At 52.4% G+C, this 57671-nt stretch carries 53 protein-coding genes (1 of these 53 running past the window's edge); 27 read left to right on the plus strand and 26 right to left on the minus strand.

Annotation, left to right across the window (positions count from 1 at the left end; translation table 11 throughout):
• Positions 1 to 441: 441 nt before the first annotated feature.
• Positions 442 to 2796 carry a DNA topoisomerase gene (locus tag ACFFLD_RS13600; RefSeq protein WP_240720394.1) on the plus strand — a complete coding sequence of 785 codons (2355 nt, stop codon included), beginning with the start codon at positions 442 to 444 and terminating at the stop codon, positions 2794 to 2796.
• A gap of 195 nt (positions 2797 to 2991) precedes the next feature.
• Positions 2992 to 3528, plus strand: a complete 537-nt coding sequence (locus ACFFLD_RS13605) for a hypothetical protein (protein ID WP_386036743.1) — start codon at positions 2992 to 2994, stop codon at positions 3526 to 3528.
• A 1381-nt stretch (positions 3529 to 4909) separates the two neighbouring features.
• On the opposite strand, the gene ACFFLD_RS13610 is transcribed toward ACFFLD_RS13605, so the two are convergent.
• Positions 4910 to 5527, minus strand: a complete 618-nt coding sequence (locus tag ACFFLD_RS13610) for a helix-turn-helix domain-containing protein (RefSeq protein WP_035561871.1) — start codon at positions 5525 to 5527, stop codon at positions 4910 to 4912.
• A gap of 142 nt (positions 5528 to 5669) precedes the next feature.
• Between ACFFLD_RS13610 and ACFFLD_RS13615 the strand changes: the two genes are divergently transcribed.
• A complete protein-coding gene (locus ACFFLD_RS13615; protein ID WP_035561868.1) occupies positions 5670 to 6002 on the plus strand; it encodes a DUF2274 domain-containing protein in 333 nt (110 codons plus the stop codon).
• Positions 6003 to 6007: 5 nt separating this feature from the next.
• On the opposite strand, the gene ACFFLD_RS13620 is transcribed toward ACFFLD_RS13615, so the two are convergent.
• Positions 6008 to 6550, minus strand: coding sequence for a hypothetical protein (locus tag ACFFLD_RS13620; RefSeq protein ID WP_035561865.1), 543 nt, complete (start codon positions 6548 to 6550; stop codon positions 6008 to 6010).
• On the opposite strand from ACFFLD_RS13620, the gene ACFFLD_RS13625 reads away from it, so the two are divergent.
• The 10 genes from ACFFLD_RS13625 to ACFFLD_RS13670 all read left to right on the plus strand — a co-directional run bounded on the left by ACFFLD_RS13625 (position 6549) and on the right by ACFFLD_RS13670 (position 16708).
• On the plus strand, positions 6549 to 7124 hold the full coding sequence (locus tag ACFFLD_RS13625) for a helix-turn-helix domain-containing protein (protein ID WP_035561861.1): 576 nt from the start codon (positions 6549 to 6551) through the stop codon (positions 7122 to 7124). The genes ACFFLD_RS13620 and ACFFLD_RS13625 overlap by 2 nt on opposite strands.
• The gene (locus ACFFLD_RS13630; RefSeq protein ID WP_035561858.1) at positions 7102 to 7803 is read left to right on the plus strand and encodes a hypothetical protein; all 702 of its coding nucleotides are present in this window, start codon (positions 7102 to 7104) and stop codon (positions 7801 to 7803) included. Before ACFFLD_RS13625 ends, ACFFLD_RS13630 begins: the two co-directional genes overlap by 23 nt.
• Before the next feature lie 134 nt (positions 7804 to 7937).
• Positions 7938 to 8807 (plus strand): TraU family protein, encoded by an 870-nt coding sequence (locus tag ACFFLD_RS13635; protein WP_232774892.1) that lies wholly within the window; start codon positions 7938 to 7940, stop codon positions 8805 to 8807.
• Positions 8792 to 9769 (plus strand): type-F conjugative transfer system pilin assembly protein TrbC, encoded by a 978-nt coding sequence (locus ACFFLD_RS13640; RefSeq protein WP_052703831.1) that lies wholly within the window; start codon positions 8792 to 8794, stop codon positions 9767 to 9769. The genes ACFFLD_RS13635 and ACFFLD_RS13640 overlap by 16 nt, the downstream gene beginning before the upstream one ends.
• Position 9770: 1 nt before the next feature.
• On the plus strand, positions 9771 to 11138 hold the full coding sequence (locus tag ACFFLD_RS13645; RefSeq protein ID WP_240720392.1) for a hypothetical protein: 1368 nt from the start codon (positions 9771 to 9773) through the stop codon (positions 11136 to 11138).
• 135 nt (positions 11139 to 11273) lie between these two features.
• Positions 11274 to 13361 (plus strand): conjugal transfer protein TraN, encoded by a 2088-nt coding sequence (locus ACFFLD_RS13650; protein WP_240720391.1) that lies wholly within the window; start codon positions 11274 to 11276, stop codon positions 13359 to 13361.
• The gene (locus tag ACFFLD_RS13655; protein ID WP_240720389.1) at positions 13349 to 13939 is read left to right on the plus strand and encodes a hypothetical protein; all 591 of its coding nucleotides are present in this window, start codon (positions 13349 to 13351) and stop codon (positions 13937 to 13939) included. Before ACFFLD_RS13650 ends, ACFFLD_RS13655 begins: the two co-directional genes overlap by 13 nt.
• Complete coding sequence (locus tag ACFFLD_RS13660; RefSeq protein WP_240720387.1) at positions 13939 to 14352, plus strand: hypothetical protein; 414 nt, start codon at positions 13939 to 13941, stop codon at positions 14350 to 14352. Before ACFFLD_RS13655 ends, ACFFLD_RS13660 begins: the two co-directional genes overlap by 1 nt.
• Complete coding sequence (locus ACFFLD_RS13665; protein ID WP_101146467.1) at positions 14349 to 16019, plus strand: type IV secretory system conjugative DNA transfer family protein; 1671 nt, start codon at positions 14349 to 14351, stop codon at positions 16017 to 16019. The genes ACFFLD_RS13660 and ACFFLD_RS13665 overlap by 4 nt, the downstream gene beginning before the upstream one ends.
• A gap of 344 nt (positions 16020 to 16363) precedes the next feature.
• On the plus strand, positions 16364 to 16708 hold the full coding sequence (locus ACFFLD_RS13670) for a hypothetical protein (RefSeq protein ID WP_240720385.1): 345 nt from the start codon (positions 16364 to 16366) through the stop codon (positions 16706 to 16708).
• Positions 16709 to 16859: 151 nt separating this feature from the next.
• Here the strand turns inward: ACFFLD_RS13670 and ACFFLD_RS13675 are convergent, their stop codons facing one another.
• From ACFFLD_RS13675 to ACFFLD_RS13710, 8 genes are all read right to left on the minus strand, one after another.
• Positions 16860 to 19964, minus strand: coding sequence for a conjugal transfer protein TraG N-terminal domain-containing protein (locus tag ACFFLD_RS13675; RefSeq protein WP_386036753.1), 3105 nt, complete (start codon positions 19962 to 19964; stop codon positions 16860 to 16862).
• Positions 19964 to 21523: a conjugal transfer protein TraH gene (locus tag ACFFLD_RS13680; protein ID WP_240720381.1), complete on the minus strand. Its 1560-nt coding sequence runs from the start codon at positions 21521 to 21523 to the stop codon at positions 19964 to 19966. Before ACFFLD_RS13680 ends, ACFFLD_RS13675 begins: the two co-directional genes overlap by 1 nt.
• Positions 21523 to 22542 (minus strand): conjugal transfer protein TraF, encoded by a 1020-nt coding sequence (gene traF, locus ACFFLD_RS13685; protein ID WP_240720379.1) that lies wholly within the window; start codon positions 22540 to 22542, stop codon positions 21523 to 21525. The genes ACFFLD_RS13680 and traF overlap by 1 nt, the downstream gene beginning before the upstream one ends.
• Complete coding sequence (locus ACFFLD_RS13690; protein WP_127061361.1) at positions 22539 to 22994, minus strand: metal-dependent hydrolase; 456 nt, start codon at positions 22992 to 22994, stop codon at positions 22539 to 22541. The genes traF and ACFFLD_RS13690 overlap by 4 nt, the downstream gene beginning before the upstream one ends.
• Positions 22995 to 23065: 71 nt before the next feature.
• Entirely contained in the window at positions 23066 to 23719 is a 654-nt protein-coding gene (locus ACFFLD_RS13695; protein WP_185858947.1) for an ERF family protein, read from the minus strand.
• Positions 23720 to 24260: 541 nt separating this feature from the next.
• Positions 24261 to 25352 (minus strand): DUF7146 domain-containing protein, encoded by a 1092-nt coding sequence (locus ACFFLD_RS13700; protein ID WP_185858948.1) that lies wholly within the window; start codon positions 25350 to 25352, stop codon positions 24261 to 24263.
• Between the two features lie 209 nt (positions 25353 to 25561).
• Positions 25562 to 26962 carry a DNA cytosine methyltransferase gene (locus ACFFLD_RS13705; protein WP_240720377.1) on the minus strand — a complete coding sequence of 467 codons (1401 nt, stop codon included), beginning with the start codon at positions 26960 to 26962 and terminating at the stop codon, positions 25562 to 25564.
• 323 nt (positions 26963 to 27285) lie between these two features.
• Complete coding sequence (locus ACFFLD_RS13710; protein WP_240720375.1) at positions 27286 to 27657, minus strand: hypothetical protein; 372 nt, start codon at positions 27655 to 27657, stop codon at positions 27286 to 27288.
• A gap of 555 nt (positions 27658 to 28212) precedes the next feature.
• On the opposite strand from ACFFLD_RS13710, the gene ACFFLD_RS13715 reads away from it, so the two are divergent.
• The 7 genes from ACFFLD_RS13715 (at position 28213) to ACFFLD_RS13745 (ending at position 36906) form a co-directional block, all read left to right on the plus strand.
• The gene (locus tag ACFFLD_RS13715) at positions 28213 to 30825 is read left to right on the plus strand and encodes an AAA family ATPase (RefSeq protein WP_240720373.1); all 2613 of its coding nucleotides are present in this window, start codon (positions 28213 to 28215) and stop codon (positions 30823 to 30825) included.
• Positions 30826 to 31341: 516 nt separating this feature from the next.
• A complete protein-coding gene (locus tag ACFFLD_RS13720; RefSeq protein WP_386036761.1) occupies positions 31342 to 31857 on the plus strand; it encodes a hypothetical protein in 516 nt (171 codons plus the stop codon).
• Between the two features lie 123 nt (positions 31858 to 31980).
• Positions 31981 to 32262: a hypothetical protein gene (locus ACFFLD_RS13725; RefSeq protein ID WP_240720369.1), complete on the plus strand. Its 282-nt coding sequence runs from the start codon at positions 31981 to 31983 to the stop codon at positions 32260 to 32262.
• The gene (locus tag ACFFLD_RS13730) at positions 32259 to 32573 is read left to right on the plus strand and encodes a hypothetical protein (RefSeq protein ID WP_386036765.1); all 315 of its coding nucleotides are present in this window, start codon (positions 32259 to 32261) and stop codon (positions 32571 to 32573) included. Before ACFFLD_RS13725 ends, ACFFLD_RS13730 begins: the two co-directional genes overlap by 4 nt.
• A gap of 104 nt (positions 32574 to 32677) precedes the next feature.
• Positions 32678 to 33433 carry a restriction endonuclease gene (locus tag ACFFLD_RS13735; RefSeq protein WP_386036768.1) on the plus strand — a complete coding sequence of 252 codons (756 nt, stop codon included), beginning with the start codon at positions 32678 to 32680 and terminating at the stop codon, positions 33431 to 33433.
• Between the two features lie 180 nt (positions 33434 to 33613).
• On the plus strand, positions 33614 to 34900 hold the full coding sequence (locus ACFFLD_RS13740) for an ATP-binding protein (RefSeq protein WP_240720516.1): 1287 nt from the start codon (positions 33614 to 33616) through the stop codon (positions 34898 to 34900).
• Between the two features lie 143 nt (positions 34901 to 35043).
• Complete coding sequence (locus ACFFLD_RS13745) at positions 35044 to 36906, plus strand: J domain-containing protein (protein ID WP_240720515.1); 1863 nt, start codon at positions 35044 to 35046, stop codon at positions 36904 to 36906.
• A 584-nt stretch (positions 36907 to 37490) separates the two neighbouring features.
• Here ACFFLD_RS13745 and ACFFLD_RS13750 read toward each other — a convergent pair.
• The 4 genes from ACFFLD_RS13750 to ACFFLD_RS13765 form a co-directional block, all read right to left on the minus strand.
• A complete protein-coding gene (locus tag ACFFLD_RS13750) occupies positions 37491 to 37904 on the minus strand; it encodes a hypothetical protein (RefSeq protein ID WP_317507702.1) in 414 nt (137 codons plus the stop codon).
• Positions 37905 to 38886: 982 nt separating this feature from the next.
• Entirely contained in the window at positions 38887 to 39792 is a 906-nt protein-coding gene (locus ACFFLD_RS13755; RefSeq protein WP_240720513.1) for a hypothetical protein, read from the minus strand.
• Between the two features lie 36 nt (positions 39793 to 39828).
• Positions 39829 to 39993 (minus strand): hypothetical protein, encoded by a 165-nt coding sequence (locus ACFFLD_RS13760; RefSeq protein WP_157826501.1) that lies wholly within the window; start codon positions 39991 to 39993, stop codon positions 39829 to 39831.
• Between the two features lie 64 nt (positions 39994 to 40057).
• On the minus strand, positions 40058 to 40981 hold the full coding sequence (locus ACFFLD_RS13765) for an Abi family protein (protein ID WP_101146624.1): 924 nt from the start codon (positions 40979 to 40981) through the stop codon (positions 40058 to 40060).
• Positions 40982 to 41460: 479 nt separating this feature from the next.
• Between ACFFLD_RS13765 and ACFFLD_RS13770 the strand changes: the two genes are divergently transcribed.
• Positions 41461 to 42009: a hypothetical protein gene (locus ACFFLD_RS13770; protein WP_101146623.1), complete on the plus strand. Its 549-nt coding sequence runs from the start codon at positions 41461 to 41463 to the stop codon at positions 42007 to 42009.
• A 567-nt stretch (positions 42010 to 42576) separates the two neighbouring features.
• On the opposite strand, the gene ACFFLD_RS13775 is transcribed toward ACFFLD_RS13770, so the two are convergent.
• The 3 genes from ACFFLD_RS13775 to ACFFLD_RS13785 all read right to left on the minus strand — a co-directional run bounded on the left by ACFFLD_RS13775 (position 42577) and on the right by ACFFLD_RS13785 (position 44018).
• Positions 42577 to 42861 (minus strand): HigA family addiction module antitoxin, encoded by a 285-nt coding sequence (locus ACFFLD_RS13775; protein WP_198556051.1) that lies wholly within the window; start codon positions 42859 to 42861, stop codon positions 42577 to 42579.
• 134 nt (positions 42862 to 42995) lie between these two features.
• Positions 42996 to 43274, minus strand: coding sequence for a type II toxin-antitoxin system RelE/ParE family toxin (locus tag ACFFLD_RS13780; RefSeq protein WP_127061407.1), 279 nt, complete (start codon positions 43272 to 43274; stop codon positions 42996 to 42998).
• A 213-nt stretch (positions 43275 to 43487) separates the two neighbouring features.
• On the minus strand, positions 43488 to 44018 hold the full coding sequence (locus tag ACFFLD_RS13785) for a DUF192 domain-containing protein (protein ID WP_386036777.1): 531 nt from the start codon (positions 44016 to 44018) through the stop codon (positions 43488 to 43490).
• Between the two features lie 89 nt (positions 44019 to 44107).
• Here ACFFLD_RS13785 and ACFFLD_RS13790 point away from each other — a divergent pair, with 89 nt between their 5' ends.
• The 3 genes from ACFFLD_RS13790 to ACFFLD_RS13800 all read left to right on the plus strand — a co-directional run bounded on the left by ACFFLD_RS13790 (position 44108) and on the right by ACFFLD_RS13800 (position 45375).
• Positions 44108 to 44665, plus strand: a complete 558-nt coding sequence (locus ACFFLD_RS13790; RefSeq protein ID WP_386036780.1) for a hypothetical protein — start codon at positions 44108 to 44110, stop codon at positions 44663 to 44665.
• Positions 44643 to 44972, plus strand: coding sequence for a hypothetical protein (locus tag ACFFLD_RS13795; protein ID WP_386036933.1), 330 nt, complete (start codon positions 44643 to 44645; stop codon positions 44970 to 44972). The genes ACFFLD_RS13790 and ACFFLD_RS13795 overlap by 23 nt, the downstream gene beginning before the upstream one ends.
• Before the next feature lie 130 nt (positions 44973 to 45102).
• Positions 45103 to 45375, plus strand: a complete 273-nt coding sequence (locus ACFFLD_RS13800) for a hypothetical protein (protein WP_127062892.1) — start codon at positions 45103 to 45105, stop codon at positions 45373 to 45375.
• Between the two features lie 274 nt (positions 45376 to 45649).
• Here ACFFLD_RS13800 and ACFFLD_RS13805 read toward each other — a convergent pair whose 3' ends face one another.
• Genes ACFFLD_RS13805 through ACFFLD_RS13820 form a run of 4 tightly spaced genes read right to left on the minus strand, consistent with a single transcriptional unit; the run spans position 45650 to position 50949 of the window.
• A complete protein-coding gene (locus ACFFLD_RS13805; protein WP_386036936.1) occupies positions 45650 to 46672 on the minus strand; it encodes a L,D-transpeptidase family protein in 1023 nt (340 codons plus the stop codon).
• Between the two features lie 53 nt (positions 46673 to 46725).
• Complete coding sequence (gene lnt, locus ACFFLD_RS13810) at positions 46726 to 48258, minus strand: apolipoprotein N-acyltransferase (RefSeq protein WP_386036939.1); 1533 nt, start codon at positions 48256 to 48258, stop codon at positions 46726 to 46728.
• A 4-nt stretch (positions 48259 to 48262) separates the two neighbouring features.
• Entirely contained in the window at positions 48263 to 48766 is a 504-nt protein-coding gene (gene lspA, locus ACFFLD_RS13815) for a signal peptidase II (RefSeq protein ID WP_240720510.1), read from the minus strand.
• A complete protein-coding gene (locus ACFFLD_RS13820) occupies positions 48763 to 50949 on the minus strand; it encodes a heavy metal translocating P-type ATPase (RefSeq protein WP_240720509.1) in 2187 nt (728 codons plus the stop codon). Before ACFFLD_RS13820 ends, lspA begins: the two co-directional genes overlap by 4 nt.
• Positions 50950 to 51035: 86 nt before the next feature.
• Between ACFFLD_RS13820 and ACFFLD_RS13825 the strand changes: the two genes are divergently transcribed.
• A complete protein-coding gene (locus ACFFLD_RS13825) occupies positions 51036 to 51494 on the plus strand; it encodes a MerR family transcriptional regulator (protein ID WP_101146562.1) in 459 nt (152 codons plus the stop codon).
• 435 nt (positions 51495 to 51929) lie between these two features.
• Here ACFFLD_RS13825 and ACFFLD_RS13835 read toward each other — a convergent pair whose 3' ends face one another.
• Positions 51930 to 52691: a ZIP family metal transporter gene (locus tag ACFFLD_RS13835; RefSeq protein ID WP_232774881.1), complete on the minus strand. Its 762-nt coding sequence runs from the start codon at positions 52689 to 52691 to the stop codon at positions 51930 to 51932.
• A 141-nt stretch (positions 52692 to 52832) separates the two neighbouring features.
• Complete coding sequence (locus ACFFLD_RS13840) at positions 52833 to 53729, minus strand: cation transporter (RefSeq protein WP_240720508.1); 897 nt, start codon at positions 53727 to 53729, stop codon at positions 52833 to 52835.
• A 98-nt stretch (positions 53730 to 53827) separates the two neighbouring features.
• Between ACFFLD_RS13840 and cadR the strand changes: the two genes are divergently transcribed.
• Positions 53828 to 54235, plus strand: a complete 408-nt coding sequence (gene cadR / locus ACFFLD_RS13845) for a Cd(II)/Pb(II)-responsive transcriptional regulator (RefSeq protein WP_240720518.1) — start codon at positions 53828 to 53830, stop codon at positions 54233 to 54235.
• 93 nt (positions 54236 to 54328) lie between these two features.
• On the opposite strand, the gene ACFFLD_RS13850 is transcribed toward cadR, so the two are convergent.
• From ACFFLD_RS13850 to ACFFLD_RS13860, 3 genes are all read right to left on the minus strand, one after another.
• Entirely contained in the window at positions 54329 to 55318 is a 990-nt protein-coding gene (locus tag ACFFLD_RS13850; protein WP_240720507.1) for a M23 family metallopeptidase, read from the minus strand.
• Positions 55318 to 55995, minus strand: a complete 678-nt coding sequence (locus tag ACFFLD_RS13855; protein ID WP_159340875.1) for a DsbA family protein — start codon at positions 55993 to 55995, stop codon at positions 55318 to 55320. Before ACFFLD_RS13855 ends, ACFFLD_RS13850 begins: the two co-directional genes overlap by 1 nt.
• 100 nt (positions 55996 to 56095) lie before the next feature.
• Positions 56096 to 57010, minus strand: coding sequence for a cation diffusion facilitator family transporter (locus tag ACFFLD_RS13860; protein WP_240720506.1), 915 nt, complete (start codon positions 57008 to 57010; stop codon positions 56096 to 56098).
• A gap of 204 nt (positions 57011 to 57214) precedes the next feature.
• Between ACFFLD_RS13860 and ACFFLD_RS13865 the strand changes: the two genes are divergently transcribed.
• Positions 57215 to 57671, plus strand: the start of a protein-coding gene (locus ACFFLD_RS13865; protein WP_240720505.1) for a bile acid:sodium symporter family protein. 464 nt of this gene lie beyond the right edge of the window; 457 of the gene's 921 nt are visible here — the first part of the coding sequence; it begins with the start codon at positions 57215 to 57217; the stop codon falls past the right edge of the window.

Raw genomic sequence — 57671 nt, forward strand, 5'->3', positions numbered from 1 at the left:
AAAAAAAACCCGGCTGGGGAGGCCGGGTGAGGTACAGGGAAACAGGCTCTTACTGGGGAGCGTGGATTGTCAGCACGCCCGGGCCGCGCCCGACTTCAAACTCTGGATCTGCTACTGGGGAGCCCTCTGAGTTGAGAGTGAGAGAGAAGCCGGATCAGGGCTAACTCAGAGGGCTCTCCGGTAGCCCCGTTACCGAGACGACCAGACGGCTAATGCGCATCCCCGAAGCCGTGTCAGGGGAGAGAGGAGATAGCGGACGCAATCCGCTTAATTCGTTCGGCGATGGGTTGTTAAGCTGTTTCTGCTTACTATGTGTTACTATACTAGACGACATTTTTTAAGAATACAACACACTTTAGAGATGAAAGACATCGTATTGTCGGTTGCTTCTGAGCGGTGCTTATTCCGCTTACTTTCCTCTACCGAAGGACGACCTTCAGGATGACATCAAGAGCACTCATTCTGTGTGAGAAACACTCCGACCAGGCCGACAAAATAGCCCCTGCTTTAGGTCTTACGCGCAGCGGCAACGCCTACACCGGCACCTGGAATGGCATAACACTTACCTTAGTTTGGGCCGCTGGGCATTTGCTGGCGCCTGTTGAGCCTTCCGAGGTGAGCCCAGAGGCCAATTGGCGCGATCCCCGCAGTCTTCTGCCCCTACCTACCGCCTTTCCTCAGACGCCTACCGACCGCGGTAAGAAATACCTGGGAAACCTTAAAAAAGAACTCTCTCAAGCAACAGAAGTATGGTTGGCCACCGATCCAGACCGCGAAGGCGAAGCCATCGGGTACGAGATCCTGCAATACGCTAAGTACCGCGGTTCGGTGAAGCGGATGTGGCTGACCGGCTCTATGGAAGCGGCCGATGTTCAGGCCGCGGCCAAGCGCCTCAGGAACGCCGGAGAAACCATATCTTTCTGGCGGGCTCAGCAGGCCCGCGCCAACGCGGATGGCTTCTGGCAGTACCTTGTCCGTGCATACACGGCAACCGCACGCCTGGGCCTTATGGGTAGCGATTTAGCCAAAGGCAAGGGCAAGGCAGGGCTCGTGTCGGCCGGCCGCGTACAGTCCGCCACCCTTGGGCTTGTTGTTACCCGCGATCGCGCAATCGAAGCCTTTATTCCAGTCGATCACTACCAGGCAAAGATTACCCTTGGCGGGGGCGAGCTGACCTATTCTCCAGCCGCCCCAATAGCTGGCGCCAGCAGCATCCAACTGCACGATGACGGCAAGCCAATGTTCCTGGACAGGGCAGCCATGTTGGCCTTCACCAAGCGCTTAGAAACCGTCGATAACGCCGCCATTCTGGAGGCCGAGACAAAGCAAACAGCCAAACATCCACCGCTGCCATACAGCCTCACAGCGCTTCAGCGAGACATGTCAAAAAAGTACGGCCTCACGGCCACACAGACGCTGAAAGCAGCCGATTCAATGCGAAGCGATGGTTACCTGACCTACCCCCGAACAGAGCATGGAGAATTGCCCGCAAGCCTCTATAACCGGACCGATCTGTTGGCCATTTTGGGAGGCGCAGCAAAGGCTGATGACACGCTCATGACGCCAGCTCGGCAAGCTGGACGCCGGCATTGCATGGAGGGTGCCGAGGCGCCACGTCCACGCTGTTTTACCGACAAGCCCATGAACCACCACGGGATCATCCCAACGCGCAAGACACCGAACCTGTCAGAACGCACTGAGGCCGAGCAAAAGGTTTACCTGGCCTGCGCAAAACAATTCATCCAGGCCCTCCTACCAGCCGCTACCGTCGAGTCCCTGAGTGTCCGCGCCAGCATAGATGTTGAGGACGTGATTGAGCGACAGCCAGCGCTGTTTGCAGGCACCTTCAAACGCATCATTGACCCCGGCTGGATGACTGCTTTCGAGGCCCACAAAGAGCAGAAAGACCTGCCGCCACTGGTGACCGGCGCTAACACTCCCGTCGAGGCAGTAAGGCTTCATGAGGCACGCACAGAGCCGCCCAAACACTTCACGCTGCACGACTTACTGAGCGCAATGCTCAATGCAGGCCGGCACGTCGATGGTGAAGATGCAGAAGCACTCCGAAAAGCTGAAGGGATAGGCACTCCAGCCACTCGGGATACCGTTTTGCAGACATTGTTTGATCGTGAATACATAACCACCAAGCGTAAGGGCAAACAGCTGCTTATTGTCTCCACCCCGCGAGGCCGCGCATTCATCGATAACACCCCCTCCGAACTCTCCGATGTGCGTGTGACAGCCGCCTGGGAGCGCCAGCTCGATGCGATCCAGAACGCACCCAACGACACAGCGGCAAAGCATGCCCGTGACAATTTTATAACCGCTCAACGCGACTTCATCACCACCCGTATCAAAGAGGCAATCGACATCATGGACAATGCACCCGAGGCTGTTTTGGCAACGGCCAATGGCCCCACAGAGAACATGGTTTCTGCTGCACGAAAGCTAGCTGCAGCTCGCAGTCTCACGCTACCAGAAGGCATCGAAAAGAGCTTCGAGCTGTGTCGCTCATTTCTGGACGAAGTAATGCAGCAAACACCGCCACCAACTGACAAGATGAAGGCCTTGGCGATGCGCTTAGCGGATGAGAATGAGGTGACATTGAATGGAGAGCTGACCTCCTTCAGGGAGTGTAAAACATTCATCGACAAGTACATGCAGATCCAGGCACCGACCGCGAGAATGATAGCTGCTGCTGAGTCTGCAGCGAAGCGCTACAAAGTAACGCTACCCGAGGCTGCCCGCACCTCAATACAAGAGTGCCGCGTGTTCCTCAACGAGCACCCACGCTAGCCGCGCCGAGAGGTAGGCCGGGCACCCCTTGGGCGGGGCAAGGGCACAAGTACGATCACATCAAAAGCTACCGAACAAGACAATCCCTCGCCAAGGAAGGCGTTCAATTTAACACCTGCCAGACGTACCCGCTCACCACCTTTAAAGCACACAGAAAATATCCTTTAAGATTGATAGGAGACGATAGGAACCGTTATGCATGAAGCCCACCAAGACGACGATGAACTACTGGTTGAAGGCACTAATCAACGTCGCTCACGCCGTACAGTTGATAGAGAGGTACTAGCTCACGAGGCCGAGCTAATGGTCGGCGCACTGACGGCAGATATAGATGCAATTATGGGGGAGTACACAAGGCAGCTACTGGACATCGTTGAACGCATCAGAGAAGCCCAACCACGCACCCATGGTGCGGTACTTTTAGATGTTAGTCGGTGTGGTTATGGATGCCTCGGTTGCCCTCACCCGGTATGGCGTAAATGGGTCAACCGACAACAGCATAGCCGGCATTCTCCATCAACCTGGCATGCTGTGAGAATACAGCGACCAGGGGTAGCAGCAAGAGCGAAATCTGTACCTCAAGAGGCACGGGAACTGATAGCAGAAGCTCTCGTGCTGATCGAACGTAGGGCACGCTTCATCGACCATTTGAAGCGCATCAATAAGGCCATTGGTACTGCACGTCACTATCGACCAGAGCTAGGCCAACATGGCGGCAAAGAGGACAGCTAGACGCTCTTTTTTTTGCGCACCAACTGATTCCTCTATGGCTGGGAGTGTCACTCTACAAGCCGTTTTTGAGACGCTGAACTGGCCTCACGCGGGCTTAGGTGTTCACCGTAATGGTGAACGCACCATGATGCATCTCACCCATTATATGTGTACTCGCTATGCGCGTTACCCCTTCCAACGGAGAGCTATACCCAGAGGCTGGGCAACCACCCTTTGGGTATCCTTGTACGGGGGGAGGATGACAGTTACTAAATGACCGTGCTGGTAGGTATGAGAGGGTGGGGGAGAGGTAATACCCCATACAGGAATCAACCTCCATGAAAGCACCTCCTAATACAATATGTATTCCCTTATATATGAGTATCCCAAGCGCACCATTGCTGACCAAGCTGGCGCCTTCGGTGCGTGAGCAACAACGGTGAAAACGTCCTTGTCGGGGTGTGGGGAGGCCACGCCACCGCGCTCTATGCTGGCGCCTTCGATGCGTGAGCAGCAACGGTGAAAACGTCCTTGTCGGGGTGTGGGAAGGCCACGCCACCGCGCTCTATGCTGGCGCCTTCGATGCGTGAGCAGCAACGGTGAAAACGTCCTTGTCGGGGTATGGGAAGGCCATGCCACCGCGCTCTATGCTGGCGCCTTCGATGCGTGAGCAGCAACGGTGAAAACGTCCTTGTCGGGGTATGGGAAGGCCATGCCACCGCGCTCTATGCTGGCGCCTTCGATGCGTGAGCATGAGGAGACAATAGCGGGCTAGAACGAAGTTGAATCGGGGCGGTTTAAGGAATTAGAAATCGCAAATATTAGGCGTTTCGAGGCTTGCCTCGTGATAGGTCGCGAAGCGGCCCATGTGCTTTTCGTGGACAGCAGAAGAAAGATCGCTTGCTCTCCCACAGCAGTCCTGCTTGCTCTAACAAAACGAAGTGACTTGGGGCGTTTTTCCGGCTTTAACTATAGCAAATCTAGGCGTGTCGTGGCCTGGCTCTTATTCAGCCGCGTAGCGGCTCATGTGCTCTCGTTGACTCAACGAATAACTGCAACGGTGAACACAACAAGAAAGCACACCAGGCCGCACATAAAACCATTCAAAAAGTTGTAGAAAAACCTTCTAAAATAGATACGCGCTAACACAGAATACCGCCTAAAATTAGTCGTTTATATGCAATTCCAGAGATGCTCGTAAACTATCTTTTATTGAGATGGGCGAAGATAGCCGGAGCGACCGCGCCGTATAACTCGAACGATTCACGGACTTATAATCAAATCAGGGTAGTTCGGGGGATGTTCCCTGTCCCTGGCCTAAGGCATGCCTAGTCACCGCGGTTTCAAAGCTACGCTCACCACTGCCACGGCAACTGCATCATTTTCTTGGAAAGGGAAGACCCTATTCCTGACTGGGATATTCCCCCCTGAATTCATCCATGCTCTTGAGCAGGTCCAGGTAATCTACCCCACCCGTAATAAGGCGGGTCTTTGTAGCGCGTTCATACATCCACACACTCCATAACTTCATATGCGTTGAGGCGCCTTCAAGGTCCTTGGGCATCATCCCTCCCCACTCTGGATCGTCAGCCATAAACTGGAGTGCCCGATCAATGGCGCGATCCAGATCATTTCGGGGCGAGTAAAAGTCAGACAGATGTACCTGCTCGGCCAGGATCAAAACCGCAAGCACCGGATAGTTCAGAAACTCTGCAAACTTTTCAATCACATCCCGGCCCAGGCTACTGGCAAGCCTACGTCCAGTTTTCAAGTGGCTTAGAGTGCTCGGCGCAATGCCAAGGTGGTCGGCTAGGTCTGTGGAAGCCAGCCCTTCGCCAACAGCTTTCTCGAAGATAACCTGAACCAACTTATAGCCAGGCGTTTCCGGCTCTATTTGCAGGTAGTCAGTTCTTGGCCCTTTGGGCTTTCCCCTCTGGCCATCCTTAGGGCCTGAACCCCCTTTACGGATTCCTGCGTCGATGACCTTCTGTAGGTCTTTATCATTTTTTCCCTGATCCAAGTTTTTCTCCCCATATGACGTCAGTATGTCATCTAGTCAAATAGAACTATACCGGATAACAAATTCTAATACTTATTGCCTATCCAGCGCCGCACGCTCAGCGGCAAGATTGCATCGCTACATCTTAACCCAGGAGTAAGCAATGCTCATCGGCCGTATTGAACACGATCCCAAAAAACACTTTCCGCTGCAGTTGCCGGAGTCAACGCTTGGCCGCCTTGAACTGTACAAAGAACTTTATCAGCAGACATTCGGCGAGAAAGTTGCAAATAACGATCTCGTGGACCTAATGCTCACGAATGTCATGGATAGAGACCGTGAATTCAAGCGGTTCTTGAGAGAGGAGGAACGAAAGAAAAAACTGGAAGCAAAACAACAGGAACGAGGCACAGGAACTAGCCCCTCAGCTGGTGAAGCTGAAACCGAATCTCACGCTGAGGCACAAAGCCATCAGCGTGAGCAGCACCAGGCATAAGGGTACTAGGTCTCGATATGCTGCGCTTGGATGATCTCACACATCTGTTCTACCTGGGGAACAACACGTCTCCACTTGGTACGCAGAACACGGTGATTGCCTGTAGCCCAACTGCGCACAGAGGTAACAGCCTCGTCAGCAGCCACGGCTATCTGGCGTGGGGTCATTACTTCCATCCAGCGCTCCACAGTAGCTTTGATCTCTTTGGAATCGACCCAAGCACCGCCTTCGATAGCGACGTGCTCGGACATGATTTCATTAAGAGCATTGAGCACTTTGTCATATCCGACCTTTCGAGGGACCGCTCCCCCTGTCCAGGTATGAATGGATGCCACGGAAATCGAGCATCCAAGTTTCCCCGTCAGGTGCTCTGCGATCTTGGCCAGAGTCATGCCGTAATCGTCTCGCAGAGTAGCAATATGTCGAGCCAAGTCACTGTCGGTCTTGCTGCGTTCAGCACGCCCACGGGTTGTCGGAATGCTGATCTTGATTTCGCAGCCATGCCTCTCGAGCGTGTTGATCAGGTCGTTCAGGAGTGCGTCACGCATGACTAACCTCTATGAATATTTGGCAAGTCACCCGCCTTCTGAAATGCAGCGACTTGTTGGTTGGACGGCAGCCCGTTTGCATATCCCCAGGCAATGGCAGGAGGACATGAAGCAGGAAATATACGTTGCCTGGTTTTCTAAGGAATATGACCCTTCGTATTCCCATGATGCGATCATGAAATATGCTGGTGAGGCGGCTTTCCTCGCGGTCAGCACATGGCGCCGCCATACCATCCTACCAGTGACCGTTCATAAAGCCGGTCAGGCTGATAGCGAACCCAGGGCTGAGCAGTTTGATCTGATGGCTGAACAGATCCCTGGTTTCACTGAAGAGTTCAACGACGAAATCGACATTGACCCTGAGGCTTTCGTTGAGACCACTTCGATGGCTTCAGCGCACCTCATCGACCTACCCAAACGCTCAGCTCGAACTGAGCTGTCTCATGAAAACTTGTTGGCCCTTCACTGCGAAGGCCTTTCGCCCGCTGAGATCGCAGCCGCAGCGAACATGACCGAGCGCAGCGTATACCGCAGATTGGAACGCCTTAAACATGGAAACCGTAGTACAGTATAGTAAAATTGCCGCGTTATCGGTAGCACTCTTAGGAGCTGCTTTATCCACTACCGCACTTGCCTCTGATCAGGACCTAGGTGTACTTGGCCCGACTTGGGAAATCGTAGAGCCCGACATGCGGCTGGCGATCGTGGCAGAGGCGCATGGTGTCGACTGGGACTCCGTTAATGAGCACCTAGCAGGGCAAGCTCAAAATCATACGAGAGACATCCCCGATTGGTTCGTCCCGATAGCCGAGCATACCGAAACTCACTTCGTAGATCCGTCCTATACGCTAGGTGAAGACATCGAAGCCTTGAAGCGGCAACCCGATGGTACATACCAGTGGGGAGTCATCTATGAGGCCGGCACCAAGGTCAACCCCCTCAAGCACATACAGCCAGAGAACTGGCTCCTCGTTGTTGATCTTCGAGCCGATGATCAGCGTGAACTGGCCATGACGTTAAAGGCCCGCCACCCAGCCAACCTAACAGTAATCGTCACAGCAGGAGATCCAGGCAGTTTGGCGTCTGATCTTGGCCAAGCCGTGTACTTCGCAGAGGAATGGCATTTCGATCGGCTGGGCATTACGCATACCCCCTCTTTAGCTGGCGTTCGGGACAGTCATCCTGACGTAATCGAAGTGACCCATTTCGCCTATCCCTACGATGTCACCACCCTCGAGGAACACCTGCCATGAAGAGGTTACTACTCTCTGTTCTGACTGTTGCAGCTCTCACAACGGGGAGCGCCTATAGTGCATCCCCGTTATCGGGCTCTGCCGCATGTCGGGGAGAGATTTTCAATCCCATCAACGACCCGAACTGGAACAACATGTTTCCGGTAACGGTAGCTGGAATTTCCATGGGGGGTGGGTCTAATCCTTCCCTTATGCACATGGACCCAATCTGTTTGTGTCCTGGGCCCTATGGCATCGACATGCCAGGTATCGGCATGACGTTCTGGGAACCAACGTTCCTCGCTGAAGTGGCGCGAACACCTGGCTGTATGTCGACTCTCGGTGGCACGCAGGTACTAACCGGATACGACTCCCTGACTTCTAACCAAACGTATGGCTCGGGACGTGGAGATAGCAGCGTTACCAGGATGCAAATCCACTGGTATATCTACCCTCTGTTCAGTGTACTCAACATGATGAGTTCGCTGGGGTGCATGAATACCTCCGGGTTTAACCTTGCAGACCTCACTGAGGTCGACGCCACTTGGCAGGATGACACTTGGACATCCATTGCATTTCCAGAGTCAGCTCTCTTCGCCAATCCAGTTGGTGCTCTCTCGTGCATCCCTGACGCCGTAGCTTCTGCAGCGGGTCGCCCCCTAGACATGATGTTCTGGTGTCAGGGTTCTCAGGGCGTCGTGTATCCCCTCACTGGTTCAAGCACCACTCACAGCTCCCCCCAAGGTGGGAATCTCCACATCCTTGGCAAGTACATGCAGCGTAAGACACGCATGGCGGGCCTGTTATCAACGACCGGCCCTTGGGCTGAATGCCAATCCGTTTACCTGCCGAACATGATTCGCAGCCAATACCGTATTGACCCGGTGGCCCCTGTTGCCAGCAACCAAACTGCTGTTCTTGGAATGTCCGAGTTCCGCTGGGGGATGCTGCCTCCCGCCAACACCGCTGTTCGTACTGATTCCGCATTCTTGATCTGGGTAGGTAAGCAATGCTGCGCACTCTGACCGCTATTACTTTGACGCTATTCAGCACATCTGCGTTAAGCCAACAAACAACCGTAGAAGCCGCCCAAGACGCTTTCTCTGCTCTTCAAGGGTCACAGGCGCTTACTGACCTATTCGATGGCCAGAAGAGCCCTGAGGCAATCCTGGAGGCGATGGGGGCGGACACAAGCGGATCAACATCTGGCCAAGCAGCCGGCTCTGAGATGCTAGGAAACGTCCGGGCCCAAGGTCAGACCGGGGGGATCGCAGACCCTGAAATGGCCGCTGAATGGCAAGCACTGAGGGATTCGTTAGACCTAGGTGAACAGGATCGACTGTATTTCTTCATCTCATTTTCAATGCCCGAAAGCTTGATTCGTGGCTATGCACTTGATGCAGCCAGAGCAGGAGGCGAGCTGGTTCTGCGCGGAGTGGAGCCGGGTATGACGCTCCGTGACTTCACCATGGAGCGCTTGCTGAAGGTGCTACGTCCGGGAGGCATGACAGCACCGATCCAGATCGACCCGCGACTGTTCGATACCTACGAGATCGAGACCGTGCCCACGATTGTCCTTGCCAAGGAAGATCCCATGGGCGTGTGTCAGACCGCCAAGCGCCAAATAGGCGAAATCGATGGTCAGCAGCTCGAGTACCAGGGATGCCCTAAGGGCAACCCAGACAATTACTGGAAGGCTGAAGGGTCAGTAACTGCCCTATATGCCTTAGAGCAATTCAACAAAGGCGGTGCCGGCAATGCCGAGGTCTACATCAATGCGCTCAAGGGCGAGGGCGCCGAAAGCGCTCCTGAGCAGGGAGGCGTTGCGTCAGCACAGTGGGAGTCGATGAGCGACGAGCTAGCTGAGCGCAACGCACAACGACTCCGTGAGCGCTATCAAGGCACTGATCGCGAAGTTTACGACACGCCAATGGGGCCGGCCGTTGGTCCCGCGGGACAGAATATTGATCATCTCTGGGAGGAGTGACATGCCGAAGGGCTCTTGCTTAAAACTGTTTGCCATGGGGGCCGCTTTTGCGGCCCTCGTGCCCTTGAGCGACGTGGCGATGGCCACCCCTAACCAAGCTGGAATGAATGCTGGGGGAGCCTGGGCCAGGGATTTCAACCCAAACAACGCCTTCCGATCAGCTACATCGAGCCTGGGTCTTGAGGATACGAAAACCTCTGGTGAGCTTGGAGGGGAGGTGGGGCTTCAAGTTAAACAGAAACAGCAGCGAAACTTTAGATGCCGCGACGGGGCTCGCCTCACTGCAGGCGGCATTCGAGTTTTTATCGAAGAGTGTGAACAAAGCGACAATGGTGAGCTTGAGCGGATCAGTGTTTCCGTATGTGACGCACTAACTCAGGGAATACGGTGTAGCGAGAACCGCTATACGGTCACAAGAGAAATACCGTCCGGGGGAGAAGCCGCCTTCAGCAGAGGCAACCTTTACGGAGCATATCGAGTCGAGGCTGAATGTTCTTCATCGTCTTGCACCATGACTATGCACCAACTTCACGGGGATGCATGGGGGGGCAATGACATGCGTCAGAAAGGGAATGATAGAGTCAATCAAGACCCGAATCACCCGTCTAATACCATTAGTGATGTTCGGGATAACCCTACTTTTGAACGTGGCAGCAATTTTGCTGATGATCGTTCAAAGTGTCTCGGCAATCAAATAAATCAACTGTTCAGTGAAGGTGATATTCCAGTTTCATGTGACCCCAACGACCCAAGAACAATTGATTTTCTTGACATCAATGTGGGGGGAGAATGCAAGCCGGATAAAATCACAACCGATTCCTGCGTGGTCGATATACCAACAAGACTCGTTACTTGTGAGCCTGAATCTCGGGAGTGTGAGGTAAGAAGAGACTCCGCAGAGTTTAGCTGCGCTAGAAAACTTGAGGTGACGGGAATAAAAATACCGACATGTAATAATGGCGATCACCTTTTAACTATAACGAGCGACCCCTGCCCTAGCTGCGTCGATTACCTCAGATATAACTTTTACTGCCAAGACCAAGGCTACCGAGTTGTCTATGACACGGTAAAGAAGTCAGATGGTTCACGTCATACAGGCCCTCACTCAAATGTTGTCAGTGGCGGATTAAACACTACTGTACCTAAAACAACTGTTATAGAGGACTTTAGCGGTAGTAAATGTTTTCGAGTAGCTTACGAGCAGAACTGTAATGGCACTACCTGCAATGTCACAGCTTACTTTGAAAACCCTTGCAAGAACATAAGCTATGCAGGTTCAAATAGCTTCCCTATACCAATGAGAATCGAATTCACAGATAGAGTGATCGATGAATGTACTGGTTTAGAAAGCAGACGGCCTGAGTTATAAACTATGAAATATATTCATTTAGTAGCTTTATTAATCTACCTAATAATACCCCAGGTTACCTTTGGGGCTTTAAGCGACTACCAAGAGTGCTACAAGGTCGGAGAGACATGTATTGATTCTGCCCCCAGAACGATAATGGGTAAAACAGTCAGACGAGAGTGCTGGGAATATGCCGTTACTTATAGATGTTACGGCGATCCATATAGCCACACTTGCAATCTCGAAGCACTACAGAACGATGATGACTGGGAGTTGGTAAACACGTTTGGAGAAACATATCCAGCGACCTATTCGCAATATTCACGCATTCTTCCTGACAGTTGGATCGAAGAATGGCAAAAGAGCGAGTCCACATGTAGTGCCGACACTTCTTATGGCTGTGGCCCAGATATAAGCAGGACAGATATAAAAGATGCTTCTGGTAATATTGTTGGCCAAAAAGTAACTAAGCGCTGTTACATCGGCGAGACACCACGTTGCAATAACGACCCGAACTGCAACATAACGAGCTACGACTGCACCATAAAGCAAGACGGTTTATGCGTTCGGCAGGAACAGACATATACATGTCGGGAAGATGGGAAATGCGATCCTAGCTCCTACGAAATTATGCCTGAAGTTAGCGATGATGAAGGCGCCTTCTCAGACGCTATTGCAGCGGCAGGTGTCATGGACATGATCGCTGCCGAGGGTGGGCTAGATGAAAACATGCGGATCTTTTCTGGCATGGAGCGCGAGTGCAAAGCGATTACAAGCGATTTCCGTCGCATGATGGAATTTAACGCAACCGTATCAACGGTTTTGGCAACGTATTTTGGCGGACCGCTTGGAGCTGTCTTGGCTGGCACTGCTTCGGCAGACATTCTAAATGCTATTGAGCACATGCAATGCTGTCAGGAAGACCCAGAAGATGTCGTTTTGACCAGCTCATTTATCTCTATGGCAACAGGAATCGGTGCTGACTACTGCGACCTCGAAGATGTAGAGCTTGCTGCTGCTCGCATGGCGAAACGAGCCGTCCAAGTTACACCCGGCTTTGTTCCCACCAATAATACGCTATGCACGTTCGCAAATTATATTTACAACGCGCCTGCGAAAGGTGACATGTCCTACGCGAAGCAAATATGCGCACATTGGACAAGGCCATGGTCGATTGCGAACACCCAAACTCAGGTGGATAGATACCAACGCTGGTGCGAGTTTGACTCGATGCTTGCCAGAATTATTCAAGAACAGGGTCGAGAACAGCTTGCCGAGTTGGCTTCGCAAAACGCAGGTGGAGCTGTTACCAAGCGCATTGAGTTTCCTTTTTACAATTCTGCCGGAGGATGGTCGAACGAGCTAAATGCCAACGGCAATCGAGTGCGGTTCTGGCAGTGGAAAGAGGAATGCTCTACCGATGAAGGCTTTACCAATTCGATGTTATCTAGATACGACTGCCCTTCAAGCCCAGACATTTATGCAGCGGTCTGCTCTGAATCGTCATGCGGGGCACCGCCTGATCACCCTGTTTATGGCTTTAGCCCAGGCTGGGAAACCCATCGCTTAGCAGCAGAGGATCATCACACCCGTGCGATCAACCGATATTCGGTTGTAGAAGGTGGGTGTTTTGAAGATGGCAGCTGTGAATACAAAGTTCACGCTTGGAAAGCTGGCGCTGGTGGTCAGATGCGCATTCCCTTAGATATGAAGTGGCCAATCAATTTTCCTAATGATGGCTGGGGCGAGTTTTCTTGGGCGCATAACAATGTTCACTTCGAGGCATATACAAACCCTCTAGGTTCAGAATCCCCTTCCAGAGGGCTGCGCATGTGTATCGGTTCATCATATGAATGCTATGACAATGCGGCGTGGAATGAAGTCAACATCCAGAATGACATTACTAATTTGAATAACTATGTCAGCAACAGTCCACCAGTGACTCTCACTGGTGGATGTTCCGTTGAGGAATGTGAGTTTAGAGCTTCAATTGAAGTCAATCTTACAGCTAAGCCTTGGTACACCTACTCAGAAAAGAAATACGAGCCGTGCATGCTAAAGGTTTTGGGTAGCTGTGTGACAAAGGCCTCCACAACTTACGATCGTCAGTACAAGCCAGACTGCACCGGGTTCACTATTGACGAGTTCCTTGCACTTGATCTCGGCGATATGGATTTCTCGGAGTACGTGGAAACGTTGTCGGAAAAAGCACAATCGGAGTTCAACCAGACATGGGCAAGATAGCTTTAATTCAAGCTACTTGTGTGGTGATGGTATTGGCATCTACTGGCTCCTTCGGGAGCCCAGTAGACCGAATCACTGCCCAAGCTGAAGCGCTGGCATCGGGTGCAGCCGGTTCAGAGGAAGTTGTGCAGAACGCGGGGCAGAGGCCTTTCATGTTCACGCCCAATAATGGGTATGTAGGCCTAGAAACCCAGCTAGATGTATCGCTCACTTATACGTCCTTTGAGAACGGTGGGCAGAACGTTAGAAGAGTTGAAAAAGCAGTTGTCGACTGGGGTGACGGCTCAAGTCCGACCACAGTGACCCCTGGCACACCCGCCTACCATACGTATGGCCACCGCAATAAGGAGGGTGCCATTACACCTCATGGAAGTATTGTCTATACCGGCAGGATTACGTTCGTGACTACTTCAGGCAATGCATATACCGAGCAATTTCAATATAGCATGTGGCATTCCTTTATTGACTCGCTTGTTCCAGGAGGAAGATCGCTACCCAACAACATGCTGCCGAGCGTTAGTGGGGCTGGTGGCAGGGATCGTTTGCCCAGTGGCTTCTTTGATAGGAACAACAAATAATGCAAACTCTTTTCAAGGCTGCGCTGATCATGGTGGCAACAACCATGCCTTTGTTTGCCAATGCTCAGGAAGGCGCCAATGAACCCGCGCATCAGCTTTATGGCGGTCATGATGCTGGCGCGCTACTTAGCAAGTCGCTTATGGTGACCAGCCAGCTAGATTGGCTCAATGCCTGGTCGCTGAACCTTGGAGGCAATCCACCAGAAGATTTGCCCCATGGCTATATCGGAGTTCTAGTCTTCGCGTCCTACCCAGGACACCTCATAAGCCTTCATCCTCTGGACGACAGCTCATCTTTGATGATTCGCTGCCATCAGGCACCGCTGCCCGACAGCCGTAGCTACATCGCCCCCTCTGCATGGGCAGCCGGGATGTTCCGTGCTGATAGCGTGACGCTGGAGGATTGCCCATGATAGCCGGCAGAATGGATGCGCTGGCACTTACCGCCATTGCAGCCGGCGTTGCGGCCGCTACACCTTGGGCTGTCGGCACCTTCCCAGCATGGCCTGCTGGCGTCCTGGGTTCGCTGGGCATGGCGCAGCTCACATGGAGCCAGGCTATGGCCAAGCTGCGCCAGTACGACGAGGATTCCCGAGAGGGCTTCGTGCTGCCTTCAGACGAGCCAGTAGATGATAAGGGGCCTTCCTTACATATCGGCCTGACCACCGACAAAAATACTCGAATCAACATGCCCGACATCCTCGGGCAGCGACACACTGCGATCGTGGGTCAGTCTGGTGTGGGTAAGACTACTCTTGGTGAATATATCCTCTGGCAGCAAACTGCGCGTGGGCGCGGATGGCTATTCATTGACGCCAAGATCGATCGGGACACTCGGGATCACCTAGCGTACATGGCCAAGGTGACAGGCCGCGAAGATGAACTCTACATTATCGACGTGTCAGACCCCGATAACGCCAATACCTATAACCCTGTTCTCCACGGCGATCCTGATGAAGTGGCATCGCGGCTGATGAACCTCATTCCTTCTGCGGAGAACAATCCAGGCGCCGATCACTACAGGCAATCCGCCAATCATGCACTCACTGTCATCATTGCCGCTCTGCAAGCCTCCGGTCAGTTATATCACTTCGGAGATCTATCAATTCTATTGCAGTCCGATAGAGCCCTTGAAAACTTGGAGAGAATGACTCCTCAAGGGCCTGAGAAGAGGGCGCTATCGATCTTCCTCGATCAGTTCCGTACCCGTACCAAGGAAGGGACAAAAATCGACCTCAACCGCATGAAGCAAACGCTGGGCGGGATGGCAGGCCGGATTGCACTGTTCGCCCAGGGTAAGTTTGGAAAGGTCTTCAACGTTTATGCCCCGGAAATCGTGCTTACCGAGATTATTCGTAAGGGCCACATGCTTTATGTCTCGCTTCCGACGATGGGAAAGGACACCGCAGCCCTCAACCTAGGGAAAATGATCGTCTCGGACATTCGCTCTGCTGTTGCCTACATTCAGGATTTACCCAAGGGCGAAAGGCCAGAGCATTTCATCGCACTTCTGGATGAAATGGGTGCTTACGTAATGGAAGGGGTAGGGCGTCTCTTCGAGCAGGCGCGATCGGCCAATATCGCACTGATTCCAGCCTTCCAGTCCTTCAGCCAGCTTAATCGAGTCTCGCCAGACTTTGCAGACATCGTGATACAGAACACATGGAACAAAATATTCTTCAAGTTCGGTGCGAAAGACAGCCCTGAAGAGGCCGCAGAAATACTAGGTAAAACCAAGCGTTTTCAACGTACTGTCTCAGTCTCGGCTAACCAGGGAGAGAGTGCGCAGTATTTGAGAACCACCCCACAATCCAGCATGTCCGATGGCGGCGGCATGGGTGAAAGCTGGCGCGAAGTTGAGGAGTTCAGGGTAACACCGGATCAATTGAGAGCCATGGATATGGGGCAAGCGGTCATGATGATGGGCGCTCGCATGTATCATTTGAGAACGCCAATGATCAACTACCCCAAACACATTCCTTCATTTAAGGTAATAAAACGCAAGATGAAGATGCCTGCCGACAAACAGGCGCTTAACTTCGAGGAACGGCTAAACGAGTTTCTTACAGCAACTGTTTAGGGGGTAGTTATGATTACAGTGTTATTTTGGGCGACAATCGCCATTTTCGCTATGTTGCTCTTAGGAATTCTTCCGGGAGTAAAAGAAGTCTTTAGGCCGCTCATGGACATTATATCCAAGGGAACCGTCGAGGTATTGAAATTCGCTGGGGGATATATTCTTTGGCTTGCCAAGACGATAATTCATGCCCATATCGACCTTGTTACCCACTTATGTCATAAGCGCTCATACTTTGACCCAGCAGAAAAGATGAGAAAATAGCCGCTTCATGCTGTACATTGAAATCGTCGTATAGTATTATTACACAATAGTAAGGTAATTGCGTCGATCGCTGGGAGATCGAAATGGCTAACAATAATCGCAAAGCTCGCCGCCAACGTGCGATCGCAGCCCGCCAAAGTGCCGCCCGGAAACCCAAGGGTTCTTTCGTAGTCAATGAGCTTCAACACTTGATCGGTGCAGAAGAAGAAGATGTTGTACGTGCCGCTAGGTGGAGAGCCAAACAGAACATATACGTATTTCTGATGGTGAACTTAGTAATAATTCCAAGCCTATTAATATTTACCTATTTCACATGGGATAGTGCCCCTGGCAAAGTGCTTCCCTTTATTTGGGCAGGGTATGCTCTGGTTCTTATATTCCAGACCAGGGCGATGTTGAGGTTCAAACAGATCATTAAAAATGCATGAAGAAAGGCCCCTCGCAAGGGGCCTTTTTCTTATGGGCGGGTGCCCATTAATTCTCGCGGATCAATATCTGACCCTTGGTTAGGGGGATGTTGAGGTTCAAACAGATCATTAAAAATGCATGAAGAAAGGCCCCTCGCAAGGGGCCTTTTTCTTATGGGCGGGTGCCCATTAATTCTCGCGGATCAATATCTGACCCTTGGTTAGGGGAAGGCTCTTCCGTTGATTCAGAACCTCGACGCACCTGGCCGCGATTGATCGTAGCGGCCGTAGCATTCTGGGTTGAGCCATTATTGGCCTGAGAATCGATTTGCTCTTGAGTAGACGGCATAGGAGAGCTGGCCGACTCAAATTCGCCATCCCCTCCATACGTGTAATATGCATGCCCTCCTTCACGCTCAACAGCATAAACTGCCTGATTGTTCTCGTAGTAGGTTGGAACGAAGGTGTCATCTCCGATCTGTATATTGGATCGTTCGCCTCCGGTAATGAGAGCATCCGCATTTTGTTGGTCAGCGGCATCGATCGCCCTACGATCAGCGACAGAAAAGCTACCTCCTGTATCGATCACATGATAAGCATCTGGCCTTTCAACGTCCGCTTGCGCATTACCTTGGATCGTCCCTAGCCGTTCGCTGGAATCAACCGATAGTGAACTTACACCACCTCTCTCTATCGGTGTGGTGACTTCAGTTGCCGTTGCTGCTCGTGCGCCCACATCGCTTGTATTTGCGCCGACACTGCCACTTACAGTATTCTCACGCCCGGCAACTTCAGCACGATCGGCATTCTGTCGCTGTTCAACCTCACCTCGTAGATCATTGGCATCGCTACGCATAGCCGAAATAGTCTGTGGGCTGGCGGGAGTAGGGATCGAGCCACTGCGACTTGCAACATATTCCTCGCGTGCTTGCTGTTGAACCTGGACAGCTTCCTGATAATCGTTTGAGGCCGCATAGAGCATAGAGGCGCGATCTTCACCGACCCGCCCCTCAAGTACCTGTCGAGATTCGCTCTGGGATACTTTTTCTGAATATCGGCTGCCGTCTTGACCTACAACTTGAACTGCACCATTTTCAGAGAAAGATAGCTTCCCAGTATCTGATTGGCTCAGGCTCATAGATTCTTCGGTCGTGTCTTGGCTAGTGTCTGAACCACGGACCCCGACTTCGCCCTGTACAGATGTCCTTGCATAAGCGCTAGCACCCGCATTAAGTGAAAGACCAACCTCTGTTTTACCCCCAGCTTCGATTGAGGCCTTTCCGGCCGCATGCGAAGTAACATCATTAATTTCCCTTTCCGATAATCCGGCCTGCTCCATAACTTGCCTAGTAGCAGACAGCTCCGACATATATTGTTGCCCTTGCTGATCCTGAGACATCCTTGACCAGTCAACCGAGCCGTCAGTTACAAACCCTTGGTCTTGGGCGTATTGGGTAGCCGATCTGAAGGTATCAGTCATCATATTCTGGGATTGTTGGCTAAATGACTGTTTCGCTTCTTCTGTTCTCTGGGTCGCTTCACTAAATGCCTGCGACTTAGATAGGCTCTCCCTCATGTCTGCCGCTCTTAGGCCTACGTTCGTATCCTGCCCGCTCATATTCGTAACTTGAGATGCCCCAACGCCGACATGGTGTGCCGATACCTCTTCCCCAGAGCTGTAGCGGTGAGAGGTTTGGTGAGCATTCATGTTCGCGTTGTTCATGCTTACCTGGCCAGCCGAGGCTGCACCTGTAGACATGTTGTTCGCTGCTGTCGCCGCTTGTTGACTACCAGATGCCCTGTCCAGGGCAGAAGTGAAGGCGTAACCGCTACCAGATACTAACCCCCACATGATGGCGGGTACTAAGGTGGACATAAAACCTGAGGCCATTACCATCTTGTCCGACATATCGCTAACTGCGCTCATATTGGCCATGGTGAGACCATCAGCGAGGTATCCCGCTGTCTGACCCTGGAAATAGAGCATCATGATGTAGTTCACGATTGCGAGCCCTGGCCACCATAAAATGAGCCAGGTCATCACCTGGGCATACGAGGTGCCCATCTTCTTGCCTAAGCCGGGGACCAGCACCGCAGCAAACACAATCGGCGCCAGCCCAATCACGAATGCCTGAAGGATAGCGAAGAAATAGCCCGCCATATCCCGGAAGAGAATAGCTGTGCTATACCATCCAGATTGCTGGGCACGTCGAGCCTGCTCCATATTCAAGGCTGAGATCAGCTCGTTGGAGCCTGTGGCCATTGCTGCGTATTCATAGGTGCCAGAGTACATTTCTGCGATTGCGGCTTGTGTGGCAAGCCCTGTGGCGTCCTGAACGGCACTCCCACCTGAAGCCCAGCGAAACGAATCATCCAAAGCGGCTTGTGCGAGCGCTGTTGATCCTGCTGCCTGCTGAAGCCAGAAAGGGGATGCTTCCCTCATGCCGTTCAATAACGCGGGAGCTGCAGTCTGCAAACGGTTGTCAATGCTCGCGTAGGCCTCGTCACAAGCCTGCATGCCACCATTTGGATCGGTCGAGTCATAAACGACGGTATAAACTGCCCGGTTCAGGTTATTGCCTAAAACCCCCCATGCATTTTGTGAGGTAATTAGCGTCACCGGGGAGATTTTGCCGCTAAAAATATTCGGCAACGCACAGTCATTCATGAAACTTTGAATGCTTGATCGCAGGTACGGATCAGTCAGGCGAATCTTCTTCATGTCATTCAGCATGCTTGCCGCCATGCCAACGGGAGCCCCCTCTGAAATACGTAGATTCTCGAAGTTTGGCGTCGTGAAGTTAGTTTCAATGCCGTTTGTAGCCCACATCCCTATCTCTGAGATGACAACAGCAGGAAGACCGATGGCTGCCGGAGCGCCTTCAATTCGTTGAATGAATTGGGGCGACCCAACGCCATCCCACACCATGTCTTCAATAAGAATATCGACCTTCAAAGAGAACAGCATGTAGACAGTAAGAATCATGCCGGCAAAATACATGGCCACCTTTTGCAGACTTCCACCCAGGATTCCCGTAAAGCACATCGCAAGGAAGCCGGCCATCGCCAAGAACAGCGCCAAGTTCCTGAACCCAGGGTTTGAGTCAGGGTCAGTCAGGCGTTTAATCGCCTCCAGTATTTGCGCCAGCGCATAACCGTTGCCATAACCATAAAATGTCCAAGTGTCACCACTTGCAGGCGTCATGGTCTCTGCGATTGCTAGCCCCGGAACAGCGACCAATCCAATAGCTACAAGGGCAGGAACAAGCCATTTCATCAGTCCACCTCCCGAGCCATATCACGAGCGAAATCCATGCCGGATAGACCCATGGCATGAAGATTTCGCAACGTGGCGCGGTTGATCTTGTCAACCTGGCTCATTATGTTTTCCTGAGTCTCAGCCATAAGGTTAATTTGCTGAGCCTTCTGGGAGGTCATGACAACTAGCTCATTCTGGGCCTCGCGGAATTCGCGCAAGATCTCACCCGGCACGGATGATGTCATCGATGTCTTAGCCGTTGCCTGGACGGCATAGCGAATGTACTCAATGGAGATCATGTAAGACAGAATGGTCGAGTTACCAACTACTAGGTCGTAGGCAAGGTCCGGGTAGGTCGCTGCAACATTAACTGCTTGATAGAGCGGGAAGGGCGCTGCAGCAATAATGGCCTTTTGAGAAGCGGTCAGCGGGGTGCCACTGGCAACGTTCTTAACCGCACCTTCCAATTCCATAATCACCGTGGTCAAAAAGCCGTGGCCTAGTGATATATCCTCAACCTTTGCTTTGTTCGGGTTCCAACAGTCTCTCAGATCACTGTTGCTACAAGTATAAATCTCGGTGGCCTGGCCTGAGGCGCCTGACCATACCTTGTCCTCGCAAAAGCTGTTCACGAAGTCAGCGTATTCAATGACGGTCGGCGAGGCTTTATCACTTCCGCACAGGAATATGTCCAGCATCGCATCGGCAGTTTCGATGGTTGGCGCAAAGGTGTTCGAGTCGCCACTACCCCCTTTGTTGCGAACCTCAGTACCAATCCAACTCATCAATAGCTCGGCAAATATCTTGTTCTCTGCCCCCATGTTGTTGCTGCCATCTCGCCCAGGGGCAATACCTGCTTCTTGAAGGCCTAGCCATGTGCGGTTGCCATCAAGCTCTAAGGCCAGTGCGCGATCCCCGGGATTGTTGCTGAGGTGGTCTCGCACTTCGCGGCCCGAATCCGATTTGCTATCACAAGTGTCCTGCTGGGCTGCCAGCCAGTCACTTTCCACGCCCTCAAACATCCCTACCGAACTACACCAGAGATTCCCTAATTCGCCGGAGTAGTCAGGGAACCCCTCAACCAGTGCGGTAGCAGCCTCACAGCTGTCCTGGGATAGTTTCGCCGCCGCCTGTGCCATGCGTTGTGCGAACTCAAGCACATCCCCACAAATAGGGCAGAGCTGTTTGAGCGCGAGCTGGAAGGAGAGGGCTACAACCCCTTGGGCGATTTGCTCCAACATCTGCTGGATCTGCTCACTGTCGATATAGGAGAAGCCACCAAAATGCGCGTCGATGCCATTGCAGCCTACGTCTAGCCGCGGCGGGTCCATGTTGACTAGCGAGTAGCGGTTCTGAGAAAACCGCATGGTCAACCCCCCGGCCGTGTATCCATGCCGTGTCCTGGTCTCAAACGACGCTGCGCTGTTTGAGCTACTGAAGCCGCCTCCGGCACTGGATAGCCGGTCAAACGCATTTTCGAGTGCGTTGGCTTCAGCCTGGCTTGTGGTGGCCGTTATCGACATTCCGCTGATCACTGCTGTTGCCACCATGGTTACCAATTTGTTTCTGGAGAACATTACTCAACTCCTTGGGAAATGCCGGCGCCGAGGCCACCGGATGACCGTTCCAGCATGTCGGGGACGCTGAAATCAACGGGAGGACTCGTGCCATCACCAACCGCCTCGAGGCCCTTTTCTGCTGCTCGTTGGATAGCACCAAAGAAGACCTCAATCCTCGAGGTAATCCGCTGCGCTGCTTCAACACCACTGGAGACGCGGAACCAAAGATCATCCTGTGGCAGGTAAAGCCAGAGGTCCGGTACCGCTTCGACGGCAAGGTGGCCAGCAGCCTCTACTGAGCGTCCTGTGGTATCGCAGCTGTTCGAGAACTCTGGCATGCACCCCCCATCAAGTGGAGCGTTGTAAATGGTGAGCCCAGTACGTCGTTCGAGCTGCTTCATAACTGGTTGCATGTCATGGCAGAATTGGCAGCTAGACCGGGTAAACCAGACGAGAAACCCATTCTGGTCATCTATCTCTTCCATGACCGCGTTGCGCTTGCCATCGCGTGCTCGTGACGCTGCACGAAGCCCAAAGGAGGAGACGGGGCTATGTACGAGGGGGTTGAGGTCCTGGTTTTGGATCTGATTCCACTCCCACATCCTCGACATTGTGATGGCTTGGTCGACGGCCCATCGCATATACCGCTGAAAGGCCTCGACTGTCTCTGGATTGTTGGGGTTCATCACAGACTGGTTAAGCAGCATGTCGCGCTGCTTGGCTTGAAACTCGAAGCTCCCCTCTGGGTCGACAAAACCACAAGAGGGCTCCCACTGTTCTGGGTCCGTACAATCCAGCTCCTCTTCAGGCGCCTTGGCCATCGGTATCTCGACTGAGGGCTCTTCGGGCTCTTCTTCCTCATCATCATCTAAGTGCCCCCAGAACCAACCGCATTCGCGAGCATTATTGCTATCAAGACAGGCTTGCCCTCGGTCCCCACCAGGCTGGGCTATAGCGGTCGAACTCAGCGTTAGCAAAAGCGCCAGCATTAGCTGCAGAAATGGCGCCGGCAAAGGGCCAGCGGTCATGTGTTTCATAGCACAAGGCTCCGTATCAATATCGCGGCAATGGCCCAGGCCAACAGCACGGGCCAAAATTCTGAAGTGCCGCCATCCCACAGCTTCAGGGAATGGCGTTTGGCGGGGTGCCACACAGGCACTCCCAAAGGGGTGCCAGCATCTCCAATGACGTGAGAGAGCCCACCAACCGAGAAACCAAAGAGAAGGGCGGCAAGCAATGGCGCATCAGGTAGCCAAACGGCTGATGCCACTGCCAGCCCTAGCCAAGGGAGCAACCAGTGGGTCACAGTCCTATGGGGTATGAGCGTGGCTGGACCAATGCGGATCTCCAGCCAGTCAGGTGCCGTTGATCCAGGCAGCGCCATCGCCGCCACTGCCAGCGCAGACATCCCACCATAAAAGGGGGTCATAATCGCACCAGCCGATGCGCCAAGCGCCAGGCCGAATAATCGATGAGCGTTCCCGGTCAAGCTGCCTCCAAATACCTGTGTCATGCACGCGAAAAAGCCCCAACTCCACAAAGGGATGGGGCTATGGAAGGTTAAGCATGTTGGGATTGCTGTCGCTGGATAATTCGGCGTCGCTGTGCGATCGCTCCCTTGAGCCGAGCTGACAGGTGTGCATCCAGTTGAGCGCTATTGACCCAGCGTTCGGCCGAAACCAATCGCTCAACATCTGAGTTTTCAATCTCCGCTAGAATCGCTTCGGGCGATGCCAAACGGTGACCGTTCGATACCCGCTGCTCTGATGGCTCAGGCTCTCCTTGGGAGAGAAGCACTGAGGATTCCACAGCGGCGTTATTGGCAGCATTTCCATCATCGTCCGGGCCTTGAGCAAGGCCTAGAAGAGCCATCAACCCATAGCGACGTGCATACGTCTGGGCTGACGCCACACCATGGCTATCAAGGGTCTCAACGGGCATCTCACAGTAAGAGCCAATGTACTCCCCAGAAGGGCCATGAATGAGCATGGTCTCCATCACCACAGCCCCCACTGTTCCGGGCACAGGTGCCTGAACCAGTGCAATTTCAAACTTATTCAAGACGGCACGAATGCTGCCGATTATAATTGCGAGGCTTGCATAGCGGTTGTCGTACATCGGATTCGTAGAATCCGGTGCGATCAGACCACCAAGCTCAGCCTGCACTGAAGCCAGGGCTTTGCCGATTCTGGCGATCGAGTCACTGCGATTCATAACGTGCTCTCCTCTCATCCCCCAGGTATCGGGGTCTCATGAGAGGTAGGGGCGCTACTGACAGACAAACGGGAGGTGGTATTGAGATTACCGAGAGGAGTGGCAACCCCGCGGAAGTGACACGATCCAGCGGATAGATCAAACAAACGTTTAATTTAAAAGAAAGTAGGGAGAAGTGATGCACCACGCAAGGGAACTAGAATCATTCCCTAGGCCCCATATAACCTTGGTCTCAGAACGAATAACAGATAATAAAAGCAAGGCTGGTTATGGAATGACAGATAGGGCGGTAACTTTGGACCCTGTGCTCAGAGCCTTGAGCACAGAATCACCGCCCGGAGGCATGCTATCCACGCTAAAAAGCGCCAATGCCACAGGAATGCGCTTCAAGCGAGGTAGAGTTAAATGACCTAAGTGATCAGTAGCTGCTTGACCCAAACAGATTCAGCGAATATATAAAAATGCATCCTTCCTCCCGAATCCCATCATGCTGAAAATGAAAAAACCCTCCTGATAATGGATGTCAGAAGGGTTTGAAGGGTTAAGCAGCTTTGCTCTTGCGGGGAAATCCCGTGAGCCCACTACTGGTGTACACATCAGCCCAATCAACGCTCACATCAGTTGAGCTGGGTGCATCAGGGATCTTTATCGAAGCTCGAATCCCTTTCTCTAAAAGCCGAGCCTGGAGCACTTCCGCTGCGTCCTGACCAGCCTTACGTCCTTTCCTGTCGGGTAGGTCACGATCAGCCCAAATAACGACTTCCGTGACACCCTCAGGCGGCTCGAACGACCTCATTAGGGAAGCTGACAGTACCGGCCAGACAGGCATTCCCGTAGCAGCCCGAATAGCTAGCGAGGTCTCAATGCCCTCAGCCACACCGATAACGCCGGCTGTAGCTGTGCCTAGTCGAATAGCACCACCGTGGACATCACCATTCTTCACCACAGGGAACAGCTTTTTAGCCTTGCTCACAGGCGCCTTCTCAACCACACCATTTTCTGTGCGGTTGAGATACGTCCTATGCATCGTGACAGGCTTTCCAGCCGCATCCCTGACAATGGTTATCAGTGCAGGGTAGTAGCTAACCACTTTGCCTTTCTCGATGTAGGCCATCCTAGGGTGGAGGCGTGCCTCCGTCTCGAGAACGCTAAGCATCGGCTTTACAGGCAACCCGCGGAACTGCAAGTAGCTCGCCAGCATGAAGCGACCTTCGCCCCTTCCCAGGGGTAGAGCTTCTTCCCAGCGCTTGCGCAGCGTTGGCCGTATGTCCTGCTTTTCCTCAACCGTCCGTGGGGGCGGCCGAGATACTGTAGGCGCTAGCGGCTCAACGGATTGTTCACCGAGAGCCCCCATGACCTGTTCCAGTATTTCGGGAAGAGACCAGCCTTTCAGCTCTTTGAGCAGGCTAAAACCATCCCAGTTACCGCAAGTGCAAATGGCCGTACCGCGTTGCTTGAAACCGCGATCGAGACGGAAATCTTCCTTACCACCATGTATCGGGCAATCGATGTGATGTCCCGGGTGGGCAAGTGCATGCTCCAGCTCGGGGCACAGTGCCTGAAAGACAGTATCCCATTGACCTTCCGCAATACGCTTCACATCAGCAATTTCGTACTTGTTACTATTCCTCATGATCTGCTCCTCTCTCATTTCCGGTCACCCGGATCTCACAAGTAGATAGGGCGACCAGTGACGGCTATGGAGAGGTAGGGGAGACACTGCCACCAAATATAAATGTTCCGCATGCGAAACAATGGCAGTTAGTAGTCTTAAACAGAGAAAAGCCCCACTCCAATTGATCGGAGTGGGGCTTGAAGGATGCCTAGTAGTTCAGTGTGTGGCTAAGCCGCGGAATGCGTCTTGTGCCACTTCTGTTGCCAGGCATATTTGTCCTGCTCACCAATACTATGCAAGCAGTTGCCAATGAGGCGGCCCACTGCGCGAAATGCACAATGAACCACTCCTTGGCCCAGTAGTTCGTGGCTGACAGTCTCAGACAGCCCTTGAACAAGCATCTCAGGGACAGTTTTGACTCGGGCATGCTCTGCCTTGGTCAATAGTCGCGACTGGCCAGAATCGTCTGGGTGTCGGAGAAACGGCTCAGTTGAGCGCGCCTTCGAGTAACCACGCCCTATGGTGCCGAGGCTTCCCTCTGAACCATCGAGCAGCTGACGACGAAAGCCCTTACCCGCGGCCAGATCCCTGGCTTCCTTGTCGGCAAGGTAGCTGTAAGGCTTGAAGCGATCCTGGACTGCCTGAAACGGCTCCAATACCTCAGCGATTAATGTTTCACGCTGACGTACAGGCTCCAGTGCTTCGAGATCGACCTCAATGCCTTTACTCACTGCGAGCATGCAAAGCCGATTGCGCCGCTCCAGTGACCCCATCGCGTACCCATCCAGAATGGTCTCATGCACGTCATAGCCAATGCTCGACAACACGCTGCGAATGACCGTCATGCTGGCGGTCGTCTGGTACTGCGGGACATTCTCCAGTAGCACCATAGCAGGGCGCAAAGTCTGGATTGCATTCATGAAAGCGATGAAGAGACTACCTGCTGTCTCATGCGCTTCTGCCCGATCCAGCTTGTTCTTCGCACGTCCTGACAGGCTAGCCCCGGTACAAGGCAAACCCGCGCAAAGGAGGTGAATGAACGGCAGCTTGTGCCACTCCACTTCCTCCATCGGGCCTTGGATCGCAATGCTATCCTCGTCCCACACAGGATTGTTCGCCAATGATGCCTCCAGATAAGCACCTTCCAGCTCATTAGCGAAGGCTAGGCGCGAGGGCATTCCGACATCAGCAAGGCCAGTATGTATCGCGTGATCAAGCACTCCAGCACCGTGTGCAATCGAACCAATTTCAAGCGGCTCACCCTTGGTCAGGGACTGCAGTAGCCGACCCATACGATCAGATTCAGCAAGATCATGGTGATGAATCGTGATGTCGACACGATTCCCCCTGACGACGACACGCACCCTCTCTACCTTGCCCAACGCTTGCGCCAGCTCAGCTGCCGTAATGTCTATGACTGGCAACTCGACCTCACCACGCTTTCTGCGCGACACCTTGTAAGCACCATCTTCTGTAAATTGCAGGGTCAGGCTCTTACGGCCGGCAACGAGGTTGAAGCGCTGCCCTGGTGTGATCCCAGTACGCGCCAGCCGATTACCTTCTAGCCACAGACGCTGCTTACCACGGTGCTCACCAATCTTGGTATAAATCACAGTGCTCTTGCCCATGATCAATCTCCTCTCTCATTCCTGCGGAATACAGGTCTCGAAAGGAGGTAGGGGACCAGGTGACCCAAAACTGGGCCGGTGGGAATACTGCACACAAAGAAAACTGGCGCCTGGTATCAGGCCCAGGGCAAGAGGGGGGGATGTTGCACAGATAGTCCTGATGCCTTGCCATTGTCATCAACGCACTAAGGGGGGACACTGCATAGATAACCTTAGAAATCCGCTTATCGGATGTCAGAGAAAGAGGGGGAATGTTGCACAGCAGCGATCGGTTCAGCCTGAATGTGACAGACCCTTCACAAGTGAAGGGTCTGTTGAATGTACTACGCAGCGGTCTTGATCTGTTCAACAATCTCTATTCCCTGCTCAAGAGCATCTTGAGCAAGTTCACGAGCATGAACGTCAAGGTGAGCATTATTTTCGGTCTTGTTGACCTCAATACCCCCCAGTACAGCTGCCACATCGTCCAAAAGAACAGATTGGCTACCTACCTTCAGTTCGACCTTGGCCTTGAGCACACCGAAGAACCACTTATTCTCTGCCCAGGTTTCCTTATCGGAACCTGAATAGGTATCAAAGCAGTTCGGTGTCACATCTGGATCATGGCCGAGCAACACTGTGATCATGAAGTCGCCATGTGAACCTGTCACGGTGTCACTACAGATTGCAAAGCCGTCAAATTTAGTCAGTTCCATGATCGTTTCTCTCTCATTCCTGCTGGATTGCAGGTCTCAGGGGGAGATAGGGAAGCCACTGACACAATATATAAGACTCCGTGGTACCAAAAAGGGGGAAGGGCTCCTACTTCCTTGCATCGGTATGGCCATGCACCTCGATAAGAGTGCGTAGTGAGAGATCGGATATACGTGAGCGATTGATAACTGTAGGCCAGAGGTAGGAGGGTGGGAAACGCGTGAAAATCAATAAACCGTGACAGCCTTTTTTGATTAAGATACTGTCAGCTTAAGAATTATGAGGAATCTCGATTTTCCGATAACGACCCATAGCGGAAGTCGCACCGCCAAAGTTAATGCGTGCCGCGACTGCCCAAATTGTTGGTTGTTACCGTGCAGTACCGGTGGGCGTTTGCAGTCGAGGCATCCTGGTTATTAGTTCGGCCTGAAAATATCTCTCAGGTTTTGAGGGCAAATTCCACTAGCGTTCCCTTACCCTTGAGTGTGACCAAGTTTCATATGAGAAGGGGGCGCGTTGCCTTTCTGGCACATTGCCGAACATGGAGCATGTCATTTATGAGTAAGAAAGACTCTGCGGCTGTGCCCATTAAGCTGGAAGATTGGCTGAATACTCGCACCAGTTGGTTGCGCATGGCAGCGGGTGGGGTCATCAAGAACAGACGCATGCCTACAGAAGATGAGCTCAAAGCCCTCACCACCCACTGTATGGCAGAAGCGGCCAAGACCTTGGATGCAACGCATCCTGCTTTGGCCCCCGGCGTTATTCTCGGAACCACTGGCGCTGGTGCGTTGCGGATCGATTCCTTGACGACCATCCGCGGGGTGAACGCCATCGGCGCGGAGGCTTCTTTGGATCTTTCCAAAGGGCACATGGCCGTCGTTTACGGTGCTAATGGATCAGGCAAGTCAGGCTATGCGCGGCTTATGAAGCATATTTGTGGCGCGCGTGCGAAAGGAACAATACACAGCAACGTTTTCGATGATGTAACCGAGATCGCCTCTGCTAAGGTGAGGGTCACCACACTCAGTTCGAACGAAGACAGCCCGATATCGAGTGAACTCCAGTGGGAGGCTGTCGCCGGGCCACATCCCAAACTCAACGCGGTGCCGGTCTTCGACTCTGCCACCGCACTGGAACTCGGGGACACTGAAAGCACCGCCACCCACCTCCCCCGCGCTATGCGCTTTGTCGGCGTACTAATTAGGATTTCTGATAGCGTCAATGATCGCCTGAAGGCTCGTGCTGACAAGCTCATCAGCCAGCTTCCGGTAGTTCCACCAGACTATGCGCAGACATCGGCGGCCACTTATCTTCAAAGACTAAAGCCGAACCTCAGCGATGACGAGATCGGGAAGGCTTGTGTCTTTTCCGACGCATTTCTTCAGGAACGCCTCGCGCTAGAGACAGCACTCGCCCAGCCAAACCCTGCGGTAGCCCATGCCAAGACCGTGGGTGATTTAGATCGATTGGATAAGCTGAGCGAGAGTGTTTCGGGCCTGATGGAAAGTTTGGGCAACGAGCGAGCAGAAGCCCTCATCTCGGCGCGCAAGATCTCAATTAGAAAGCGCCAAGCGGCCACCGCATACGCGACGTCCTTCATAAACGGTTTGCCTTTGATGGGTGTCGGAGACTCGGTCTGGCAGACCTTGTGGGAAGCAGCAAAGGCGTATTCAACCACCTCGGCTTACCCGGATCATGCCCATCCGCATGTAGGAGAGGGGGCGCGCTGCGTGCTATGCCAGCAACCGCTCGAACCAGAAGGTAAAGAACGGCTGACAAGCTTCGAGCAGTATCTCACCGATACTCTGCAGACGGAGGCGAAAGCCGCTGAAGGTGTCCTGGTCACATTGATGAAGTCCCTCCCCAACAAAATCGTCGAGCCAGCATGGCAATCGCAGTGTAGTGCCGTTGGTCTCGACACCGAGCAAGCCAGCGCGCTTGCCAATGAGATAGACGCCAGGCTCAAGGCAATGAGTAGCGCCACGGATCTGTCTGACGTCCCGCCTGTAACTTGGTCGGTTTGGACGGACGCGCTTGGCCATGCTGTGGCAACAACAACGTCCCAACGCGATGCGCTAGCAACCCTGTTGGATCCTGTAGGGCGATCCCAGAAGGAGACCCGTTTGCGCGAGCTTCGAGCCCAGGAATGGCTTGCCGGTCAGATCGAAGCGGTCAAAGCAGAAGTTGTGCGCCTCAAGCGCGTGGCGACGATCGAAGCCGCTACCCAGCTGACCCAGACCAGAGCGCTCACGATAAAAAGCAATGCGATCGGCGAAACGGAGTTGGCGAAGGGTTTTTGCGACCGATTCAACGCAGAGCTTCAAGCACTTGGGGGCAGTGCGCTTCCAGTGCGAATGAACCACCGGGCAGCAGGTAAAGGAGTCTACAGTTTCTACATCGAGCTGAAAGACGCAATTACACCCGTGAAAAACCGCGAGATCCTGAGTGAAGGCGAGCAACGGATCGTGGCGCTGGCCGCGTTTCTAGCCGATGCTACCGGTGCGGATCGAGGGCTGCCAGTCATCTTTGACGACCCGATTTCGTCGCTGGACCAACGCTATGAGGAGGCCGTCGCGAAACGTCTAGTAGACCTAGCCAAAGACCGTCAGGTGATCGTGTTCACCCATCGCCTGTCGTTGATGGTGCTCCTTGGAAACGCTGCTGCGCAAAGGCCAGCAGTCGGGCTCTCGCCCGTGGATGTCCACGTTGAGTCTATCGGGCGTGACGGCGCTAGCACTGGCATGCCTGCAACCATCGACGTGTTCTCACTCAAGCCAAAGGCTGGATTTGGCCAAATGATCAGCAGTATCGGGGCTATCAAAAAGTATGATGCCCCACTAAGAGCGCTCGCCTTGAAGGATGCATGCAGCAACTTCCGTATCCTAGTTGAGCGATCAGTCGAGGATCACCTCTGCTCCGGCATCATCAATCGCTACCGTCGTGAGATCCACACCTTTGGTAAGCTGAAAAGCTTGAACGCCATCACCTCTGAAGATTGCGCCATGATCAACGGGATGATGACCAAATACTCCGCGTTCGAGCACTCTCAACCAACGGAGACCCCGACTTGGCTACCCGATCCGAATGAACTGTTGGTGGATGTCCAAGTTATGTTGGACTGGATCAAAGCTTTCGATAAACGTGCCAAGGAGGCTGCCGCCAGCTGAACTGTAACCTGGACACTGCCACGCAGGCAGCTTGGGATACAGACTAATCGCCCCTAAAAGTGCTGCCTCTTGGCCTGCTGGGATCGGGCCGCTTCTGGCCGACTGTCGCTGATAGCGACCCTGAGCAGACATTCCGGGAAATGCAGCAGGCGCACGAATTTAGATTATACTGCTTAATGGAAATTAATAACCCAAAGGATCATAGACTTGGGAATGTTTGGCAGGCTGTATTTGCCGGAAAAAGTGCCAGCACGTTCATTCAATCATAGAACGCGCCGTCTAATACGCTGTTATAAGTCATCTTCAACACAAAGGATTTTATGAGTAGCGACACTGGCCATCGGCGATATTTGAAGCAGCTCCTACACCATGGATCTGTGTATCTGGGTGCGAACTCCTTTGTACTGGTCCTTGTGCTGCCAGTGTTTGGAGGTATCTGATTATGTATCACTGGCTCTATATGTTGGCGGGATCGCTTCATTTTATTGGGCTGGTTATAAGACATGGGAAGAGAGTTTGCCACCGGACGAAGGAGAGCCGCTTGTTCTTAAAGCTGATAAAGACACCGTTACGTTTTCCTCAGGCACCGGAAATATATTCAAGAAAAGTAACCTATCAGTCAGGCTCGCTGTCTCTAATAATGCTGACAAAGCCATTGCACTTGACAATGTGGCAGTCCACTTAAAGAAGGATTCGTTCTGGCTCAAATTGAAAGGCCGGTCAAAGCTGATTTGGGGTTCAAGAGAGTCAGTAGGGTCTTGCACTGAGATTGGGCCAAAAGAATCCAAAATTTTAGATGTAAACCTTGAAGGTGAAGGCCACATCGGGGATCGAGTAAAACTGGCCAAGGCGTTGCGGGAAGACCCGATTGTTGGCGCGATATTAACTGCAGAGTATTTTTTGGAAGGAGAGCGGTCGGCTATTGAGGTCGATTTCGAATACGATGCAGCAAAGCTCATTAATCACATGCGGAGCAGCTGGAGCCGAAGCAGTTTACGGGATGCCATTAAAGAGCTTGAGCAATCGGCATAGGTTTTGGTTTCCTGCCAGACAACTTATAACCAAGCCAAGCATGGCGACGCTAACTACATTGCGGCTTCGCCTCCATTCCGCTGGCGTGCATGCTGGCGGCGTTAAGAATATCAGGGAACGTATATGAAGCGTTTTTACCGATGGTTTATGGATGCTTGGCCCATTTGGTCAGCGGCATTGATCGTTGGAGCGCACCGGTTGTCATTGCAGGCATTTCCACAAAAAGTAGAAGAAACTAATACGGTTTTTTCATTGGGGCTCCAAATTATCGGCGGATTGATGGTCCTCTACTCGATTGACAGCAACCTCGCTGCATTACGTGGCCAAAATATTTGGTTGCTAATTGGACAGTGGTTTCGAAACTGTCCTCTTTGGAGTAAGCCGAAAACGTCCAAGTTTCCTTGAAAGCCGAGATTGGTATTTCCGCTTCAGGTAGCGGTCGAGTAAAGCGTAGAGCGATTACCTTGGAGGAGAGGGTCGAGGAGCTTGAGCGTCAAGTTGACGAAGCCTACAAGGAAATGCACCAGAGGGAAGAGGCTGTAAAAAGCCTAGTATCTGATGTGAAAAATGAGCTTTTATCTAAAATCGCTGAAAATCAGGCTGGCATTCGAGGTGTCGAGGGTAAACTGGATAACACCACCCTTGGCGGATTAAAGCAGCAGGTGTTTGGCGTATTGATCGTCATTTACGGAGCGCTATTAGGCCATATTTCTTAATCAGTTGTTGTAGTTTGTTCCGGGCCTGCGGCCCTCCACCGGACGCCTACTACGCTGTGCTTCGTAGTCGCCGCTAAACAAAAGCGTTAGGTTCAAGGAGAGTTATGAGTATCCATCGGATATCTAGAGAAGAATTCGATTCATTGGACATCGACAAGATGGGATTCTTTCCTGAAAAATCTTGGTTCAAAAGTAATGGTATTGATATTGCAGGAACGGTAATACGAGACCCTTTTGATAAAGATTGGTCATACGTGATCGTAGCAAAAGAGGAAGATGGCCTTTATAGGTACATAAATGGGGAAGTAAGCCTAGCGACCCAAGACGAGGCTGAAGAAAAAATATACTCGAAAATGCTGGAACTCAACCAAAAAGGTTCTTTCCGAGAAGAGTTATATGTAGAGCCCGAAGATGAAGCCATAAATCAAGCCCCGATAGTTATCGCCTCAATTGACGATCAGATAAAAAGTTATTTCAAGAAAAGCCCAGAGAAAATGTATGATCTTTCTCCAAGAAAGTTTGAGGAGTTAGTTGCAGCTATTTTAAAAGACATGGGATTTGATGTTGAGCTTACTAAAGCTACTAGAGACGGTGGTAGAGACATAATTGCTCACATTAGAAATTCTGTATGCAGTTATTTAACACACATTGAGTGTAAGAAATATGCCCCAGAAAATAAAATTGGTGTTGGCATAATTCGAGAGGTAATGGGAGTTCATCATTTACGCCAAGCAACTAAAAGCATCATAGTTACAACTGGGTTTTTCTCTAAAGATGCCATAAAAGAAGCTGAGGTGGTGGAAAATCATCTAGCTTTGAGGGATTTTAATAACCTGAAAGAATGGCTCCAAAGGTACTGATACTATTCAAAGCAAAAACCTAACAAGGCCAGTCACAGCGACGGCCTTTTCGTTGCGGCTTCGCCTTCTACAAAGCCGCGCGTGCTGTCGGCGTTATATCAGAGACTCCTAAAAGGCAGCTCTTGGCCGAAACAGCGCTCCTAATTTCCAAGTGAGCAAGGCGTTACCAAGGAGATGAGAATGGCAGATAAACCATCACTGTATGAAGTCGAAAACGCGTTTCAGCCAGCTAAAGAAGTAACTGCAGTTGAACGCTTTGCTGGTCGCAGAACGGAGGTAGAGGATGGATATTATGGGCTCCTCGGAGATGGAGTTAACATTGCCATTGTCGGTAACCGTGGTGTAGGAAAAACCTCTCTATCGCGCCAGTTAGAGATTACAGCCTCTGGCGATAATGGCCTTTTAGATCATCTTGAAATTGGCCATGATCGTCCTCTAGATTTCCTATCAGTATATTTTGCATGTGGAAACCGTGTGACGGATTTCGGGGATTTACTCGAACGTCTCTTAACGACTTCTAATTGTCTAGGAGACTGGATATACGATATACCCGGAGCAAAAAAGGAAGTAGTTTCCTATGCACCTGAAATAGGTGCGAAGCTTTTTGGCTTGGAGGCAAAGCTTGGTGGTGAAAAAGCTACAGAACAAGAGTCAAGACCGGCAGTCAACAGCCATTCGATTGATACCGTATTCACCAACGTTTGCCATGCAATCGTTGAAGAACGGATTGCTAAAGACGGATTGTTGATTATAGTAGATGAATTTGACCAGATTAACGATCCATCCGGAATGGCCGGGTTCATGAAGTCATTGGCTACGAATGTACCAAGGGCGAAATTCTGCTTGGTCGGTGTCGCTCAAGACATCCAGAACCTGATGAAAGAGCATGAGTCTGTTGATAGGTTATTCTCCGGCAGCATTATTCGCGTTCATCCCATGGAACCAGTAGAGCTGAGAGAAATAATTCGTATTGCAGAGGCTGAGATAGATAGCTTCATTACTTTTGATGAAGAAGCTACTGATTCACTAATAGCCCTCGCGCAGGGCCACCCGTATATGGTCCACCTGATAGGCAAATATGCATTTCGTGCAGCTTATCAGAGGGGCGTCAAAATCATTGATCGTTCTGCAGTTCAGGAAACATTGAAATCGATAGCTGAGCGAGGAGCGGATCCAGTTCTTGAGGGTCGTTACAAAAAGGCTGTCGGTTCATCACGTCAGAGGGAGTCGGTGCTCCGAGCTCTCGCCCAAGTCAGAAGGGAGGATGGCGAGTGCTGGACTACTGATGCCTACAAAATTGCCCTAGAGGATGAGGTTGATAATGCTAGCCAGTTTGTTGGTCACTTGGTGGCGGATGACTACGGTTCAGAGCTAGAAAAAGTTCGTGAACGATATTACCGATTTAGAGATTCATTGTTTGCTACCTATGTCCTAGCAAGACCCAGACTTTATTCGCCGGTTGGCTAACCAAGCCAGGCACGGCGACGCCTTTTCCATTTCGGCTTCACCTCCATTACGAAGTCGTGCGTGCTAGCGGCGTTAGTTCGAATACAAGATCTACCTGCGACGTTTTCTTAGCATTGGTTTAAGACTGAAAAGAGAAACTATGAATGCTTAGCTTTCTATCAAAAATGTTCGGCAAAGGAAGGGAGGTGGCTGCCCAAAATTCCACCGGGTTGACGTGTATTGCCCAAAACTCAAATAGAGAATCCGGTAGGCGGGAACCACCCAAGGAGCTTGATTGGTCCCAAGCCGAGTATGTCCCGCTGCCACCATCGCCGCCTACCTGGGAGGTGGACGGGCGTGACGAGTTTCACCGTGAGTACAATGACCCATCGATTGGTCCTGTATTTCAGGCTGGATTCAAGAATCAATACACTAAGGTCGTGAAACTCGCTTGTGATCTATCTCCCGAGCAACGGCAAGGACAAGTCGGAGAGGTTATAGCCAAAGCGTATGGCAAGCTAGTTATACAGCGGGTGAAATCTGGGCAGCTAGCGGCGGCGGCAAAACAATCTGTTGAAATGTTCGAGCGTGTCCCTGAGCACGTCAAGGATGTTGATTTACGTCGCTTCAATCGTATCTTGAAAGAGATGGAGAAGTTGGGGAAGAAGCATGGTTACGAACCGGTAGCTGTCGCAAGCCCCTCATCAATGCCGCTGTTTGAAGCATCGGAAGATGCCCCTTGGACGCTGGTAGGTGAGCGAAAGCTGAAGGGTGACGAACGGCCAGATCCTGCCTTTACTATTGGTGCCATCGATGCCCGAGGGACTTGGTTACTAGACCGTTCTGGGACCAGTGCGGATCAATCAGGAGTGAAGAGCGTACTTCGTAGAATGAATCGACATGGGGCCTTAGTTGGCGAAAAAGCTTTGTATCATGATGCCTATCGAACCGGAACCGGCGCCGCCGGTTCCGGTATAGCGATCATGGATTCCAGCGGATTGCTCCACGCCTACGACGAGGAGCTGAACATTATAACCGAGTCAAATTTATGCGAGGACTCCCGAGTCGTTGACCACTTCCGGACCATCGACACAAATTACTGGGGTGAATTTAAGTCCCAGGTGCGAGCCGTGGATGTTGCTCCTGAGGGGGATCGGTACCTTTTTACGTTAGCCGACGAAGCTTGGTGCTGCATGGCCTCTGGCGATGCAGTCTGGGGACTCGTTATGCCACTGAAGGAAGGTTGGGAGCGTGTCGTGGGACGCAGCGAACGCTTCGGGGTGGCTCAAGAGGTTGAGGAGGCGCTACAGCTTTTTGGGCTGTCTCTACCTGTTGATCCAACGGACATCAAGCGAAAGTACCGTAAGTTGGCGCAGGCTCACCACCCGGACCGCAATGCTGGGAATCCGTCTGCTACCGAGAAAATGAAAGCCTTAAATACTGCGTTCGAAGTTTTGACCGGTGTCGATCCGAACACGCTTGGATACGAAGAATCTGATGTTACGTATTTTGCCCGGACGGATCCCGACTACGTTATGGAGGTCGAGGGCCTTCGACTCGAAATCACCATGACCGCAGGGGTGCCTCAAGATTGGGTCTACGCGGCAAGTTTTGCTGCTGTCGATGGTGGGGCCTATCTGGCTACTTACTCGGGCAAAGTCATCCGAGTTTCTAGAGAGGGGCAGCCCGAGGTGGTGTACGACATTGGAACCTGCCCGAAGGAAATCGTTGATGTTGGCCGATATACCTACTTCCTCACACCCACTCGTTTATACGTCATTGAAGATGGTACGACGCTTGCAGCGTTTCTCGACGTCTTCCAGCAAGGGCGGCTGCTAGTAACGCAAGCAGGATTTGGCTTGCTCACAGGAAAACAACTGCAGTGGTTCACGCATGCTGGCATGAAAACTGGTGACTTGACGACGAGAGACCCTATACGGTCAATTTACGCTACCGATAGTGGAGTGGTTGTCCAAACTCGACAGCATCAAGTCGAAATTCAGGGGCTGTTGATGTGCAACCCATGACGTCAGAAGTTAATGGCGACGTCATTGAGGTGCTGACAACAGCGTCAACACGGACCGGCTTTTCCGCTGGCACTCCAAAGCCGATCGGTTATGCTGGGCGTTATATCAGAGACGCCTAAAAGACAGCTTCTGGCCGAAAACTGAAGTAAGCAGGAATAGGTGTGAGCTCTTCGTAACGTTTAGCACCTTTTTACGTAACAGCAGTCCTTACAAATAGACTTTATTTAAATCGAAAACACGGAACTTTCCAAGCGTCCTGATAAACATGCAACAAGGGGGGAGCGGTTATCCCACTGAATGCAGGAATCAAAGGCTGTTCCACCGTCGATATGGTACAACCCGATAAAAATCCTCTCTGTGATTCCTTCTGGGAGTCTAATCCCATCCATACTGCTTTGAGCATGTAACCCTTAAAGCAGCCCTCGAACTCTTTCATACGATCTCCTTAGTCATTCCTACCCAGTGCAGGTCTCATCAATGGTAGGACGCAGAGTGACACTTGGAGTGAGGAAGTGCTGGATGGCCGCAACCAGTCGATAGGCTACAGTATAACTCATGGGCAATACACACTAGGGGCTGGGTGTTTACGCTGCCGTGCGGTCGAGCATTGACCAAACGTGTGGATTCGCATCCCTGCCATCACCCTCGACCCCTTGAGCTGGTCGATTGAGTGAGGCGCCAGCCCAGAGAGCCACTGCAGCAGACCGGGTCACACCGGCAGTGCAATGAATGACGAGTTTTACCGGCCGTCGATCGCTGGCCCACTGCCGTATCCAGCCAGAAATCCTCTGAGCATCCTCAAGCGTCATGGGCTCTTCGCAGCCGAAGCCCTCACCGGGAACAACATCATCGAACTGCATTAAGAGAACATCAGCCCACCCCTTTGCCAAGCGAGTTGAACGCTCATCGACCCCACGAATGGACAGGACTACTGTGTCGGCGCTTGCTTGCCGACGCTCGATGTCACGTCGACTTGTATATTCGATGCTAATGATCATTGGATTTCTCATTCTGCTTGGTTAGGGCATGGAGTGCTTGCTGGCGAACTCGTCCCGCGAGGTGAATCCTCATCGCGTACTCAGATGCCGCGGAGCGGGATCGCTTTCATGAAGTCTGGCGATTGATATGCTGCTGAGTATCGATCACTAAAGCCTGAGCTGCAGCGACATATCACAGGAGGGTTTCTGGCTCGGGGTACTTAGGGTGCGCGTTATCCCATGACAGGCGAACGTACGTCTCATAAATCACGGACGACCGAGTAAAGGGGGTATCTAGGTAGTGTGTCACCAGTGCCTCGCCGGCCTGGACCACCACTTTGCTGCAAGTGATTCCCCCCTGTTGTCCCCTGCTCATGAATGGCTGGTTAAAGGGAGATAGGGCCGGTTATGACACAGAACGAGAAAGCCCCAACTAGCGAACTAGAAGGGGCTTGAAGGTAAAACGTGAATCTGATCAGCCGAAGGCTGCAGATTTGCTGTGCATGACAGCTTCCCCTGGAGCAAAAAGCCACAGGGATGCCTTGAGGAGGTTATCAGGACTGCTGACGTAAGCGCCCTCGCGTGATAGCCGAAAAGCCCGCGGGCCTTGTCGAAACAACCTGACAACCAACCTAAAAGGTTATCGTGATTAGCAATTTCCGTTTCCCATACCGTTCAATGAACGGCCTCGCCAATAAGATAGGGGCATGGGTGACATCTGGGAAGTTAATATCGTAAAAAATAATCCACAAACGACAATCTCAGTCAGTTGAGGGGAGGCTGTATTGGCAGGGTTTGGCTGCCTTGATCTTGTGTTGAGCTGCCGTTAGCAGAATCAATTTCACAGGTGGTGAGAGCCCCCGGGGCGAGCGCCCAAAGGTATCGCTTCAATGTCTCGCGATCGGTAATCGCAAGGTTCAGCCATGGCTCGGTCCCTGCGGCGCCCGCCTGAGTACAATGTCTATTTCAATACTTCTCTTTTATCTATCTTGGCTAGGCTGCATTACTGATAAGCTAGGTAGCTTGGGGGTTGGTTGAAATCGATTGTGACATCCCAGTCCGGTAGATCCTCGCACTGACCGACAAGCTGGCGACCGCTTTCTCCCGGTAAGTCGATGCGAACGTCAATGTGTCCTAACTGTCTTCTGCATCGCATCTGCTCATGAACGATCGAGAAGGGGGCCACCCATTGGCCATGAGGGTCTGGACGAAGTTTCATCCAATAATATTCGATAGGCTTCATCCTGACGCCTTGCGGTACTGAGTTAACCCCAAAGCACGATAATCTATTCAAGAGAAAATTCACGTTGTCGAGACGACGGCGATTCAGCCCGTTGCTGATGATTCCTTCCCCAACGAGTTGTGACAACGCGATTAAGGCTCTAAGCGTAGCTTCATCTAGCGGTGGAAGTGGCATACCGTCTCTACCATGGCCCGATAAGGTGAGGGGGATTTCCACAAACTGAGCTTGTCGATGAACCAGGCTATGGCGATACTCTATTGTAGACACGTAACAAGTCAGAATTCCCACCCAGGTGCAGGTTTCCTCGGTTAGGATCGCGCCATTCAGCGTCTCGCTCATTGCGATACGAGCCTTTTCCTTAATTGGCCAGAGCTTGGCTTCCCGCTGGGGTTTTATACCTTGTTTCGCCAGCGCAAGCTCGATCGTAAGATCGAGCACCTTCCAGGCTGCTCCAAACGCCAATGGCAAGAAAGCTGCACGTAGGTTGTCCTCCCGATTGGCTTGAATGTGGCTCGCCCCGTTCTGTATAACGTTTTTTCCTCCGTCAATGAGGGGACGTATATCGATGTAGCTTCCTGATGCCTGGGCTGTCAGGGGTAAATACCGGTCAAGGGCAAAACGTTCAAAGGCAGTCTCTGCCTCATACTCATTAATGTTAGTGACCATTGGTAGAGCCTATTACAAGCAACTGTTTAAACTTAATCAGTTGGATGTGGCACCTAACTCACTTAGATAGGCAACCGTTTGGCGATTCAGCCTTACCCAACTATCCTCGATTTCATCAGGGACTTCGATCCAAGTGAGGCGCAAACGATCGGCTACTTTCGCCAAGGCCTCGTATTCTGCAACTCCCAGGCAGCGTAACATCGTACCTTTCCCTGGATAATAAGATGTTTCAGGATACTCTCTGAAAATTAGCTTCGGGTTGTATTCAGTTCCAGAACGGTCGTGTTTCCCACTGAAAGGGAATCCCTATTGACTGAGGTGTGATGCCGGCTTTTGAGAGCGTCGCAACTGGCAATGTTCTCATAACTGTCTTGAAGCGATCCTGCCAAGTTGTTGATGGATCGATCGCTTTCAAAAGTGCTTGGAGCGCGACGGTCCGGGAAAAGAAAAATCCTTGATCAGGGTTGCCTGGAAACTCGGAGTGGATAGCATTCGCGCTTTGAGGGCTGTCAGCGCCGACATTATTATTCCAGACCCTGCTATGGTGGGCACAATTATTACGCAGCATGGTTGTGCTTTTGAGCCACGACACAATGACCTTTTCATCGTAGCCAAACTGTGTAGCCACTCGCCTCCGATGTTCGCGATCAAGACTGGCAAGCAACCGCGACATTTGGCCAATGCTTAACTCCTCCAAGATTGTCCAGATCGGCGGATAAGGCGGCGTATGGTAAGTGTGGTAATAGTGCTTAATGGGGTTGGTAAGTCTCAATCCCAAGACGTTCTTCATGAAATTGCGGTGCGCTTCCATGTCCTTGAAATGTTTGGTTTTGAGATAGAAGTGGGGGCCGCAGTCTTTGTCATTGGCCATAGCGTTAACTATGGCGGATCTGAACGCGACTTCTACTTGTTCAATAGCGTCAAGGAGCACTAGCCGAAGACTACGATCGAACTCGTAAAGCGCAAGAATATCGTCAAACCTTACACCCGGATAAAAACGTTTTTGATCATCCTGCAGCGGCCGCGTATAAATGAGCAGCCGGTAATACCCGACAAACTGAAGGGCATTAAGTGCTTGTGATTGCTGACCTTTGGTGATGAGACCCTTGGCGCGAAGGTGGCGAAGATGGGCGTGAGAGGATTTTGCGGGTTTTGTGAAGTTTAGTTGTGGTTGCAGTTGTAACCCCATACATTCTTTTACCACTAAAAAAACTAACCCCCTGGTGCGCAGTCAGAACGAATCCTGTGAGGCGTGGGGGTTATTCTTGTCTTAAATAATAGGCTTCTACTGTACTCGTGTCAATCTAGGCTGTTTCCTATGCCGAATGGGCACCCAGAATAGGGAGAACCTTGGTCGGTACAAGTCCACTTGCAGTAGTAGACCTTTACTGTGCCCGTGCCAACCAAAGCTGTTTCTTATCTGTAATGGGTACTCGGCCGAAGGTGAACCTTGGCCAGGACAAGTCTAATTGATGTAGTACGCTTTGACTGGGTAGTAAAAGGCAGCTATAGGGGGAATGTTGCACCGGAATCCAACGTATAGCCTGTTTATAATTCACCGAATTTCACATGTATGGTTGGCAGTACTTTAACTACCCACCAAGATGAATATAGAAAAACCACTTGAAATTATCTTAATAAACTTAATAAGCGCCCACAGGGGGAAGCATGATTCTCGACGCTATCGATGGCTGGGACGATTACCCACGCCGCATTTTTGACCGTGAAACTACTATACGAGGTATTGCCGAGTGGATTGATGCCGAAAGCAGTGTCATGCCTTACTCGGTCTTGCATTGTGATGGCGTTCGTTTTCGCGTGGCTGTGCGCGATTATAAAGAGCAAGACTTGATCTTGGCGGCCGATGAGTACGGGCATCGTTCAGCAGCAGGGGCTTTGGGCGCTTTCGGCGAGCTGATTGACACGGCAAAACGTCGAATGGAAGGAAAAGAGTCCTGGCCAGAAGGCCCGGCGCTAGATGAAATTAGGCTCTACCAGAAAGAGCGTGAAGACGAAAAGCTCAACACTATGGCCACGTTATTTATCCAGCGCGAACCCCATATCGTCAATGAAATAGAATACGGCGCTCAGCCGGGCCAACTCGATCTGGACGCTGCATCGCTGCCAGAATGCTTGTGGGATGAATTTGAAGCAGAAGGAGAGGCGTTTAAGCTCGTCTTAGAGGAAGAAATTTACCACCGCGTGAATAAGAAGTAACACGCTGCGAAGAATTGCCAGCCGGGTTTCTCTACATCCAGATGGCATGACACAACATCAAACACCAAAAGTCCGGCCCTATACGACGTTTTTTTAACCTGTTAAAAGAATATAGATAACACCTATGTCGACGGGTGTCGAAATGCAGGCCTAGTGTTTTAATAGGAGTAGGGCTTTTAGCGAAGCTGCTGGTTAATCCTAGTCAGACAAAAAACCGATGAGGTAGCACCGTGATTGAGTGCGAAGGCATGAAGGATGATGAGACGCCATGTGCGCGAGAAGCAGTTCACAATATAACAGCTGTGGTGTTCGGCCAGGAACGCCAATTATTGCTTTGTAATGACTGCGTGCCCAAATATGTAGAGGAAGAAGACGACCTCTAATTAGGTGCTATTAGCTACTACGTTCGCATGAATGGGTAAGCAGATTTTTCATAATGGCCTATATTTAAACCTTGATACTCGGTAATAAGCTGGTTTTTTGCGTCTCAATTAGCGAGGCTAATTGGATACAAAAAAACCCAACGTCGCGGTACGTTGGGTTTTTCCGAATTAATATCTTACTAATTCAAACAGCTGCAAATCTTTCAATATGGTTCTGTTCTTTATGCTCGGCGTGCCATAGCTCATAGTTTGCCTGCATCGTTAGCCAGTGCTTGGCATTGCCAATTCCGCCATGCTCTAACTTAACGGCCAAATCGGGGGAAATAGCGGCATGCTCATGTAATACGCGTGAAACTGCTGCACGAGACATGCCTAACTTTTTGGAAAATTCAGTGACGTTCAGCCCCAGCGCTGGCACGATCCGACGGCGCAATAAGCTACCTGGGTGCGGCGGGTTCATCATGGTCATGTTTCAGTTCTCTCTCTCTACACAAATTGTGTATCGCATATTTGAGGTGTTGCATTCATGGCTACGTCTGCGAGGCCATCTTTCTCGGTGGCCCTTGATAACCGTACCGAGCCGGTTATCAAGGAACGCCGGGGTTAGTGGTAGTCTAAATAGTCAACAAGGTGTACATCTTCCCCATCAAACGTAAATATCACTACCCAATTACCGTTTACATGCACCGAAAAAAAGCCTTTTCTATCACCCTTCAAACTATGAAAATCAAATCCTGGCAAATTCATATCGTTTGGCTTAGTGGCTGCGTCCAGTGCAGCAAGTATGTCTCTTAAATCGTCTACATGGTTTGGTTGTACTCCTTGGGATTCTCCCTTCTCATAAAGACGTTTAAGCCCTTTGTGTTTGATCTTCTGTATCATCGCATTGCTTTGCTCCCTTGTTGTGAAACGCCCTCGAAGTGTAGCGCGTAACGCTACACGCGTCAATGACAGCTGAGGTAGAAACTGCTTAAAGGTGGCATGGCTGACAGTACAGGAGCAGTTGTTCCGCCAACTAGATTGGCCCCCATTGAGGTGAAAAAACGGGTGTGCTCATTAACGTGCTTCTCTCTCATTCCTGCAGTAGAACAGGTTTTAAGAGGGGGGGTGCTGTAAAGGGTCGACCTCTAGGCGATCTACAGCGGCTATACCATGCTCATTGAAGTAGCCAGCGTTTACCTCCAGGGCCATCCAGAAGCGCGTGCCAGCTGGATAACGCGGACAGGCTTCTTTTTCTCTCGTGCAGGGGGCCATGCTGGTGATCGACTGGATCTCTCCGTCATGGTCGAGGAAGGCAATATCAAGCGGTATACGAGTTTGGTACATCCAGAAAGCATGATCGGTTGTCTGCTCCTCATCATAGACGAAGAGCATGCCAGCATCGGGAGCCAGTGAGTCACGCTCCATTAGGCCATTGCGACGCTGGCGCGAGGTAGATGCCACCTCAAGCATGAGCGAATACCGGCCTTCCTTAGCGTGCAAAACACCAGAGGAAAATGCAGTGGCCTGTCGAAGAATCATCCCCGTGATTAGAGCAGTGCCAATCAAGAAAAGCGCCAAAATGCCGATACTTTTCCGGGTCGTGGACCGATCGAATCCCACAAGCCTTTGTTGACGCTGAAACATTATCACCTGGGCTCCAGAATAAAATCAGGATGTCACTCCAAGATAGAGCCGAGGGTGACCGTAACGGTTAGGGTTTGGGGGAACATATTATGCTGGCGACCACATTACTGGTCCGCTGGCTGCGCCATGCTCGCTGGGCCAGCCCAGCAGCCGTGCAGCACGCTATTGAATTTTCACACTTAGCAGCCCGGATAACGCTCCCAGCAGCTAGCGCCAGCGAACTCGGCATCATCCAATGGCACCGATGGCCGCTTTGCTTAGGGGGCGATATTGCCTACTGGCGGCCAGGGCGAACGGGGCTGCAATGTCAGCGCTTGCCTTATCCAGCGGCCGCTGGACTCACATCGACCACCTACGATGACAACTTCAGCTGCTCGATCAGAGACATCATCTCCCTGGCGTCTGGGAAAGTCGATCTCGTCGGCTACGCCACTCTCGACTCCTATGCTATCGGCGAATGTCGCGAATTGGTTCACAACAACCGTGCCAGCATCGAACCTTTGCTCAACTGGCATGAACTCCGCTTCCATGGCGGTTCTGGCGCTGAAGAGTCAGTAGAAGGTTTCAGTTGGCGGCCATCTAAACAACCAGGGTGGCGCCCATCACTTCGCTGCAGCTTGTCTGATTGCTGGCTTCTTCGATCCTGAGCTGCGCATAAAAGCTCCCTTGACCAGGCATGAACTGAACACCGAGGTCGCCCAAGTTATTCTCAGCGCCTTCGACATCTTTTGCGAGCCAGAGCACCACACAATGAACGAAGCGTTTATGAAGCGGATGGAGGCTGCGCAGATCCCATTCGCCATCTGTTCAGCACCCCCGCCGCGGCAGGATGGCCATCACCTTTTACTGTTGTCCTGTGAGAACAGCAAAGCCATGGGCGTAGCCGATATATTCCGAGCTTACGGCTGGCTCGATGTCGGCGACCTCTTACGCAAGCAGGCGAAACAACAATAGAAAAAAACTGGGCACATCCATTGGACAGGGCTGACATCAGCTGGTGTTATTGCGGCAGCGCGTAGAACCACCAGGCTGTTAGCGGGCTTTGAAAGTACAGTGATTAGCAACGCATATAAGGAGAATGAACTTGGCAAAGATTAAACACGACGCAGAGGCGTTTCACGCCGAGATAGCTATGCGCGTTTACGATGAATCTGTGACCGACGCTATTGACGTTATCACTCGTGATGGTGAGCCAGAAACCCTGCTGGCAGTGGTGCGAAGCCTTGTTGATTTTAACGTGTATTACAGCAATCAGAAAAACTATAAGACGTACCAACACGCCTATGCTGCTATCGGTGCTGCAATTGATAAGGCGAACCCAGAGCATCAGCCACTAAACAAACACTGGAATAAATGAATCTTAATAGGGAAATAATATTTATCACTTTGCCTAGGTATAGAAAAAGCCCCTGCCAGCCAGTGGAAGGGGCTTAGAATAGATCCTCTTCGTCACACTTCAGTGCTACCGAAAGTGGATGCTACCAACGTTGTGATGATCGCATTAGCTCTTTCTACGCTAGTGATGGAAGAGCTCAATCAACAACACACGACGAATATTAAGGGTTTGACGGTAGCCAAGCCGTTGTTCTCCAAAGGGCTGAAAAAACGCTCTGCCTTGTCTTTATCGACATTCACGACGAATGAAGTGTCAGTTCTTCATAAACACTGTTGATATTGTCGTCTTCTTTATTACTCGGTTCCGGCTTCGGATACAGAGGTTCGATAAGCCCGTTGGATAATGCTAGTAAATCGCTAAGCTGTTCGTAATCGAAGCTAACGCCATCTACATTGCGTTGCTCAAGGCGTGAAATGGCATCTGATATAGCGGTCATGGTGTGATCCTCCACCCCTAAAGGAGGTAATGCCTGTACCAGCGGCTGTCCGTTGTCCCAACCGATTTTAATAGGTTGGTTGATGATATTGACCTGGGTGCCCGCCGGTATGCGGTCAAAAATTGATTCAATATCGTCAGGCAACATGCGTATACAGCCACGGCTTGCACGCATGCCAATGCCATCGGGCTGGTTGGTACCGTGAATCAAATAGCCATCGAAGCCTAAGATAATGGCGTGGTCTCCCAGCGGGTTATCGGGGCCGGGCGGGACAACACTTGGCGCGGTTTCGCCGCGTGCTTCAGCTTCACGTTTTACCGACTCAGGCGGGTACCATGCGGGGTTTTTAATGTTCATGGTGGTCTCGGTCACACCGAGAGGGGTATCAAACCCTTCGCGACCGATGCCGATAGGATAGGTCTCAACGCGCGGTGTCTCACCGGTTTTGACATCTGGGTAGTAGTAAAGCCGCAGCTCGGCGATATTGATGACGACACCAGTACGCTCGACATTCGGCAGGATGAAGCGTCCTGGAATGGTTACTTCAGTACCCACTCCGGGCACCCAAATACTGACCTCTGGGTTAGCACGTACAATCTCCTGGTAGCCAAGGTTGTGACGTCTGGCAATATCAATCAGAGTATCCTCGTAATCCTTCACAATGAAGGTGTCAGCCTCTCCGATAATATTGCCTTCCTCAGGTAGCGGGTAATGCCCCTTGGGCCATTCCGTCTCCTGGGCAGTGGAAGGTTGTGCCGCCATGGCGACAGGGAGCCATGCCAGAAACGAAACCATCACACTCACGATGAAGCCGATCTGCATTGGCCATGGGAGGAATCTCTTAAGTATTGCTGCGTTCTTTGCCAAGAGCATCGCTAGGTTCCTTTTTCATCTAATGCGTCGTTTTTTGATCGAGATAAGTTTAGTTGTAATCCGAGCAGCGTCAGCAAGGCAGCGAGTATCCAAGCGGGGCCACTACCGGTGCGTGTGAAAGGAGTTAGGCCCTGCATCGGGGTCACCTCGCCAGTTAAACTGGCCGGTTCAAACTGTGGGGTACGGGCTGTGACGTGGCCTTGTGAATCGATGATGGCCGTCACGCCATTACTGGTAGCTCGAAGTAGGTGACGACCATTTTCTAAGGCACGTAAACGCGCCATTTGAAGATGTTGGTGTGGGCCAATGGAACGCCCAAACCACGTATCGTTGGAAACCGTTAATAGCAGCTCGGCATTACGCGCTTGTTGGGCGACGTGGTCGGCGAAAATGATCTCGTAACAGATGGCAGTGCCAATGGTAGTGCCAGCCACGTGTAACGGAGCCTGTTCGTCTGACCCTGGGGTCAGGCGAGGTACTGGCAAGTCGAAAAAAGCAAGGGTGCCAGCGAGGAGACTTTGGAATGGCAAATACTCGCCAAAGGGCACCAAGTGCGCCTTCTGGTATTCGCCCTGCACATCATTTAGCCCTATGACGCTGTTATAAGAGCGCCCTTCACTGTCGCGTTGCAAAATGCCGGTCAACAAGGCGGTGTCAGGCCCCAGATCGGACGCTACTTGCTCAAGTATTTGCTGTGCTTCCTGCTCAAGCATGGGAAGGGCTGCCTCGGGCCAAACGATGAGATCGATATCCCTTGCTTGCTCCCGTGTCATCGCCATGTAGATACTGATCGCCTCGCGCTGCCCTTGGGCAGTCCACTTAATGCGCTGGTCAAGATTCCCTTGCAGCAATGCCACCCGGATGGGCTTGCCAGCCGGGGTTGTCCATTGGGCTGGCAATAGGAATGGAACGATCCACAAGGCGGCCATTGGGACAAGGAAACTCCAGCGGCGACGCAGTACCTCTACCCCTAACGTACCTGTCAGCGCGGTCATGAGTGACAGCAAGTACACACCACCAACGGGCGCCCATGGGGCTAGTGGAGAATCAATCTGAGAGGTGCCCAGCAATAACCAGGGAAAGCCGGTGAGCAACCAGGTGCGTAGCCATTCGCTCACCACCCACATACCGGCAAAGCTAAGACAGGCTAACCGTGGCCCCGTGATGCGCCGATAGAGCCCAAAGGGGATTGCAAAGAAGAGCGCCAGGGCGCTGACAAAAAGAGTGGTGAGGAGCATCGCCACCAAGGCCCCGGTGCCACTGAAATCGTGAATAGCAACGAAGACCCACGATGTGCCAGAACCGAACAGGCCTACCCCATAGCACCACCCACGCAGGGTGGCCATGGCGGGCGTTAGCGACTGTATCTTCCAATAGACCAGTGCCACGGCCACTGGGCCAAGCCACCATAGGGAAAAGGGGGCGGCACTCAAGGTGGTCAGTACCCCAGCGGCGAGCGCTACAACGCAATCGACTATTGGTGAGGAGCGCCCAGCAAAAAGCGTATATTCTTTATCTTTATCGACCACATCCATAGCGTTACTCAGAGCGCTTAAAAGCAGGACTTTCACGCCATAATGCCACTGCGAACATCAATACACCTGCAAACAGAGCGATATCGGCCATGTTAAAGGCGGGCCAATGCCATTCGCCCCAGTAAATGTCCAGATAGTCGACGACGTACCCTCGCGCTAAGCGATCAACGGTATTACCGAGCGCGCCGCCAAGAATCAGGCTGTACGCACAGGCCTCCAAGCGCGACAGGGGTTTGCATAGCTGCACAACCAATACGACGACCACCACCAACGCTAAACCAAGAAAGAGGTAGCGCTGCCAACCCCCTGCTTCTGCGAGAAAGCTGAAAGCGGCTCCTGTGTTCCCGGTATAAACCCAGTTAAAAAACGGCGTTAGCGGAATGACTTGGCCAAACGACATCTGGGCGTGCACGATTTCTTTGACCAGTTGATCGGCTAGAGCCAACACGCAAGCAAATGTGAACCATGGCCAACGTCGTGAAGGGCTGTCGTGTTGCGATGTTCTCATGACGTTGTTTTTCCTTGTGACAGGCCTGTCAATGCGGTACTGGGCGAAAAGCGATAACCCAGCAGTCGCATGGCGTTCAACGTCACTAGGACGGTAGCACCGGTATCGGCCATCACCGCAATCCACATGCCGGTAATACCCAGAGCAGTCGTGACTAGGAAAATGGCTTTTAAGCCAAGGGCGAGAACAACGTTGGTTTTCACATTGCGCAGCGTGGCACGAGAGAGGTCTATCAGCTCAGCGATGCCGGTAACGCGGTTCTTGAGCAAGGCTGCATCGGCGGTTTCCAGCGCCACATCCGTGCCGCCCCCCATCGCGATACCGACATCAGCTGCCGCGAGTGCCGGTGCATCGTTGATGCCATCGCCTACTTTACCGATGGGGCCACGACCTGCCGCTTGCCAGTCTCGAACATACGCTGCCTTGTCTTCAGGCATGAGTTCGCCGTACGCTTCAATGCCTAAGCGACCCCCAGTGGCAGCGACGGTGCGGGCATTATCACCGCTGAGCATGACAGCCTGAACGCCTAAACGGGATAGCGCCGCTAGGCCTTCAAGGGCATCTTCGCGTGGCTCATCGCGAACAGCGATCAAGCCCAACAAACGCTCGCCTTCGACGAGGAGTGCGAGGCTCTTACCGGCTTCTTCTAACGCGATAATCCGAGCACTGAGACTTACCTCAAGGATGACTTTTTCGTGAAGATGACGAGGCGTCATTAAGCTCAGCTCGCGACCCTCCACCTGGCCTGAGACACCGCGCCCCGCCAAAGCACGACTGCCGGTGACGGTGGGGAGGTTTAGGCCCGACTGTCGGGCATGCTCAACGATAGCCGTGGCGATAGGGTGACTGGAATCTCGCTCTATCGCGGCGGCGAGCCGCAATACGCTGTTATCGTCTTCCTCAGCGATCCAAGACTCCACATCTGTGACTCTTGGGGTACCCGCAGTGAGGGTGCCCGTTTTATCTAATGCCACCAAGCGAAGCTTACCTAACTGTTCAAGAACAGCTCCCCCTTTGATCAGTAGGCCGCGCCGAGCGCCCGCCGAGAGGCCTGCGGCGATGGCGGCTGGGGTGGAAATGACTAACGCGCAGGGGCATGCGATTAACAGCAATGCTAACGCACGGTAAATCGACTCCGACCATGCCATGGTCGATACCAGCGGTGGCACTATCGCCATCAGGAGGGCGAGTAAGACGACGGCGGGCATATAGTAATACGCAAAACGATCAATAAAGCGTGCTATCGGTGCCTTGGCGGCCTGTGCTTCTTCAACCAGGCGAATAACGCGTGCGATCGTATTGTCATCAGCGCCTCGTGTTACCTCCACCTCCAGGGCGGCATCAAGATTCACTGTACCAGCAAAAATGTCATCACCAGGCGCTCGCGAACGGGGTATGGACTCGCCGTTTACCGGCGACTCGTCAATGTCGGAGGTGCCCACCAGGATGCGTCCATCGCAGGGAACGCGATCACCGGGCCGCACCAGCACACGCTGGCCGGGTTTAAGTGACTCCGCCGAGACATCACGCAGATGGCCGTTGTCCATCAGCCTCGCCGTTGAGGGTGTTAAATTTGCCAAGGCTGAGATACTGCGGCGCGCCCGTGAAGCAGCTACCCCTTCGAGTAGCTCACCTACGGCGAACAAGAACACGACCATCGCAGCTTCAGCAGCAGCGTCGATGGCCAATGCGCCAAGCGCGGCGATGCACATCAGCATCTCGATGGTAAAGGGATTGCGCATTTTGAGAGCGCCCCAGGCACTCTGCGCAATGGGCATTAAGCCGACTAGCGTGGCCAGAATGAAAGGCACATTACCCAGCGCAGGCCATGCTAAACGAAGCGCGAAGGCTACGATCAGCAGATTTCCTGTGATAATGACCAAGCGCCCTTTAGCGGTTTGCCACCAAGGGGATGAAGAACCAGATGCGCCTGTTTGGCCATCAGGGGAAGTCACTTGATAGCCTAGTTCGTTCAGGATGCCCTCAATGGTCTTTCGCGAGGGGGCCCCGTGATCGTGGTGGTGAATCTTCACCGATCCCGTGACCGAGCTTGCCGTTACTTCCTCAATGCCTTCCAGCCGCTCTAGCGCCGACACAACCTTGCGCTCACAACCGCCGCAGTCCATGCCTTCAACACGCAGCGTCAAGGTGGTAAGCGCTGTTGTCGGCGTTGATGTTTTCATGGTGCCTCTCCTCCCAATGGGCTATGGTTTTGAATTGTAAACCTTGTAGCAACTATAGCTTCAAGCCCTACGTAAGGAGTTTTACCATGTCGATGATGGGGCAAAGTATCAGCATTGGTGAGTTAGCACGACGAGCCGATTGCAAACCTGAAACGGTTCGTTATTACGAGCGTATTGGGCTGCTGCGCGATGCAACACGAACCGGCGGAGGGCAGCGCCGCTATGGAGACGACGCTGTGCGGCGTTTGACCTTCATTCGTCATGCCCGAGACTTTGGCTTTTCGGTGGAGTCAGTGCGAGAGCTTTTGGCCATGTCAGATCAGCCTGATATGCCTTGCCAAGAAGTCGATGCCATCGCCACGCATCACCTAAAGAAAGTGGAGTCCCGCCTTCAGCGACTGTCCGCACTGCGTGAGGAGCTTCAACGGATGGTCACGCAGTGTGCCGGTGGCAAAGTGGGAAGCTGCCGAATCATTGAGGTCATCAGTGATCATCAGCTCTGTATCACTGAAAAATCGCACGGAGGGGCTCACGACTTGGGTTAGAACTAACGCTACGCCCCACGCCCAATGGTTAGCCCAGAGAAACATCCAAAAACAGCATGAGTACCAATCCGATGGAAAGGCCCAGCGTAGCCTTTTTTTGTGCCCGCTCCGATGAGTTCCGGGAATAATCTCATGACTGATCACATACAGCATCGCTCCCGCCGCAAAGGCCAATCCCCAGGGAAGCAACGCTTGTGACATGCTGACGACCCCAGCGTCTAATAAGCCACCCAATGGCTCAACAAGCCCCGTAAGGGTGGCAATCGTCCATGACCGCCAACGTGAATAGCCCACGCTTGGCATTCTTGCACATCAACCCATTCGGCGGGACTGACCTGGGGGGAAAGTGAATATTTATGTCCACGACTAGGTGCACCGTAAACAGGGGCTGCTTCGTGGGTCAGCACGACAGGAGCTTTATTGGAGAGCTGTACATTAGCCTTGTGACACAACCCCTTCCAAGCCTGCCGATACCAGAACGAACAGGACAAAGCCGCCTATGAAGGCCAGCGGCGAGACGTGGGTATCTTCTCCGCTCTCATGAGCCTCGGATATCATGTCCTCGATGGCAGCGACCGTGAGAAGGCCTGCCGTGAACGTCAATGCCGCTAGCTTGAACGCTTCCGGTAGGTCCCTGAGCACGAAATAAGCGAAGATGGCTGCCGAGAGTACGGGAACCGCCAAGGAGGCAGAGATCAGCAAGCGCTTGCTGCGGGGAATTCCTTTGTCTTTCATGTTGGCGATCATCGCGAACCCCTCAGGGCCATCCGCGAGCACCTGCCCCGCCGCCAGTATTATCGCGACCGACGGTGAGACCGCCGACCCCGCCCCGATCAGGAGGCCATCGCTGAACAGGTCGATGGACACGGCGATATAGATCATCCAGACACTCGTCTGACTGCCTTCTTTCTGCTGACCTTGCCGCTTCTGGAGACTCTCAACGAGCTTCTCAAGGCCTACGTAAACAATGCCACCCAGCGCGAAAGCGAGGGCGATTAGCCAGGCTGAAAGGCTCTCCAGCACACGTGGCATGATTTCCACCGCCACCACCGCAATGACGAGGCCGGCAGCACCGTGAAGGGCGTAATTGAGACGGCGCCCTGTCGTTCGGGAGGCCTCCGCAGCAAGCCCGCCACTGAAGTTTCCCAACGCGGGCAACAGCGCCAAGCCGAGTACCAGCCAAATACTATCCATCATCTTCCTTCCTTGGTAGATTCCTAGATACGCTGCCTTACTAGTTCCGGACCTCACGCTACTCGTAGTCGTTCAGGCCTAGCGCACTTGTACAGCCACTTTGATTAAGTGTCCCAGGCATCGATAGCTGCATACCGTGCAGCCTTATGCCTTGAGCGCTAGGATGCGCCGGGCGCCGTTGAGGACGATCAGGCCCACGATGGTACCGATAATCAGGTCAGGGTAGCTAGACCCCGTCCAGGCGACCAAGGCACCGGCGGTGATGACACCCATGTTGATCAGCACATCATTGGCCGAGAATATCCAGCTTGCCTTCATATGTGCGCCGCCCTCGCGGTGCTTGGATATCAATAGCAGACAACTGGTATTGGCGATCAACGCGACGAAGGCGATGGCCATCATCATCAGCGATTCAGGCTCACTACCGAATACAAAACGTCGCAACACTTCGACGAGCACGCCGATAGCCAAAATCAGTTGCAGTACCCCAGCCAGATGCGCGGCACGTATCTGCATCTTCGCACTGTGCCCTACGGCATAGAGGGCCAGGCCATAGACAGCTGCATCGGCAAACATGTCCAGGGAATCAGCGATCAAGCCGGTAGACTGGGCGATCAGGCCAGCAGTCATTTCCACCACGAACATGAGCGCATTGATGCCGAGCAACACGCGCAGGGTGCCAGACTCCTGCGTCGCAGAAGCCGCCGAGCTCTCAGCGGCCCTAATTGTCTCTGGGTCGGCAATGACAGTTTCCTGAAGAGAAGCACCTAGCCCCAAGGTTGCCAGTTTCGCGGTAATGGGCTCAGCCTCACCGTCATGTACGACCTCCAACCGGCGGTTCGACAAGTCAAATGACAGCGTTTGAATCTCATCAAAGCCATTCAGCGCCAAGCGGATCATCCGTTCTTCTGAAGGACAATCCATCTTCGGCACGGCATACACACTGACATACTTCCCTGACGCTTCGGAGGAGATCGGCATATCGGTATCCGTTGCAGACGTTGCGTCGCAGCCACATGGGTCACCACCGGTTTTACTCACGGTACGGCTCCAGTTAGCCAACATAGATTATTATCATTTAAAACTATATAGTCACTATAAGGTCAATAGGACAGATGATCCGTTGGGGAGTAAACATGATGCGCATTGGTCAGTTAGCCCAGATAGCGGGTATCGACACGCAGACGATCCGCTTCTATGAAAAACAGGGGCTGTTGCCGCTGCCAGACCGCCAGCAGAATGGTTACCGCATTTATAACGAGAAGCATGGTGAGCGGCTTGCCTTTATCCGTCGCTGTCGAATCCTTGATCTGTCTCTGACAGAGATTCGCGAGCTACAACGCTATCAGGACGACCCTCACCAGCCGTGTACTGCCGTCAACGCAATGCTCGATGAGCACATCTCTCATGTGCAATCGCAGATAATCGCTCTGCAAACGCTTGAGAAACATCTCGTTTCACTGCGAGCATGTTGCAATGATGATCGAGAAATTGAAGCGTGTGGCGTTCTTGCCGGAATTAGCGAAGGAAATATGTACTCACAGTAGGCTCAAGCATCAACCAGATATTCCGATGAGAGGTCGGTTTGCCTCACTCTCATGCAAAGGTGACACCCACCATTTAATCCACTTATCCAAATTTTATTGCTCGTTAAGTGAAATCAGATCGTAAATAGAAACCGTACCGATAGCTTGTTCCAAGCGATCTCTTGCCTCGTAAAGTGATACTTGATATTCACTTTGAGTCGGCTGTTTGCCTAGCATGATGCGTTGACCTTGACCAAGGGGATCAACAGGCTGGTCATTGACTCTCACTTCGTAATGCAGGTTGGGACCCGTGGCGACCCCGGACGAACCTACCTCTCCGAGCGACTCTCCCGCATTAACTAAATCCCCAACCACTAGCTGTGGGGAAAATCGGCTAAGGTGTGTGTAGCGACTAATGGCCCCTGTGTCGTGTTCCACCTCGATCACCTGCCCGTATCCCCCTTGGCGCCCCATAAAGGATACGCGCCCAGGTGCGGTAGCAATGACTGGCGTTCCCGTTGGTGCAGCCAAATCAATTCCATTATGAGGGCGCATCCCTCCATACACAGGATGTCGCCGATTCCCAAAGCGAGACGTTAAGCGAGCACTAAGCACGGGCAACCGCAACGTGCTTAGCAGGGTATTGCTTTTGAAAAGAGCAACGTCCCCCTTTGGAGTGACCGGCCATATAACCTCTAAGGGCTCGGCCTGATCAGGCAGAGCGGCATAACTGAGGCGTGGTGGCCCAACACAGGTGCCGTCCTGGCGTCGATCTTCCTCCCACACTAATTGAATACGTTCCTTGTCTGAAAACTCCAGCGGTGCTGCGATAAACTCGCTGAGCAGTGTTTCCAGTTTACTGGCGAAACGCGTAGGGACACCTTCTGCTGCTAAAGCCTCGTAGAGGGTGGTATCAATGACGACATCACGCCCAAAGGTTAGGGTATCAACGCTATCGAGCGGTAATGTGCCTTCTTGCTCGCTAGCCGCCTGTAACCTGACAGGGCTAAGTTCAGACGGCGGCAATGACAGATGCGTTTGCCAATTGGCTTCGGCTAGCAAGGGGTAAAAGCCCACAAAGCCTAGTAACCACCAGCGCTGCATCACTGGCCATCCTCTTCCCCAGAGATCTCCGCTACTTCACTCTCAACGGCATCAATCAGCTCTTGCATACCAAAGGGATCTAAAGGCTCGCCATTGACAAAAAAGGTGGGTGTTTGGCGAATCTGATTGGCTCTGACATCCTCCATGTCTTGGTCAATCACCGCCTGTACCTCAGCAGAAGTCAGTTGCTCTTCAGCAGTCGCTAAATCAAGGCCCCCTTGGCTCGCGATATCGAGGATAGCGGATTCATCAAAACTGCCATGTGAGGCCCATTGATCCTGGCGAGCCAGCAGCCTCTCCAGTACCGGTTCAAAGACGCCCTGACGACGAGCAACTTCTAATACCCGAATGGCCTTATCAGATACGTCGCCGTGGAAAGGAGTGTAGCGCACGATGAGCCGCACTTTTTCTGGGTAGGTTTCCAGAATACTTTTTGTCAGGGGATAGAAAGCACGGCAGGCTTCGCAAGCCGGATCGAAGAATTCCACAATCGTTACCGGCGCGTCTTCTCGCCCCAAGATGGGGGAGTGTGAACGCACCAAGGAGTCCTCAGCCTGGACACCGCTCTCCTTTGCTGCCTGAGCTTGCATATCTAAGAGGGCAGGTTTTGATACGGCGACGATTGCAGCGGTTAGCATTAACGTACCGGCTAATATAAAAGACGCTTTTTTGAACATGTTTCTCTCTCTGTCTCAACGATGGGGTGGAAAAATAAGCCAATCGCTATGGGAGTAAGTCGCTCGCTACCTACCTGAGCCGGGAGTCGGCCTCGGTCTGTCACTCGTGCCCATATAGATTGGCATTTTGATGCGCGTGATCACTATGCTCAAACTCTAGGCTGGAATGAGCAATACTGAAGCGCATTTTAAGCTGCTCCTTGATCTCTGCTTTGACGGATTCAAGCTGCTGCCAGCCGGTTTCTGTCAGAACCACGTGGCAGTCAAGGGCTGCCATGTTTTCCTGCATCTGCCATAGATGCACATGGTGAATATCCTGGACTCCCTCGATATTTCGGACGGTATCAATGACTGCCTGCCCGTCAATGTCCGGTGGAGATCCCAGCATTAGCGTACGGATAGGGCCACCAATTTCAGAGAAGGCTAGGTAAAGAATATATAGCGCAATCCCTATCGTGATCGCGGGGTCTACCCAGCGCATGTCGTACAGTAAAATAAGCGAACCACCGATAATCACGGCGATGGAGGCAAACGCATCCGATAAGTTATGCAGAAAAAGGGCGCGGATATTGACACTCTCTTTTTGCATTGACCACGTGAGCACGGCGGTAAGGGCATCGACGACAAGCGCGACGCCACCAATAATCACGATCGTCCATCCCTCTATTTCAGGGGGATCGATCATCCGCATAGCGCCTTCGTAAATCAGGTAGACGCCGACAATAATGAGGGTGGTGTAGTTGATGAGTGCTGCCACTATCTCGATGCGACCATAGCCAAAGGTCATGTGCGCATCGGCGGGCCGTCTGGCGATTTTACGAGCGGCAAAGGCAATGACTAACGCTGCCATGTCTGAAAAGTTATGTAACGCATCAGCGATCAGCGATAAGCTTCCCGCCATAATGCCACCGACGATTTGAGCGATGGTTAAGAGCCCATTGGCCCAAATGGAGATGCTGACGCGCCGGTCGCCAGAGGCAGGATCAATGTGGGGATGATCATGATGATGTCCCATCTGTTAGCTTCTCTCGAATTATCTGTTCTTGGTACTATAAAACCTCTAGCAACTAAAGCTTCAACCCTTGAGCATTGTCTATTTGTATCGCTGGATTGGGAAGCACGTCCCTTGCTCCCAAGCAAGTCATGGCGTGCTGGGCCGAAGTGATCATGTTTTAGGTACGGAGCTCAATCCACTTCTACCGGTAACGTCCAATCCACCATGAGTAGATTCATTTATTTTGTCGAGGCGCACCTTGTCTGGTTTGTGATGTTCGTCGCGGGGGTAGGCTTACTCTTTCCAGCCACCGGAATAATGCTTGAGTTCGCGATTGGGCCATTACTGGCGTTACTGATGTTGATCATCAGCCTCACGTTCGACGCGCATGCAGTTCGCATCGTGTTCCGTAAGCCATCGCGGCAGTTGTTGGCATTGGGGCTGGTCTATGGGCCTATGTCGATTGCCGGGTGGCTAACGGGCCGTCTATTTTTTGGAAGCGGCCCGCTGGCTGCTGGCCAAACCTTGCTCGGCACTCTGCCGACGGATGTGTCCTCTCCTCTTTTGGTACTGATGGCGAAAGGCAATGTGGCGCTTGCCGCTGTTTTCAACGCAGTCAACACCGCGTTATGTCCGTTTATTGTGCCCTTCCTGTTTTTATGGCTCACCGGCCTCCAGTTGG

Origin of the sequence: Vreelandella sulfidaeris, from assembly GCF_042429665.1 — a bacterium.
In the GTDB taxonomy this organism is placed as follows: domain Bacteria; phylum Pseudomonadota; class Gammaproteobacteria; order Pseudomonadales; family Halomonadaceae; genus Vreelandella.

Excerpts from the sequence above, each read along its gene's own strand:
- ACFFLD_RS13600 (WP_240720394.1), top strand. The coding sequence starts at position 442 with ATGACATCAAGAGCACTCATTCTGTGTGAGAAACACTCCGACCAGGCC.
- ACFFLD_RS13605 (WP_386036743.1), top strand. The coding sequence starts at position 2,992 with ATGCATGAAGCCCACCAAGACGACGATGAACTACTGGTTGAAGGCACT.
- ACFFLD_RS13615 (WP_035561868.1), top strand. The coding sequence starts at position 5,670 with ATGCTCATCGGCCGTATTGAACACGATCCCAAAAAACACTTTCCGCTG.
- ACFFLD_RS13625 (WP_035561861.1), top strand. The coding sequence starts at position 6,549 with ATGACTAACCTCTATGAATATTTGGCAAGTCACCCGCCTTCTGAAATG.
- ACFFLD_RS13620 (WP_035561865.1), bottom strand. The coding sequence starts at position 6,550 with ATGCGTGACGCACTCCTGAACGACCTGATCAACACGCTCGAGAGGCAT.
- ACFFLD_RS13630 (WP_035561858.1), top strand. The coding sequence starts at position 7,102 with ATGGAAACCGTAGTACAGTATAGTAAAATTGCCGCGTTATCGGTAGCA.
- ACFFLD_RS13635 (WP_232774892.1), top strand. The coding sequence starts at position 7,938 with ATGTTTCCGGTAACGGTAGCTGGAATTTCCATGGGGGGTGGGTCTAAT.
- ACFFLD_RS13640 (WP_052703831.1), top strand. The coding sequence starts at position 8,792 with ATGCTGCGCACTCTGACCGCTATTACTTTGACGCTATTCAGCACATCT.
- ACFFLD_RS13645 (WP_240720392.1), top strand. The coding sequence starts at position 9,771 with ATGCCGAAGGGCTCTTGCTTAAAACTGTTTGCCATGGGGGCCGCTTTT.
- ACFFLD_RS13650 (WP_240720391.1), top strand. The coding sequence starts at position 11,274 with ATGGGTAAAACAGTCAGACGAGAGTGCTGGGAATATGCCGTTACTTAT.
- ACFFLD_RS13655 (WP_240720389.1), top strand. The coding sequence starts at position 13,349 with ATGGGCAAGATAGCTTTAATTCAAGCTACTTGTGTGGTGATGGTATTG.
- ACFFLD_RS13660 (WP_240720387.1), top strand. The coding sequence starts at position 13,939 with ATGCAAACTCTTTTCAAGGCTGCGCTGATCATGGTGGCAACAACCATG.
- ACFFLD_RS13665 (WP_101146467.1), top strand. The coding sequence starts at position 14,349 with ATGATAGCCGGCAGAATGGATGCGCTGGCACTTACCGCCATTGCAGCC.
- ACFFLD_RS13670 (WP_240720385.1), top strand. The coding sequence starts at position 16,364 with ATGGCTAACAATAATCGCAAAGCTCGCCGCCAACGTGCGATCGCAGCC.
- ACFFLD_RS13675 (WP_386036753.1), bottom strand. The coding sequence starts at position 19,964 with ATGAAATGGCTTGTTCCTGCCCTTGTAGCTATTGGATTGGTCGCTGTT.
- ACFFLD_RS13680 (WP_240720381.1), bottom strand. The coding sequence starts at position 21,523 with ATGTTCTCCAGAAACAAATTGGTAACCATGGTGGCAACAGCAGTGATC.
- traF (WP_240720379.1), bottom strand. The coding sequence starts at position 22,542 with ATGAAACACATGACCGCTGGCCCTTTGCCGGCGCCATTTCTGCAGCTA.
- ACFFLD_RS13695 (WP_185858947.1), bottom strand. The coding sequence starts at position 23,719 with ATGAATCGCAGTGACTCGATCGCCAGAATCGGCAAAGCCCTGGCTTCA.
- ACFFLD_RS13700 (WP_185858948.1), bottom strand. The coding sequence starts at position 25,352 with ATGAGGAATAGTAACAAGTACGAAATTGCTGATGTGAAGCGTATTGCG.
- ACFFLD_RS13705 (WP_240720377.1), bottom strand. The coding sequence starts at position 26,962 with ATGGGCAAGAGCACTGTGATTTATACCAAGATTGGTGAGCACCGTGGT.
- ACFFLD_RS13710 (WP_240720375.1), bottom strand. The coding sequence starts at position 27,657 with ATGGAACTGACTAAATTTGACGGCTTTGCAATCTGTAGTGACACCGTG.
- ACFFLD_RS13715 (WP_240720373.1), top strand. The coding sequence starts at position 28,213 with ATGAGTAAGAAAGACTCTGCGGCTGTGCCCATTAAGCTGGAAGATTGG.
- ACFFLD_RS13725 (WP_240720369.1), top strand. The coding sequence starts at position 31,981 with ATGAAGCGTTTTTACCGATGGTTTATGGATGCTTGGCCCATTTGGTCA.
- ACFFLD_RS13735 (WP_386036768.1), top strand. The coding sequence starts at position 32,678 with ATGAGTATCCATCGGATATCTAGAGAAGAATTCGATTCATTGGACATC.
- ACFFLD_RS13740 (WP_240720516.1), top strand. The coding sequence starts at position 33,614 with ATGGCAGATAAACCATCACTGTATGAAGTCGAAAACGCGTTTCAGCCA.
- ACFFLD_RS13745 (WP_240720515.1), top strand. The coding sequence starts at position 35,044 with ATGCTTAGCTTTCTATCAAAAATGTTCGGCAAAGGAAGGGAGGTGGCT.
- ACFFLD_RS13750 (WP_317507702.1), bottom strand. The coding sequence starts at position 37,904 with ATGATCATTAGCATCGAATATACAAGTCGACGTGACATCGAGCGTCGG.
- ACFFLD_RS13755 (WP_240720513.1), bottom strand. The coding sequence starts at position 39,792 with ATGGTCACTAACATTAATGAGTATGAGGCAGAGACTGCCTTTGAACGT.
- ACFFLD_RS13760 (WP_157826501.1), bottom strand. The coding sequence starts at position 39,993 with ATGTTACGCTGCCTGGGAGTTGCAGAATACGAGGCCTTGGCGAAAGTA.
- ACFFLD_RS13765 (WP_101146624.1), bottom strand. The coding sequence starts at position 40,981 with ATGGGGTTACAACTGCAACCACAACTAAACTTCACAAAACCCGCAAAA.
- ACFFLD_RS13770 (WP_101146623.1), top strand. The coding sequence starts at position 41,461 with ATGATTCTCGACGCTATCGATGGCTGGGACGATTACCCACGCCGCATT.
- ACFFLD_RS13775 (WP_198556051.1), bottom strand. The coding sequence starts at position 42,861 with ATGACCATGATGAACCCGCCGCACCCAGGTAGCTTATTGCGCCGTCGG.
- ACFFLD_RS13780 (WP_127061407.1), bottom strand. The coding sequence starts at position 43,274 with ATGATACAGAAGATCAAACACAAAGGGCTTAAACGTCTTTATGAGAAG.
- ACFFLD_RS13785 (WP_386036777.1), bottom strand. The coding sequence starts at position 44,018 with ATGTTTCAGCGTCAACAAAGGCTTGTGGGATTCGATCGGTCCACGACC.
- ACFFLD_RS13790 (WP_386036780.1), top strand. The coding sequence starts at position 44,108 with ATGCTGGCGACCACATTACTGGTCCGCTGGCTGCGCCATGCTCGCTGG.
- ACFFLD_RS13805 (WP_386036936.1), bottom strand. The coding sequence starts at position 46,672 with ATGCAGATCGGCTTCATCGTGAGTGTGATGGTTTCGTTTCTGGCATGG.
- lnt (WP_386036939.1), bottom strand. The coding sequence starts at position 48,258 with ATGGATGTGGTCGATAAAGATAAAGAATATACGCTTTTTGCTGGGCGC.
- lspA (WP_240720510.1), bottom strand. The coding sequence starts at position 48,766 with ATGAGAACATCGCAACACGACAGCCCTTCACGACGTTGGCCATGGTTC.
- ACFFLD_RS13820 (WP_240720509.1), bottom strand. The coding sequence starts at position 50,949 with ATGAAAACATCAACGCCGACAACAGCGCTTACCACCTTGACGCTGCGT.
- ACFFLD_RS13825 (WP_101146562.1), top strand. The coding sequence starts at position 51,036 with ATGTCGATGATGGGGCAAAGTATCAGCATTGGTGAGTTAGCACGACGA.
- ACFFLD_RS13835 (WP_232774881.1), bottom strand. The coding sequence starts at position 52,691 with ATGATGGATAGTATTTGGCTGGTACTCGGCTTGGCGCTGTTGCCCGCG.
- cadR (WP_240720518.1), top strand. The coding sequence starts at position 53,828 with ATGCGCATTGGTCAGTTAGCCCAGATAGCGGGTATCGACACGCAGACG.
- ACFFLD_RS13850 (WP_240720507.1), bottom strand. The coding sequence starts at position 55,318 with ATGCAGCGCTGGTGGTTACTAGGCTTTGTGGGCTTTTACCCCTTGCTA.
- ACFFLD_RS13855 (WP_159340875.1), bottom strand. The coding sequence starts at position 55,995 with ATGTTCAAAAAAGCGTCTTTTATATTAGCCGGTACGTTAATGCTAACC.
- ACFFLD_RS13860 (WP_240720506.1), bottom strand. The coding sequence starts at position 57,010 with ATGGGACATCATCATGATCATCCCCACATTGATCCTGCCTCTGGCGAC.